At 72.3% G+C, this 56,661-nt stretch carries 48 protein-coding genes and 4 pseudogenes (1 of these 52 only partly in view); 26 read left to right on the top strand and 26 right to left on the bottom strand.

Going from position 1 to position 56,661, the window contains the following annotated elements:
- Both AC061S_RS27830 and AC061S_RS27825 read left to right on the top strand, forming a co-directional pair.
- A protein-coding gene (locus AC061S_RS27830; RefSeq protein ID WP_478688626.1) for a class I SAM-dependent methyltransferase crosses the window boundary here: on the top strand, nucleotides 1-794 show its 3' portion. 28 nt of this gene lie to the left of the window's left edge; only the last 794 of its 822 coding nucleotides appear in the window; its start codon lies off the left edge, out of view; it ends in the stop codon at nucleotides 792-794.
- Between the two features lie 263 nt (nucleotides 795-1,057).
- Nucleotides 1,058-1,888, top strand: a complete 831-nt coding sequence (locus AC061S_RS27825) for an alpha/beta fold hydrolase (RefSeq protein ID WP_478688625.1) — start codon at nucleotides 1,058-1,060, stop codon at nucleotides 1,886-1,888.
- A 45-nt stretch (nucleotides 1,889-1,933) separates the two neighbouring features.
- On the opposite strand, the gene AC061S_RS27820 is transcribed toward AC061S_RS27825, so the two are convergent.
- On the bottom strand, nucleotides 1,934-3,238 hold the full coding sequence (locus AC061S_RS27820) for an RNA polymerase sigma factor (RefSeq protein WP_478688647.1): 1,305 nt from the start codon (nucleotides 3,236-3,238) through the stop codon (nucleotides 1,934-1,936).
- Between the two features lie 17 nt (nucleotides 3,239-3,255).
- Nucleotides 3,256-3,606, bottom strand: coding sequence for a YciI family protein (locus AC061S_RS27815; protein WP_478688624.1), 351 nt, complete (start codon nucleotides 3,604-3,606; stop codon nucleotides 3,256-3,258).
- 324 nt (nucleotides 3,607-3,930) lie between these two features.
- Between AC061S_RS27815 and AC061S_RS27810 the strand changes: the two genes are divergently transcribed.
- From AC061S_RS27810 to AC061S_RS27795, 4 genes are all read left to right on the top strand, one after another.
- Nucleotides 3,931-5,088: an alpha/beta fold hydrolase gene (locus tag AC061S_RS27810; protein ID WP_478688623.1), complete on the top strand. Its 1,158-nt coding sequence runs from the start codon at nucleotides 3,931-3,933 to the stop codon at nucleotides 5,086-5,088.
- Nucleotides 5,089-5,493: 405 nt separating this feature from the next.
- Entirely contained in the window at nucleotides 5,494-6,048 is a 555-nt protein-coding gene (locus AC061S_RS27805; RefSeq protein WP_478688622.1) for a hypothetical protein, read from the top strand.
- Nucleotides 6,049-7,635, top strand: coding sequence for a N,N-dimethylformamidase beta subunit family domain-containing protein (locus AC061S_RS27800; RefSeq protein WP_478688621.1), 1,587 nt, complete (start codon nucleotides 6,049-6,051; stop codon nucleotides 7,633-7,635).
- A 56-nt stretch (nucleotides 7,636-7,691) separates the two neighbouring features.
- Complete coding sequence (locus tag AC061S_RS27795; protein ID WP_478688620.1) at nucleotides 7,692-8,984, top strand: LCP family protein; 1,293 nt, start codon at nucleotides 7,692-7,694, stop codon at nucleotides 8,982-8,984.
- Between the two features lie 160 nt (nucleotides 8,985-9,144).
- Here AC061S_RS27795 and AC061S_RS27790 read toward each other — a convergent pair whose 3' ends face one another.
- The gene (locus AC061S_RS27790; RefSeq protein ID WP_478688619.1) at nucleotides 9,145-10,575 is read right to left on the bottom strand and encodes a dihydrolipoyl dehydrogenase family protein; all 1,431 of its coding nucleotides are present in this window, start codon (nucleotides 10,573-10,575) and stop codon (nucleotides 9,145-9,147) included.
- Between the two features lie 83 nt (nucleotides 10,576-10,658).
- Nucleotides 10,659-11,081, bottom strand: a pseudogene (locus AC061S_RS27785) (thioredoxin family protein); the annotation flags it as partial.
- 157 nt (nucleotides 11,082-11,238) lie between these two features.
- Between AC061S_RS27785 and AC061S_RS27780 the strand changes: the two are divergent.
- Nucleotides 11,239-11,409, top strand: coding sequence for a hypothetical protein (locus tag AC061S_RS27780; protein ID WP_478688618.1), 171 nt, complete (start codon nucleotides 11,239-11,241; stop codon nucleotides 11,407-11,409).
- Nucleotides 11,406-11,660 (top strand): hypothetical protein, encoded by a 255-nt coding sequence (locus AC061S_RS27775; protein ID WP_478688617.1) that lies wholly within the window; start codon nucleotides 11,406-11,408, stop codon nucleotides 11,658-11,660. The genes AC061S_RS27780 and AC061S_RS27775 overlap by 4 nt, the downstream gene beginning before the upstream one ends.
- Before the next feature lie 9 nt (nucleotides 11,661-11,669).
- Here AC061S_RS27775 and AC061S_RS27770 read toward each other — a convergent pair whose 3' ends face one another.
- The 3 genes from AC061S_RS27770 to AC061S_RS27760 form a co-directional block, all read right to left on the bottom strand.
- On the bottom strand, nucleotides 11,670-13,109 hold the full coding sequence (locus tag AC061S_RS27770; protein WP_478688616.1) for an aldehyde dehydrogenase family protein: 1,440 nt from the start codon (nucleotides 13,107-13,109) through the stop codon (nucleotides 11,670-11,672).
- A gap of 172 nt (nucleotides 13,110-13,281) precedes the next feature.
- Nucleotides 13,282-14,481 carry a thiolase family protein gene (locus AC061S_RS27765; protein ID WP_478688615.1) on the bottom strand — a complete coding sequence of 400 codons (1,200 nt, stop codon included), beginning with the start codon at nucleotides 14,479-14,481 and terminating at the stop codon, nucleotides 13,282-13,284.
- A 441-nt stretch (nucleotides 14,482-14,922) separates the two neighbouring features.
- Complete coding sequence (locus tag AC061S_RS27760) at nucleotides 14,923-15,960, bottom strand: LacI family DNA-binding transcriptional regulator (protein WP_478688614.1); 1,038 nt, start codon at nucleotides 15,958-15,960, stop codon at nucleotides 14,923-14,925.
- A gap of 286 nt (nucleotides 15,961-16,246) precedes the next feature.
- Between AC061S_RS27760 and AC061S_RS27755 the strand changes: the two genes are divergently transcribed.
- Both AC061S_RS27755 and AC061S_RS27750 read left to right on the top strand, forming a co-directional pair.
- On the top strand, nucleotides 16,247-17,491 hold the full coding sequence (locus AC061S_RS27755; RefSeq protein ID WP_478688613.1) for an MFS transporter: 1,245 nt from the start codon (nucleotides 16,247-16,249) through the stop codon (nucleotides 17,489-17,491).
- Nucleotides 17,492-17,601: 110 nt separating this feature from the next.
- Entirely contained in the window at nucleotides 17,602-18,297 is a 696-nt protein-coding gene (locus AC061S_RS27750) for an alpha/beta fold hydrolase (protein ID WP_478688646.1), read from the top strand.
- Nucleotides 18,298-18,417: 120 nt separating this feature from the next.
- Here the strand turns inward: AC061S_RS27750 and AC061S_RS27745 are convergent, their stop codons facing one another.
- Nucleotides 18,418-18,825, bottom strand: coding sequence for a RidA family protein (locus tag AC061S_RS27745; protein WP_478688612.1), 408 nt, complete (start codon nucleotides 18,823-18,825; stop codon nucleotides 18,418-18,420).
- A gap of 78 nt (nucleotides 18,826-18,903) precedes the next feature.
- Between AC061S_RS27745 and AC061S_RS27740 the strand changes: the two genes are divergently transcribed.
- Nucleotides 18,904-19,536, top strand: a complete 633-nt coding sequence (locus AC061S_RS27740) for a TetR/AcrR family transcriptional regulator (protein ID WP_478688611.1) — start codon at nucleotides 18,904-18,906, stop codon at nucleotides 19,534-19,536.
- A 77-nt stretch (nucleotides 19,537-19,613) separates the two neighbouring features.
- Nucleotides 19,614-20,075, top strand: a complete 462-nt coding sequence (locus AC061S_RS27735) for a type II toxin-antitoxin system PemK/MazF family toxin (protein WP_478688610.1) — start codon at nucleotides 19,614-19,616, stop codon at nucleotides 20,073-20,075.
- Between the two features lie 295 nt (nucleotides 20,076-20,370).
- Here the strand turns inward: AC061S_RS27735 and AC061S_RS27730 are convergent, their stop codons facing one another.
- Nucleotides 20,371-21,234 carry a TIGR02452 family protein gene (locus AC061S_RS27730; RefSeq protein ID WP_478688609.1) on the bottom strand — a complete coding sequence of 288 codons (864 nt, stop codon included), beginning with the start codon at nucleotides 21,232-21,234 and terminating at the stop codon, nucleotides 20,371-20,373.
- Nucleotides 21,235-21,342: 108 nt separating this feature from the next.
- Between AC061S_RS27730 and egtA the strand changes: the two genes are divergently transcribed.
- From egtA to egtD, 4 genes are read left to right on the top strand one after another with little or no spacing between them, the layout of a single operon-like run.
- Complete coding sequence (gene egtA / locus AC061S_RS27725; protein ID WP_478688608.1) at nucleotides 21,343-22,689, top strand: ergothioneine biosynthesis glutamate--cysteine ligase EgtA; 1,347 nt, start codon at nucleotides 21,343-21,345, stop codon at nucleotides 22,687-22,689.
- Complete coding sequence (gene egtB / locus AC061S_RS27720) at nucleotides 22,686-24,017, top strand: ergothioneine biosynthesis protein EgtB (RefSeq protein ID WP_478688607.1); 1,332 nt, start codon at nucleotides 22,686-22,688, stop codon at nucleotides 24,015-24,017. The genes egtA and egtB overlap by 4 nt, the downstream gene beginning before the upstream one ends.
- A complete protein-coding gene (gene egtC / locus AC061S_RS27715) occupies nucleotides 24,017-24,850 on the top strand; it encodes an ergothioneine biosynthesis protein EgtC (RefSeq protein ID WP_478688606.1) in 834 nt (277 codons plus the stop codon). Before egtB ends, egtC begins: the two co-directional genes overlap by 1 nt.
- Entirely contained in the window at nucleotides 24,847-25,923 is a 1,077-nt protein-coding gene (gene egtD, locus AC061S_RS27710; protein WP_478688605.1) for an L-histidine N(alpha)-methyltransferase, read from the top strand. Before egtC ends, egtD begins: the two co-directional genes overlap by 4 nt.
- 233 nt (nucleotides 25,924-26,156) lie before the next feature.
- Here the strand turns inward: egtD and AC061S_RS27705 are convergent.
- The 3 genes and pseudogenes from AC061S_RS27705 to AC061S_RS27695 form a co-directional block, all read right to left on the bottom strand.
- Nucleotides 26,157-26,690, bottom strand: a pseudogene (locus tag AC061S_RS27705) (lysophospholipid acyltransferase family protein); the annotation flags it as partial.
- The gene (locus tag AC061S_RS27700; RefSeq protein WP_478688604.1) at nucleotides 26,687-27,613 is read right to left on the bottom strand and encodes a GNAT family N-acetyltransferase; all 927 of its coding nucleotides are present in this window, start codon (nucleotides 27,611-27,613) and stop codon (nucleotides 26,687-26,689) included. The pseudogene AC061S_RS27705 and the gene AC061S_RS27700, both read right to left, overlap by 4 nt.
- Before the next feature lie 207 nt (nucleotides 27,614-27,820).
- The gene (locus tag AC061S_RS27695; RefSeq protein ID WP_478688603.1) at nucleotides 27,821-29,080 is read right to left on the bottom strand and encodes an extracellular solute-binding protein; all 1,260 of its coding nucleotides are present in this window, start codon (nucleotides 29,078-29,080) and stop codon (nucleotides 27,821-27,823) included.
- A 166-nt stretch (nucleotides 29,081-29,246) separates the two neighbouring features.
- Between AC061S_RS27695 and AC061S_RS27690 the strand changes: the two genes are divergently transcribed.
- Nucleotides 29,247-29,462 carry a dodecin gene (locus AC061S_RS27690; protein ID WP_243341332.1) on the top strand — a complete coding sequence of 72 codons (216 nt, stop codon included), beginning with the start codon at nucleotides 29,247-29,249 and terminating at the stop codon, nucleotides 29,460-29,462.
- A gap of 285 nt (nucleotides 29,463-29,747) precedes the next feature.
- On the opposite strand, the gene AC061S_RS27685 is transcribed toward AC061S_RS27690, so the two are convergent.
- The gene (locus AC061S_RS27685; protein ID WP_478688602.1) at nucleotides 29,748-30,242 is read right to left on the bottom strand and encodes a phosphatase domain-containing protein; all 495 of its coding nucleotides are present in this window, start codon (nucleotides 30,240-30,242) and stop codon (nucleotides 29,748-29,750) included.
- 176 nt (nucleotides 30,243-30,418) lie between these two features.
- Here AC061S_RS27685 and AC061S_RS27680 point away from each other — a divergent pair, with 176 nt between their 5' ends.
- Nucleotides 30,419-31,294, top strand: a complete 876-nt coding sequence (locus AC061S_RS27680; RefSeq protein ID WP_478688645.1) for a glycosyltransferase family 2 protein — start codon at nucleotides 30,419-30,421, stop codon at nucleotides 31,292-31,294.
- On the opposite strand, the gene AC061S_RS27675 is transcribed toward AC061S_RS27680, so the two are convergent.
- The gene (locus tag AC061S_RS27675) at nucleotides 31,291-31,491 is read right to left on the bottom strand and encodes a hypothetical protein (protein WP_478688601.1); all 201 of its coding nucleotides are present in this window, start codon (nucleotides 31,489-31,491) and stop codon (nucleotides 31,291-31,293) included. The genes AC061S_RS27680 and AC061S_RS27675 overlap by 4 nt on opposite strands.
- 343 nt (nucleotides 31,492-31,834) lie before the next feature.
- Between AC061S_RS27675 and AC061S_RS27670 the strand changes: the two genes are divergently transcribed.
- From AC061S_RS27670 to AC061S_RS27660, 3 genes are read left to right on the top strand one after another with little or no spacing between them, the layout of a single operon-like run.
- Complete coding sequence (locus tag AC061S_RS27670) at nucleotides 31,835-32,176, top strand: hypothetical protein (protein WP_478688600.1); 342 nt, start codon at nucleotides 31,835-31,837, stop codon at nucleotides 32,174-32,176.
- 3 nt (nucleotides 32,177-32,179) lie between these two features.
- A complete protein-coding gene (locus AC061S_RS27665; RefSeq protein ID WP_478688599.1) occupies nucleotides 32,180-32,911 on the top strand; it encodes a polymorphic toxin type 44 domain-containing protein in 732 nt (243 codons plus the stop codon).
- A complete protein-coding gene (locus tag AC061S_RS27660; protein ID WP_478688598.1) occupies nucleotides 32,908-33,054 on the top strand; it encodes a hypothetical protein in 147 nt (48 codons plus the stop codon). The genes AC061S_RS27665 and AC061S_RS27660 overlap by 4 nt, the downstream gene beginning before the upstream one ends.
- A 250-nt stretch (nucleotides 33,055-33,304) precedes the next feature.
- Here AC061S_RS27660 and AC061S_RS27655 read toward each other — a convergent pair whose 3' ends face one another.
- Nucleotides 33,305-36,235, bottom strand: coding sequence for a hypothetical protein (locus tag AC061S_RS27655; protein WP_478688597.1), 2,931 nt, complete (start codon nucleotides 36,233-36,235; stop codon nucleotides 33,305-33,307).
- Nucleotides 36,236-36,377: 142 nt separating this feature from the next.
- Between AC061S_RS27655 and AC061S_RS27650 the strand changes: the two genes are divergently transcribed.
- The 3 genes and pseudogenes from AC061S_RS27650 to AC061S_RS27640 all read left to right on the top strand — a co-directional run bounded on the left by AC061S_RS27650 (nucleotide 36,378) and on the right by AC061S_RS27640 (nucleotide 42,466).
- A complete protein-coding gene (locus AC061S_RS27650; protein ID WP_478688596.1) occupies nucleotides 36,378-38,906 on the top strand; it encodes a tetratricopeptide repeat protein in 2,529 nt (842 codons plus the stop codon).
- An 81-nt stretch (nucleotides 38,907-38,987) separates the two neighbouring features.
- A complete protein-coding gene (locus tag AC061S_RS27645) occupies nucleotides 38,988-40,091 on the top strand; it encodes an MsnO8 family LLM class oxidoreductase (protein WP_478688595.1) in 1,104 nt (367 codons plus the stop codon).
- Nucleotides 40,092-40,101: 10 nt separating this feature from the next.
- Nucleotides 40,102-42,466, top strand: a pseudogene (locus AC061S_RS27640) (excinuclease ABC subunit UvrA).
- 127 nt (nucleotides 42,467-42,593) lie between these two features.
- On the opposite strand, the gene AC061S_RS27635 reads toward AC061S_RS27640, so the two are convergent.
- The 6 genes from AC061S_RS27635 to AC061S_RS27610 form a co-directional block, all read right to left on the bottom strand.
- Nucleotides 42,594-42,965: a cupin domain-containing protein gene (locus AC061S_RS27635; RefSeq protein WP_478688594.1), complete on the bottom strand. Its 372-nt coding sequence runs from the start codon at nucleotides 42,963-42,965 to the stop codon at nucleotides 42,594-42,596.
- 101 nt (nucleotides 42,966-43,066) lie between these two features.
- Nucleotides 43,067-43,714, bottom strand: a complete 648-nt coding sequence (locus tag AC061S_RS27630) for a hypothetical protein (RefSeq protein ID WP_478688593.1) — start codon at nucleotides 43,712-43,714, stop codon at nucleotides 43,067-43,069.
- A 36-nt stretch (nucleotides 43,715-43,750) separates the two neighbouring features.
- The gene (locus AC061S_RS27625) at nucleotides 43,751-45,748 is read right to left on the bottom strand and encodes a stealth family protein (RefSeq protein ID WP_478688592.1); all 1,998 of its coding nucleotides are present in this window, start codon (nucleotides 45,746-45,748) and stop codon (nucleotides 43,751-43,753) included.
- 142 nt (nucleotides 45,749-45,890) lie between these two features.
- Nucleotides 45,891-46,637, bottom strand: coding sequence for a succinate dehydrogenase/fumarate reductase iron-sulfur subunit (locus AC061S_RS27620; RefSeq protein ID WP_478688591.1), 747 nt, complete (start codon nucleotides 46,635-46,637; stop codon nucleotides 45,891-45,893).
- A complete protein-coding gene (locus tag AC061S_RS27615; RefSeq protein WP_478688590.1) occupies nucleotides 46,634-48,595 on the bottom strand; it encodes a fumarate reductase/succinate dehydrogenase flavoprotein subunit in 1,962 nt (653 codons plus the stop codon). The genes AC061S_RS27620 and AC061S_RS27615 overlap by 4 nt, the downstream gene beginning before the upstream one ends.
- A gap of 2 nt (nucleotides 48,596-48,597) precedes the next feature.
- Nucleotides 48,598-49,302 carry a succinate dehydrogenase cytochrome b subunit gene (locus AC061S_RS27610; protein ID WP_243341341.1) on the bottom strand — a complete coding sequence of 235 codons (705 nt, stop codon included), beginning with the start codon at nucleotides 49,300-49,302 and terminating at the stop codon, nucleotides 48,598-48,600.
- Between the two features lie 94 nt (nucleotides 49,303-49,396).
- Here AC061S_RS27610 and AC061S_RS27605 point away from each other — a divergent pair, with 94 nt between their 5' ends.
- Nucleotides 49,397-50,275, top strand: coding sequence for a LysR family transcriptional regulator (locus tag AC061S_RS27605; RefSeq protein ID WP_478688589.1), 879 nt, complete (start codon nucleotides 49,397-49,399; stop codon nucleotides 50,273-50,275).
- Between the two features lie 206 nt (nucleotides 50,276-50,481).
- On the opposite strand, the gene AC061S_RS27600 is transcribed toward AC061S_RS27605, so the two are convergent.
- The 3 genes from AC061S_RS27600 to AC061S_RS27590 form a co-directional block, all read right to left on the bottom strand.
- Nucleotides 50,482-50,637: a hypothetical protein gene (locus tag AC061S_RS27600; protein WP_478688588.1), complete on the bottom strand. Its 156-nt coding sequence runs from the start codon at nucleotides 50,635-50,637 to the stop codon at nucleotides 50,482-50,484.
- Nucleotides 50,638-50,667: 30 nt separating this feature from the next.
- Nucleotides 50,668-50,841, bottom strand: coding sequence for a hypothetical protein (locus AC061S_RS27595; RefSeq protein ID WP_478688587.1), 174 nt, complete (start codon nucleotides 50,839-50,841; stop codon nucleotides 50,668-50,670).
- A 108-nt stretch (nucleotides 50,842-50,949) separates the two neighbouring features.
- Nucleotides 50,950-51,597, bottom strand: coding sequence for a TetR family transcriptional regulator (locus tag AC061S_RS27590; RefSeq protein WP_478688586.1), 648 nt, complete (start codon nucleotides 51,595-51,597; stop codon nucleotides 50,950-50,952).
- 109 nt (nucleotides 51,598-51,706) lie between these two features.
- Between AC061S_RS27590 and AC061S_RS27585 the strand changes: the two are divergent.
- Nucleotides 51,707-52,827: pseudogene (locus AC061S_RS27585) on the top strand (FAD-dependent monooxygenase).
- Between the two features lie 22 nt (nucleotides 52,828-52,849).
- On the opposite strand, the gene AC061S_RS27580 reads toward AC061S_RS27585, so the two are convergent.
- Nucleotides 52,850-55,039: a putative bifunctional diguanylate cyclase/phosphodiesterase gene (locus tag AC061S_RS27580; protein WP_478688585.1), complete on the bottom strand. Its 2,190-nt coding sequence runs from the start codon at nucleotides 55,037-55,039 to the stop codon at nucleotides 52,850-52,852.
- On the bottom strand, nucleotides 55,036-55,866 hold the full coding sequence (locus AC061S_RS27575; protein ID WP_478688584.1) for an SAM-dependent methyltransferase: 831 nt from the start codon (nucleotides 55,864-55,866) through the stop codon (nucleotides 55,036-55,038). Before AC061S_RS27575 ends, AC061S_RS27580 begins: the two co-directional genes overlap by 4 nt.
- Between the last annotated feature and the right edge of the window lie 795 nt (nucleotides 55,867-56,661).

Here is a 56,661-nt window from a genome sequence, read left to right as displayed (position 1 = left end):
CCCTGAAGGCGAAGCACCGTGCGATGTGGGCGCTGGGCGATTACCCCTCCGTAGCGTCGAACATCGTCAACGAGCTGGGTGGCGAGCTGGTGCGGGCGTGCGGCATCCGGCAGGGTGACCGCGTCCTCGATGTCGCGGCGGGATCCGGGAACGCGTCCATCCCCGCGGCCCTCCTCGGCGCCGAGGTCATCGCCTCCGACCTCACGCCCGAGCTCCTCGAGGCCGGCCGCCGGCTCGCGGAGACGCACGGCGCCCGGCTGGACTGGCGGGAAGCGGACGCGGAAGCCCTGCCCTTCGCGGACGGCGAGTTCGACACGGTGATGTCCTGCGTCGGCGTCATGTTCGCCCCGCACCACCAGGAGGCGGCCGACGAGCTGGTCCGGGTCTGTCGGCCGGGCGGCACCATCGGGCTGATCAACTGGACCCCGGCGGGGTTCATCGGGCAGATGTTCGCCACGATGCGTCCCTACGCCCCACCGCCGCCGCCCGGTGTCCAGCCGCCACCCCTGTGGGGCGACCCGGACCACGTGCGCACCCTGCTCGGGGACCGGGTGGGCGACGTCGACGCCCGGCGGCAGACGCTCCGCGTGGACCGGTTCGCGCGGCCGGAGGAGTTCCGGGAGTACTTCAAGGCCTCCTACGGGCCGACCATCGCCACGTACCGCTTCATCTCCGAGGAACCCGACCGGGTGTCCGCCCTCGACTCGGCACTCGACGACCTGGTCGCGCGGCACCTCGTCGACGGAGCCATGGACTGGGAGTACCTCCTGGTCACGGCCCGACGGGCCGACTAGTGCTGTGGCCGGAAAGGTTTGCCGGGTCGCGGTGTCCGGTGCGGTGCATCGCAAGGCGGAGGACCGCGACTCGTACTGGACGTACCGTCATGGTCCGACAACGCGGCGAGGTGCCGTGCCGGGCGCCGTGACACGGTGAACCTTTCCGGTCACAGCACTAGGCCGGCTCTTTCGGATGGACGGGCGGGTCCGTGAGGCATGGACTCTGGTATCTGCGGCGGTCATCCTGCCCCGAAGGAAACACACGGGACCAGGGGGCGCACGTGGAATCGGTGGTCGTGGACGGGGTGCGGATCGCGTACGAGCGCGCGGGACGGGGTCGGCCGGTCGTGCTGGCCGGCGGCACGGGGATGCCGCCCGTGACGTGGGAGCTGTGCGGGCTGCGCGGCGCGTTGGCGACGGCGGGGTTCGAGGTGGTGACGTACGCGGCGCGCGGGGTGGCTCCGTCGGCCGCGCCGCCCGCACCGTACGCGATGGCCGATCTGGCCGGTGACCTCGCAGGGCTGATGGACCACCTGGGCATCGCGGAGGCCGTGGTCGTCGGGTACTCGCTCGGCAGCTTCACCGCGGAACTGCTCGCCCGCACGCGGCCGGACCTGGTCGGCTCGTTGGTGCTGATGGGCGGGGCGGGGCCGCTGCGGGGGCTACTGGACGCGGTGCTGGAGGCGGAGGCGGAGCTGATCGGGCTGCTGGGACACCTGCCGCCCGCGTACGCGGCGCTGCAAACGCTGCTGAGCACGCTGCCACCGCGGGTGCTGCGCGACGACGCGGAGCAGGTCGCCGTCTGGCGGGAGCTGCTGGGCGGGCAGGAGTCGGTGTGGGCCTCACATGACGGCGAGGCGGGCCAGGCCGCCGCGTCCTGGGGATGGCTGCGCGACCCGGACCGGATGGCGGCCCTCGCCGGGATCGGGGTGCCGGCGCTGGTGGTGGCGTTCGAACACGACCTGTACTTCCCGCCGCACGCCGGCCGAGCGGCTGCCGACGTCCTGCCGGACGGCCGCTTCGCGCAGGTGGCCGGGGCGGCGCACGGCGGACTGCTGACCCATCCGAAGGAGACCGCCGACGCCGTGATGAGCTTCCTCGCCGAACAGTGACAGCGGCCCGCGCCGGGGGACGCCGGCGGGCGCGGTGTTGCGCAGTCAGGTACCGGTTCCACCGTCCGGTCCTGTCGGCAGCACCGCGTTCAGCCTGCGCCGCAGGTGGGCGCGTTCGGGTTCGGTACCGGCCAGGTCGAGCGCTTCACGGTAGGCCTCGGCGGCCTCGGGCAGACGGCCGAGCCGGTGCAGCAGGTCTCCTCGGGCGGCCGGGTAGGGGTGGTGGCCTCGCAATTGATGCTCGCCGGCCAGGTCGTCGAGCAGGGCCAGGCCGGCCTGCGGGCCGTCGCGCATGGCCACCGCCACCGCCCGGTTCAGTGCGACGACGGGGGACGGAGTGAGCGCGAGCAGTACGTCGTAGAGCGCGACGACCTGCGGCCAGTCGGTGGTGGCGAGGTCTGCGGCCTCGTCGTGCAGGGCGGCGATGGCGGCCTCCACCCCGTACGGGCCGGGTGGTCCACCCGTCAGCGCGGAGACCACCAGACCACGGCCCTCCTCGATCATCGGCCGGTCCCAGCGGCCGCGGTCCTGGTCGTCGAGCAGCACGGGCTCGCCGTCCGGGCCGGTACGGGCCTCGCGCCTGGCGTGGATCAGGAGCATCAGCGCGAGCAGACCGGCGGCCTCCCGCTCAGCGGGCAGCAGCCGGCGCAGGATCCGCGCCAGCCGGATGGCCTCCTCCGCGAGGTCGAGCCGCTGCAGCTGCGGGCCCGAGCTGGCCGCGTACCCCTCGGTGAAGACCGAATAGACGACCTGGAGCACCCCGGGCAGGCGCTCGGGGAGCTCGTCGGCGCCGGGCACCCGGAAGGGGATGCGCGCCTCGCGGATCTTCTTCTTCGCCCGCACGATCCGCTGCGCCATCATTGCGGGCGGCACCAGGAAGGCACGCGCCACCTCGGGCGTCGTCAGACCTGCCAGGCAGCGCAGGGTGAGCGCCGTGCGGTCCTCGGCCGCGAGAGCCGGGTGGGCGCAGGTGAAGAACAGCTGCAACCGCTCGTCGGGCAACTCGCCGTCGGCATCCGCGGGCGGGGCGGGATCGGCCCGCTCCGCCTCCACCTGAAGGACGGCGAGCCGGGCGGCGTACGCCTGGTCCCGCCGCAGGCGGTCGACGGCCTTGCGCCGGGCCGTGGTGAGCAGCCAGGCCCCGGGCCTGGCCGGAACGCCCTCGACCGGCCAGTGCACCAGGGCCGCCTCGACGGCCTCGGAGGTGACCTCTTCGGCCAGGTCGAGATCGCCGAACCGACGGACGAGGGAGGCGAGCAGCCGGCCGCGCTCCTCACGGAACACCGCCTCCACGGACGACCTGGCGGAAGACCGGTGGAACGACCCGACGGACGGGCCGCGGCCGGCGATCCCCTCGTCCCCCACCGTCAGACTCCGAAGTCGGCGATCGGACGGACGACGACCGATCCGCTGCCGCGTGCGCCGGGACAGCGGGCGGCCCAGTCGAGCGCGAGGTCCAGGTCCGGTACGTCGATGACGTAGAAGCCCCCGAGAACCTCGCGGCTCTCCGCGAACGGCCCGTCGGTGACGGCCCGCCTGCCGTCCTGCCCGACCCGCACCGTCGTGGCGGTGACCAGGTCCGCGAGCGACTCACCGGATACCCAGATCCCCGCCTCCCTCACCTCTTTGTCGTAGCCCATCCAGTCCTCGACGGTGCACTCTGCGGCCCCGCCGTCCTCACCGATCGCACCAGCGTTGATCAGCAGCATGTACTTCATGGTCCGGCTCCTGTCAGGTCCTGTCGTTCCCTCGCACGGCGAGTCGCCGTACACCATGACGACGAACGGGACGCGGTCGAATCGACACGGCCCCGAAGATTTTCTCCGGGACGCCGACCACGGTATGCACGGCAGCGACCGGATCCTGTCCCGGCCCGCCGACCTGCCCGCCTCAGGCCACGGGAACCGGAAGTGCTTCGCCCGCCCGCCCCGGGGGTAAGGACGCGAACACCGGTGCGACGGGGCCGCGGGGCGCGGAGGACGGGGTGGCGGGGTGCGGGAACGGACAGGGGTGCGGGCGTCGGCGGGGCCGCGGGGCGCGGGATGACGGCTCCGGGCCCGGGCCCGGCGACGGGCATGGTGACCCGGGTGCGTGCGGCCCTGGCCGCGGTCGGGGGCGCACTGGGGATCCTGATCGGGATCTACGCTGACGAGGCCCGCGCCGTGCTCGCCTGGGCCGGAGCGCACGCCGCCGCGCCGGCCGGTGTCGCGCTCCTCGCCGCGGGCGCCGGTTTCGGCCTCGGGTGGTGGAGCGGCGCCAGGGCGGGTTCGGGCGGCCGGGACGCGGGGCCGGTGGTGGTCGAGGGTTCCTTCGAGATCAGTGCCGACGACTTCGACGTGGACCTGCCGGCGGACCACATGGTCTTCGGCCGCCGGCTGCGCTACCTGGAGCGGGCTACGGCTTCGCGCGACCTGGTGGTCCTGCTGCACGGCCTGGGCACGGACGCCTCGGAGTTCCGCCCGTACATGGCCTCGGCCCGGCCGCACACCGTCGCGCTGACGGCGTTCGGTCACCATCCGGAGGAGGCGCGGGACGCGCGCTACCGGCCGATCGGCCTGACCACGCACACCGAGTTGATCGCGGGCGCCATCAGGGCGCTCGCCCGGCGCCACCCGGGCAAGCGGCTCGTGCTCGTGGGGTTCTCGTACGGGGCCGACACGGTGCTGCGGCTGGCCGAGCAGTGGGCGGAGCATCCGGAGCAGCGGCCCTCGCTCGCGGGGGTGCTGCTGCTGGATCCGAACATGAACCGGTCCACGCTCCCCGTCACCCGGGCCCTGGCCGGGTTGGACCTGTCCGATCCGGCGGCGGCGCTGCGCGGGATCGTGGCGGGGACCCGGGACCTGGACGCCCTCGCGAACGTCTGCGATTACCTGCACCGGATCGCCGGGAAGGACCTGGCGCAGGTGTGCCGGCATGCCGGCGAGGTGTGGGAGGACGCGGAGGAGGTGGGGTGCTACGAGCGGTTCGTGCACCGGTGCGAGCGGCTGCGGTCGGTGTGCGGGGGGCCGGTGCGGATCCATTTCTCCACGCGCTTCGAGACGCATTTCAACGATCTGGTCGCGCACGCGCGACGGCGTGGTGTGCGGGGTGTGTTCGACCTGCGGCGGACCGACCACTTCGCGTTGTGCGCGGAGCCCGCGCTGCGGCCCCAGGTGGAGGCCCTGGTGGCGGGTTCTCCAGCCCCCGCTCCCGAGGGGTGAGCGGGGTGGGCCGGGGGGCACGGGTGTACCGAGGCGCCGGGAGCCTCGCCCCGGAGCCTCAGCTCCTGGCCCTCGCGGTAGTCACGGGCAGCCTGTTCGAGCGCCACCCGCGACTATCCCCGGTACTCCTCCAGCAGCCGCCGTAAAGCACGAACGTAGCCGATGGCGGAGTGCGCCTTGGGCAGTCACCAGGCTGGCCCGGGGCGCGGTGCGGGCGGCATTTTCTGTTGGGCAGGCGCCGGTCCCGAGTAGATGGCGCGCCGCCCCGGCCGGCGTCAGCGCTCCTCGTAGGGTTTTGCTTTCCGGGCAAGGCTGTCGGCCGGGTGTCAACCCATCCGGCACCGCCAGGCCGCGCATGGGCGTGATCGTGGGCGGCGGTCCTCACCACCCCGTGAAAGGAATGTCGTGCATCTTCGTCTCCTGCTGGCCGGCACGACGCTCGCGTCAGCACTGTGGTCCTCGGTAGCCGGTCAGCCGGTCGTCAGAGCGGTGGGGGAGTTCCAGTTCGCTTACACGATGCATGGCCACGGCGACTACACGGCGACCCTCGTTGATCCTCGAGTGGGAGTGTGCATCGACGCCTCGATCGTTGCAGACGAGGCCCAGCCTCCGGACGCGGTGCAGAACGCCATGAACTACACGGACACCGAAGCCACGATGTACCAGGGCGCGTTCTGCTCCGGCGAGCGAGTAGCGATCGGCGCGCAGACGGAGAACCACACGTTCTACTTCAGGTCGGTGAGGTTCGGAGCGCCGCTCAAGCACAGGGCGATCCGGTCGGCAGCGCGGACTGCCGGATCCGCATGCCCCTGGGAGCACACCGCCGATGGGCCGTGTGGATCAGCGGCATTGACTCTTCCAGGGGCCGATCCCTCCTCGACGGCGAGCCTCTTTCGTGAAGAGGCCGCGGTGTTGGCTACGAAGGAGTCAGGCAGCGGAAAAGGTACCCGGGAGAGGTAAATGGAGCAGCCGCAGGCGGCCGAAGGCGCGGGGACGGGCCCTCCTCCCCTCTCGACCGACCGCAGACGCCTCCTCGCACTCGCCGCCGCGTCCCTGGGTGCCGCCCGCTTCCCTGGCGCCGCCGTCGCCGCACACGCCGTCCCGCGCTGCGGCCTTGACGTGGCCGCGGAGAACGCCCTCACCGGCATGGCCGACTGGCGTGTGACCCGTACGGGAGCGGCCGGGGACATCGAGGGCTTCGCCAGCCGGGTCAGCGTTCTGCCCGGCGAACCAGTCGACTTGCACGTATCGACCACCGCGACCAGCTACACCATCTCCGCGTTCCGCATGGGCTGGTACGGCGGCACCCGGGGGCGCCTGGTGTGGCGGTCCTCGCCGCTGCCCGGAGCCGTGCAGCCCCGGGCCCGTGCCGACGCCGAGACCCGCATGACCCACGCCGACTGGCAGCCCTCCGCCCGGCTGGACACCGCCACCTGGCCCGAAGGCTGCTACCTCCTGCGCCTGGAAACCGGCGACGGCCGTGCGCAACGATACGTACCGCTCACCATCCGCTCCGCCTCCACGACCGGCCGCCTGGCGATCGTCAACTCCGTGGCGACCTGGCAGGCGTACAACCGCTGGGGCGGCGCCGACCTCTACAAGGGAACCACCGGGAAGAAGGCTTCGCGTTCCCTGACCGTCTCCTTCGACCGCCCCTATGCCGGCGGCCGGGGATCCGGTCAGTTCCTCGTCTACGAAGCCCCGCTCGTCGCACTTGCCGAACGCATGGGCCTTGCCCTGGCCTACACCACCGGACTCGACATCGCACGAGACCCGCAACTCCTGCTCGGGGCGGCCGCGGTCCTTTCCCTGGGACACGACGAGTACTGGAGCCCGGAGCAACGGCTTCATGTAGCCACCGCGCGAGACACCGGTACCAATCTGGCGGTCCTGGGCGCCAACTGCTGTTATCGCCGCATCCGCTACGAGCCCTCCCCGCTCGGCTCCCACCGGATCGTGGTCTGCTACAAGGAGGACTACGCCCGGGACCCGGGCTACCGGCGCGGACTACCGCCGACCAATGACTTCCGGCGCTCCCCGGCGGCCGACGCCGAGAGCAAGCTCCTCGGAGTCATCTATGACGGCTACCCGGTCGATGCCCCCTACGTCGTCACCCACCCCCACCACTGGCTGCTCGCGGGGACCGGTGCCCGGCTCGGCGAGTCCTTCCCCCATCTCGTCGGGATCGAGTACGACCGGGTCAACGCCGGACATCCCACCCCGAGACCGATCGAGATCCTCTCGCACTCCCCGGTGGTGTGCAAAGGACGCCGGGCCCACGCGAACTCGGCCTACCTGACGTTGCCCGGCGGTGCAGGAGTCTTCGCCACCGGCACCATGCGCTGGGTCGAGGCACTGGACGCGGGCGGGCCCGGCGGCGCCACCCACCACGGCTTGGACGCGCGGGCCGGCGCGTTCACCCGCGTCGTCACCGAGAACGTCCTACGCGCCTTCGCGCAGGGCCCGGCCGGGACCTGCCGCCCGGCGGCCGACAACGTGGCCAGCCACTACCCGGCAAGCCCGGCGGCCGCCACACCCGCCCCGTAGTTCCCCCCGGCCCGAACCCGGACTCCGCGAAGCCGTGTACACCCCGAAAGGCCGTCATGCGCAGACTCCGTACCTCTCTCGTCGTCCTCTCCACCCTCGTCACGCTCACCGCACTCGCCCCCGCCGCCCACCCCACATCCGCCCGCACACCGGGGGCGGGTACCAATGTCCTCGTCGTCGGCATCGACAGTCGGGCAGGCCTGTCCAAGGCCGAGAAGAACCGCCTCAACGTCGGCGGCAAAGGGTGCAACTGCACCGACGTGATGATGCTCGTCCACGTGTCCGCCGACGAACGGCGCGCCAGTGTCGTCTCCATCCCTCGTGATTCCTACGTCACGTACCCCGAGGACAAGACGCCCGCTCGCTCAGGCAAGATCAATGGCGCCTATGCCATCGGTGGGGCCGCCCTCACCATCCGCACCGTCGAAAAGGTCACAGGTCTGCGCGTCGACCACTACCTCGAAACCGGATTCACCGGCTTCGAACAAGCAGTCAACTCCCTTGGCGGTGCCGTCATCTGCACCACCAAGCCACTCCAGGACGTCAACTCCGGCCTCGACATCACCACCGGCGTCCACGAGGTCGACGGCCGGGGCAGCCTCCGCTACGTCCGCGCCCGCCACATCAACAACCCCGGCGATCTCGGCCGCGTCCGACGGCAGCAGCGCTTCACCACCGACCTTCTTGCACGCTTGACCGCCCGTGATGCCCTCTCCGGCCCCCTCGCCGCCGCACGGACCGCGCGCACCCTGCTGAAGTCCGTCCGCACCGACCCCGGGACCAGCTTGGAGGATCTGGTCCGCATCGGATGGGCCCTGGGTCGGCTCAAGCCCAGCCAGAGGGAGTTCGCCACCGTCCCGATCAGCGTTTTCGACCACCGGGTCCCGGGAGTCGGCTCGACGCTGCTGTGGGACAAAACCCGCTCCGACGCACTGTGGTCCGCCCTCGCCGCAGACAAGCCCATCACAGGCGACACCCGCATCCAGCCGGCATCCGGTACGCCCGCCAGACCGGAAAAGGTGCAAGCCCGCGTAGACGACGCCGCTGTGGCGCTGGCTCTGCGAGCCGCCGGTTTCCAGGTCACCGACACCTCCGCGACTGCACCGGCCACACGCCCCGCCGGCCCGCCCGTCATCCGTTACGCCCCGGGCGCCGAATACGGCGCGACCACCCTCGCCACTGCCCTTCCGGGAGCCCGTCTCGAACGTGTTACCGGACATGACGCACTTTTCGACGTCGCGCTCGGCACCAGCCCGGTGACTGTCCAAAAGGTCCACTACGACCGCAACACCATCGAAGGCGCCCCTGCGGCCGGTCACCAACTGGGCTGCACGGATGGCCAGCTTTGACGGTCCATCCGGCTCCACTTTCAGGTTCCGATCCTCCCACTGCCTTGCGCAGCAGGAACGGCGATACCTGATCGAGCCCGGGACCACCCTCATGGGTGCAGGCGATCAGTCTTCTCGCGAGACCCCGCCCAACGCCTCTGTTTGTAATGAGCGGCGTTAGCTACCCCCTGTACTCCTCCAGCAGCCGCAGCCAGATCTCGCTGATCGTCGGGAACGCCGGAACCGCGTGCCACAGCCGCTCGATCGGCACCTGGCCCGCGACCGCGACGGTCGCCGCGTGCAGGAGTTCGGCCGCGCCCGGCCCGACGAAGGTGACGCCGAGCAGGACCTCGCGGTCCAGGTCCACCACCATGCGGGCCCGGCCCCGGTAGCCGTCGGCGTACAGGCCCGCTCCGGACACCTTGCCGAGGTCGTAGTCCACGGCCCGGACCCGGTGGCCGGCGCGCTCCGCCTCCGCGAGGGTCAGGCCCACCGAGGCGGCCTCCGGGTCGGTGAACACGGCCTGCGGGAGGGCCTCCGCATCGGCGGTCGCCGCGTGTGCGCCCCAACGGCCGGTGTCGAGTGGTGCGTTGCCCGCCGCGAGGGCGGCGATGGCGGCGCCCGCGATCCGGGCCTGATACTTCCCCTGATGGGTGAGCAGCGCCCGGTGGTTGACGTCGCCGACCGCGTACAGCCAGTCGATCCCCGGGACCCGGCAGCTCTCGTCCACCGCGATCCACCCGCCCGGGGTGAGCCCGACGGTGTCCAGCCCGATGTCCTCGGTGCGCGGGGTGCGCCCCGTCGCCACCAGCAGCTCGTCGCCCTCCAGCGTCTCGCCGCCTTCGAGCACCACGGTGACGGGCCCGGTCGAGCCGTCCCGTACGACGGACTCGACGGCCACGCCCGTACGCACCACCGCGCCCGCCGCGCGCAGCGCCTCGGCGACCAGCTCCCCGGCGAAGGGCTCCATGCGCGGCAGCAGCCCTGAGCCCCGTACGAGCACGGTCACCTGGGAGCCGAGGGCCTGCCAGGCCGTGGCCATCTCCGCGGCCACCACCGACCCGCCGACGATCAGCAGCCGGTCCGGCGCCGCCTGAGCCGACGTGGCCTCGCGGCTGGTCCACGGGCGGGCGCCTTCGATGCCCGGCAGTTCCGGGACGGCGGCCCGGGTACCGGTCGCGACGACGACCGCGTGCCGGGCGGAGAGCACGTAGTGCTCCCCCTCCGGGCTGGTGACGGCGACCTTGCGGACTCCGTAGAGCCGCCCGTGGCCCCGGTACACGTGGGCGCCGACCGACTCCAGCCAGTCGACCTGGCCGTCGTCCTTCCAGCTCCCGGTCCAGTAGTCGCGGTGCGCGAACACCGCTTCCGCGTCCAGGGGACCGGCCGCCGACCCCGCGAGACCGGGCACCCGGCGCGCGTCGGCCCGGGCCAGCGCCGGGCGCAGCAGCGCCTTGCTGGGGATGCAGGCCCAGTACGAGCACTCGCCGCCCACCAGCTCGCTTTCGACCAGCGCCGTGCTCAGCCCGGCGGCGCGGGTCCGGTCCACGACGTTCTCGCCGGCCGGGCCCCCGCCGAGGACCACTACGTCGTACTCCACCGCTTCGCTCATCGGGCCAGTCTCACGGCACGACGGGGGCCCGTCACGTAATCGGGCGTCCGGCGTGCCGGGATCAGGCGTCCGGCGTGCCGGGATCAGGCGTCCGGCGTGCCGGGCTCGCCGGCCGCCGCGCCGCCCTGCTCGGCGGCGATCTTCGTCCGCACCTCGTCCATGTCCAGGGCCCGGGCCTGGGTGATGAGGTCCGTCAGCGCCGCCTCGGGCAGCGCGCCGGGCTGCGAGAAGATCGCGACCTGGTCCCGGACGATCATGAGCGTCGGGATGGAGCTGATCTGGAACGCGGCCGCGAGCTCCTGCTGCGCCTCGGTGTCCACCTTGGCGAAGAGCAGGTCGGGATTGGCCTCGGAGGCCTTCTCGTAGACCGGGGCGAACTGCAGGCAGGGACGGCACCAGCCCGCCCAGAAGTCGATCAGGACGAACGAGTTCTCGCTCACCGTCCGGTCGAAGTTCTCCTTGGTGAGCTCGACAGTAGCCACGGTATTCCAGACCTCCAGAGTGCGGTGCCGCTCGTTTCCCTGAGCTGCTTGTTTTCCCTGAACGAACTACCGGCTCGATGCATTCCTGGCCGCGCCCGGCGAGCCCGTACGGCGACTCGGCCGGGCGATTCTGCCCCGCTCCACCCGGTTTTGCCCGGGTCCGCCGCACACAATGGCCCCCATGACCGACACAGGCCCCGTCTCCCCCGACGACGCCACCGGCGCCGCCTCGCCCCATACCGTGGAGTTCCTCCGCCGGCCGCACCCCGGCGACGAACGCAGCCGGGCGGCCTGGGGCGTCCGGATCGACGGTACAGACCTGCACACCCTCGTCGCCGAAGCCACCCCATGATGGCCACCGTCACCGTGACGGCGCACACGGTCGCCTGGTCCGGCTTCCACCAGCCCTACCGCCCCGAGTGGGGAGTCCTCGCCCTGGGACCGTACGTGTTCCCGCGCGCGGCCTACGAGGAGGCCCTGGCGGATCCGGTCCGGTTCCCTGGGCGCGGGTTCCTCGAGATCTCGGACGCCGCGCGCACCGAGGATTCCGGGCAGACGGGGGAGGTAGGGGACGCGGAGGCGACGCGGGGGACGGGAAGGTGACGGCACCCCCTAGAACGGATGCCCGCCCGGGGTGGCGCGGAGCGTGGTCCAGCGCAGCTCGGTGAAGGCGTCGAGGTTCGCCTCGCCGCCGAAGCGGGCGCCGGTGCCGGACGCGCCGACTCCGCCGAAGGGGGCCACCGCCTCGTCGTTCACCGTCTGGTCGTTGACGTGCGCGATCCCGACCGGGATCCGCCCCGCCAGGTCCAGCCCGCGTGCCGCGTCGCCGGTCACGATCCCCAGGGAGAGCCCGTAGGGGCCGGCCGAGGCCAGCTCCACGGCCTCGTCCTCCGTCGCGAAGGACCGTACGGGCGCCACCGGGCCGAAGACCTCCTCCGCATAGGCGGGGCTGTCGTCACCGGCGTTCGCCAGCACCGTCGGCCGGTAGAAGAGGTCCTGGTGGGCGCCGCCGGTGACGAGTTTGGCGCCCTGTGCGGTGCTGGCTTCCACCAGGCCGTGCACCCGGTCCAGCTGGGACCGGTCGATGAGCGGCCCCAGGTGCACCCGCTCGCGGTACGGGTCCCCGACCGCGAGCTCCTCCGCGCGCGCGGCGAGCCGCTCCACGTACTCGTCGTAGAGCGAGGCGTGCACGAGGTGCCGGCCGGCCGTCATGCAGATCTGGCCCTGATGGAAGAAGGAGCCCCAGGAGGCCTGCGCGACGGCCGCCGCCACATCGGCGTCGCGCAGCACGACGAGCGCCGAGTTCCCGCCCAACTCCAGGTGCGCACGCTTGAGGTGACGGCCCGCCAGCTCGCCGACGGCCCGGCCGCTCGCGGTGGACCCGGTGAACGACACCACCCTGACCAGGGGGTCGGCGACCACCGCCGCGCCCGTCTCGGCGCCGCCGGGCAGGACGTGCAGCAGTCCGCCCGGCAGGCCGGCCGCCGCGAAGACTGCGGCGAGTGCGAGCCCGCCGCTGACGGCGGTACGGCGGTCCGGCTTGAGGAGCACCGCGTTGCCGAGGGCGAGCGCGGGCGCGACCGAGCGGATCGAGAGGATCAGCGGTGCGTTGAAGGGTGCCACCACCCCCACCACACCGACCGGTTCGCGGCGGGTGAAGGACAGTCGCGGCGCCTCGCTCGGCAGCACCTGCCCGGCCGGACGCGAGGCCAGGGCCGCGGCCTCGTAGCACTCCTGCGCGGCGACGTGCAGCTCGAAGTCGGCCTTGCCGGGGATGGATCCGGACTCCCGGACCAGCCAGTCCCGCAGCTCGTCGGCGTGGGCGGTGAACAGGTCACCGGCCCGGCGCAGCACGGCCGCCCGCGCCAGGTGGGTGGCCCGCGCCCAGTCCCGCTGGGCCGCGTGGGCCCGTACGGCGACCTCCGCCACATCGGCCGGAGCGGCCAGGTCGATGGTCGCGAGGGTCTGGCCGGTGGCGGGTTCGACGACCGGGGCGGTGCCTCCGGTGAGGGTGGGTCCGTCCTGCCAGAGCGTCGGATCGAGGAGCGGCATGGCGCGGGGCCTCCGGATGCGGGGAGCGTGGCGGGGGGGGCGGCAGCACGCGCCATCGTGCCACCCCACCGCACCGGAGGCATCAATTCTCTTCACTTGTAGCGCAGTTGCCGCCCGACCATGACCGGAAATGATCGACCGCCCGGAGCCGGCGCCTCAGCGCATCACTGGATCAGCGCTCCAGAACGAGGGCGATGCCCTGCCCCACACCGATGCAGAGGGCCGCGATCCCGGTACCGGATCCGGCCGCCGCGAGCTGGTGCGCCACCGAACCCGCCAGCCGGGCGCCCGAAGCGCCGAGCGGGTGCCCGATCGCGATGGCCCCGCCACGCGGGTTCACCACGGCCGGATCCAGCTCGGGCCAGGCCGCGAGGCAGCCCAACGCCTGCGCGGCGAAAGCCTCGTTGAGCTCGAAGGCGGCCAGATCTGCGAATCCGCGCCCCGCCTTGGCGAGCGCGCGCTCGACGGCCTCCACCGGCCCCAGACCGAAGAGCTGGGGCTCGATCCCGGTGACGGCCGACGCGCTGATCCGGGCCAACGGCTCCCGGCCCGTGGCGGCGAGGCCCTCCTCGTCCGTCAACAGCAGTGCGGCGGCCCCGTCGTTGAGCGGCGAGGCGTTGCCCGCCGTGACCGTGCCGGTGCCGTCGCTCCGGAAGGCGGGCTTCAGGCGCGCGAGCGCCTCCGGGCCGGAACCCTCGCGGATGCACTCGTCGCGCAGCAGATCCACGCCCGCGTAAGGAACCACCTCGGCGTCGTACTGCCCGGCGGCCCAGGCGGCCGCCGCCTTGCGGTGGCTCTCCAGCGCGAAGGCGTCCTGCGCCTCGCGGGTGATGCCGTGCTTGTCGGCGACGAGCTCTGCGCCCTCGCCGAGCGAACCGGCCCACTCGGCGGGCATGCGGGGGTTGGTCATCCGCCAGCCGAGCGTGGTGGACCACATCTGCTGGTGCCCCGCGGGGAAGGCGCGCTCCGGCTTCTGCACCACCCAGGGGGCCCGGCTCATGGACTCGACACCCCCTGCGATGGCGACGGAGGCGTCGCCGAGCGCGATGGCGCGGGCCGCCTGGACGACGGCTTCGAGCCCGGAGCCGCAGAGCCGGTTGACGGTGACCCCGGGCACGGTCACCGGGAGCCCGGCGAGCAGCACCGCCATGCGGGCCACGTCGCGGTTGTCCTCGCCCGCGCCGTTGGCGTCCCCGAAGACGACGTCGTCGATGCGGGCCGGGTCCAGTGCGGGCGTACGGTCCACGAGCGCGCGCACCACGTGGGCGGCCAGGTCGTCGGGGCGGATCCCGGCGAGGGCGCCGCCGAACTTCCCGATCGGGGTGCGGACGGCGTCGACGACGTAGACGTCGCGGACGGTACGGATGCTCATGGAGTCCCTCCGAGGCGAGCGGGAGGCGGCGCGGCACACCGACACCACTGTCCGGCCCGGCGCACGCTCCGCCCGCGCCCGGTGGGGCGCGCCCGAAGTCTCCGTCCCCCCGACCCCGCTGTCAACGGCCCCCGGCCCTCATCGGTGCCCCGACCTGCGCCGGGGCCGCGACCCGGACCCCGCGCCTCAAACGTACAGGCCGCCCCCGGCCACACCCAGCCCCGCCGGCGTTTGAGGCGCGGGGGTCCGGGGGCGGGCCCCCGGGAACGGCGCCGCACACAACCGCGACGCGGCCCCGCGCTTCGTTCCAGCCCCGCCGGAGTTCGAGGCGCGGCCACGGCGCCGCAGCCGGAAGGAGCGGCCCGCTCCCCCACCCGGACGGAGTCCCTCAGCGGCGGCCCGGCGCCGGGGTGCCCAGCCGCCCGGAGCAGAGCTACGAGCTCACGTCGAGTCCCGCGGCACCGCCACCGCAGCCATCAGGTCATGCCTCCGCACCGCCGCCGAGGGCTCCCGTACCGCCTGGTCCACCAGCGCCGCCAGCCGCTCCCCGGTCGGCATCTCGATCTGCACCGTGCTGAGCCTCGGCCGCAGCAACCGGCCGATCAGCAGGTCGTCCGCGCCCATGACGGCCACGTCCTCCGGCACCCGCAGCCCCACGTCCTGGAAGGCCCGCATCAGCAGCATGGCGTACTCGTCGTTGTACGCGAACGCCGCGTCCAGCCCCAGCGACGCCCACCGCTCGGCCAGCGCCGCCGCCGACTCCTCCGAGTAAGCCATCCGCAGGGCCACGACCTCCGCCCCGGCCACTGACCGCGCACCCTCCAGTCGGGGCGTGGAGAACAGCCCCAGCCCCTCCTCCTCCGGAACGACCACGCCGATCCGCCGCCGGCCCCGGCCCAGCAAGTGCTCCGCGGCCCGCGCGCCGACCTCCGCCTGGTCCATGACCAGCGCGTGGGCCCCGGCAACGGCTTCCGGCCCCATCGTCAGCACCGCGCGCGCTCCGGCCCGCTTGAGCGTGGCGACGTTGTGCGCGGACAGGGTGATCTCCCCCAGCGAGAGCACCGCGACCGGCCGCAGTTCGGCCCAGGCACGCGCGGCCTCGTCACCGCTGAGGCCGAGGCTGCCGTACTGGACCACCGTGTAGTCGAGGCCGCGCAGCGCCCACTGCAACTCGTTGAGGAAGGTGCTGTACAGCGGTCCGATCGGCACGTGCGAGGTGGGCAGCAGCACGATGCGCGTGTGCCCGGCGCGCAGACTGCGGGCGGCCGCGTGGGGGACGTAGCCGAGCTCCTCGGCGGCCTCCCGCACCTTGCGGCGGGTCGGCTCGCTGATCCGTACGGCCTCCGCGTTGTTCAGGACGTACGAGACCGTCGCGCGCGACACTCCCGCGAGACGGGCCACGTCCGCGCTGGTCGGTACGGGCACCGACGACGGTGACGGCGGCGTGGGGGGCTTCGGCGGCTTCGATGACTGAGACATTGCCGTGGCATCTTTCCAGACCGTTTGCGCCCAGGGGCTAGCGGATGGCTGGAAACCAATGCTACACAGTGGTTACACGATTCACTGACACGTGTAACCACGATGTCACCCCGGCTTCACCAAGGGTGTCACCGCACGTGCCGGTGCCGTGTCCAGCCGTGCCGCCGCCCTGCCGCGTTCCGTCGCACCCCCGCCGTCGCGACAGGGCGGCGCGCACTCCTCCCCACACCCCTCAGTGCACCCCTCCGTACCCCTCGCCCCTCACCAAACTGCCCAGGAGGGCACCGTGGCCCTTTCCTCCCCCGGCACCGGCACCGCCGCCGCCACCACCGACGCCCCCGCCACCCCGCGGGGCCTGCTCCCCTTGCTGCTCGTCGGCAACGGCGCCATGTACGCCCTCTACATCGGCGTCGCCGGCGTACTCCTCGCACTCCAGGTCGAAGACATCGACGCGGCGAACAAGGTCGCCAACTTCGGCCTGATCGCAGGGGTCTCGGCGATCTTCGCGACGGTCTTCAACCCGGTCGCGGGCGCCCTGTCCGACCGCAGCGGACGGCGCAACCCCTGGATCCTGGGCGGTGGACTCGCCGCGATACCGGCGATGTTCCTGCTCGGCGCCGCGGACACGATCCTGCTCATCACCATCGCCTGGTGCCTCGGACAGGCCGTGATGAACATCTACCAGGCCGCCATCACCTCGGTGGTCCCCGACCGGGTGCCCATGAGCGCCCGCGGCAAGGCGTCCGCCGCCGTCGGCCTCGGTCTGCCGCTGGGCTCCACCATCGGCGCCCTGATCGGCGCGGCCTTCTCGGACGACTACCGCACCGGATACCTGATCTTCGGCGCGCTCGTCGCGGGCGCCGCCGTCCTGTTCACCACCTGCACCCGCGAGGAGCGGCGCCCCGCGAAGCCGTCCATGCCGGTCAAGGCGCAGCTGGCCGCCTTCGCGAGCGCCCTGAAGGACCACGACTTCCGCTGGGCGTTCATCGGGCGGGCCCTGCTGGTCCTCGGCTACTTCGCGGTGAGCGGCTACCAGCTGTACATCCTCCAGGACCACACCGTGCTGCCCGAGGGCATGAAGCCGGAGGCGGCGGTGGCCATCATGATGCCGCTGACGAGCGTGGCGATGGTCGTCTCCACCGTCCTCGGCGGCTGGCTCTCGGACAAGTACGACCGCCGCAAGCTCTTCGTCGGCGCCTCCGCCCTGCTGTCCGCCATCGCGCTGCTGATCCCGGCCCTGTCGACCAGCTGGACGGCCATGCTGGCCTTCGCCGTGATCAACGGTCTCGCGTTCGGCTGCTACATGGCCGTGGACACCGCGCTGGTGACGATGGTGCTCCCGAAGGCGGAGGACGCCGCCCGCGACATGGGCGTACTCAACATCGCCAACGCCGGCCCGCAGATCGTCGCCCCCTTCATCGCCTCGGTGATCGTGTCCCTGAGCGGCGGCTACACGGCCCTGTTCATCGCGGCCGCCGCCCTGGCGGTGGCAGGCGCCCTGGCGGTCAAGCCGATCCGCAGCGTCCGCTAGGCGCCCGCTGGGCGGGAGGCGCGGGCACCCAGCCCGCCCGGCCCGCTCCCCGCCCCACCCACTCCCGGCCCTCTTCCGACGCATCACCCCCGACGATGAAAGGCACCACCGTGCAGCTCCACACCCACACCTGGGGCGAAGGCGACCGCATCGCCCTCCTGATCCACGGGATCATGGCCGACCACCGGACCTGGCGCCGGGTCGGCCCCGCCCTCGCGGAGCGCGGCTACCGCGCCATCGCCGTGGACCTGCGCGGCCACGGCGCCAGCGGCCGGGGCGAGTACAGCCCGGAGGCCTTCGCCGACGACGTGGTCGAAACGCTCCCGGCCGGCGCCGAGCTCGCCATCGGCCACTCCCTCGGCGGCCTGACCCTCTCGAACGCCGTCGCCCGCCTGAAGCCGAAGCGCGCCGTGTTCTCCGACCCCGCCTGGCACTTGGCGGCGCTCGGCGAGGGCTTCGGCCCCGAGATGTTCGCCCAGTTCAAGTCCGCGCCCAAGGAGCAGGTCCAGGCGATGAACCCGCGCTGGGAAGAGGCCGACGTGGACATCGAACTGGCCACCCTGGCCGTCTGGGACGAGGCGACCGCGCTGAGCCTGACCCCGCTGATGGGCGCGGACCTGCTCCCGGCCGCGCCGGTGGTCCCGTCCCTCGTACAGCTGGCCGACCCGAGCTTCCTGATCTCACCGGAGCGCGCGGCGGTCCTCAAGGAGCGCGGCTTCGAGGTCCGCTCGGTCACCGGCGCCGGCCACACCATCCACCGGGACGACTTCGACGGCTTCATGGCATCGCTGGAGGGCTGGATCTGAGCCGTTCGACCCGTACAGCAGACCGTACGGTCTGCTGTACGGGGACCGGGAAAGCAATCGACCGCACCCGACGGCCTACGGGCTGCTGTTCCCGTGCGCGATCGAGACGCCTACCGATCGTCAGTCGAGAACGGCCGTCGCTTCGACCTCGACCAGGAGATCGGGTTCCCCCAGCGCCGCGACACCCAGCAGCGTGATCGGCTTGACGGGGTCGATCCCGAGCTTGGCGGCCGCCCGGGCCACCCCCTCCCCCAGCAGCGGCATCTTGTCGGCGCTCCAGTCCACGACGTAGACGGTCAACTTCGCCACGTCGTCGAAGGATCCGCCGATCTCGGCCAGAGCGGTGCCGATGTTGAGGTAGCACTGCTCGACCTGGGCGGCGAAGTCCCCCTCACCGACACGACGCCCGTCGGCATCGCGCGCCACCTGACCTGCGAGGAACACCAACTTCGACCCGGTGGCGATCGAGAGCTGACGGTATACCTCGGGTTTCGGCAACCCGTTGGGGTTGACCAGCCTCACGGCCATGACAGCTCCTTGTCGTTCGTCGGGGGCGCAGCTTCCTGCACCTCTCCAAACCATAGCGCTGCTATGTATTGTAATGACATGGCGCGAACCAAGGACCCGGCGATCCGTTCCCTCCTCATCGAGCGAGCCGCGATGATGCTGCGCACCCGCGAACCGGTCACGCTCCGTTCGCTGGTGGCCGGAACCGGCGTATCGACGATGGCCGTCTACACCTACTTCGGGGGCATGGACGGCCTGTGGACGGCGATGCGCCAGGAAGGCTTCAAACGCCTGGCCGCCCGGCTCGACACGGTGGCGATGTCCACGGATCCGGTACGGGACCTGGCCGCCCTCGGAGCCGCCTACGTGAGCAACGCCCTCGCCGCCCCCGACCTCTACCGGATCATGTTCGACGCCGGTTTCGAGCTCGAAGACGCCAAGGCCGCGGACGAGACGCTGCATTGCCTGGTCCGCGCCGTCGAACGCGCCAAGACGGCCGGCCGCTTCCACGACGACATCGACCCCCTGACCCTGGCGACGCAAAGCTGGGTGATCGGCCACGGACTCGCGTCCCTGGTCGCAACGGGCCCGCTGCCGCACCAAGTCCTCGCCCAAGGCGTGCCCATGCTGGCCGCACTCTTCACGAGCTCCGGCGACGCGTCCGACAGATGCCGCCGCTCCGTCGAACTCGGCTGGCGGACCACACCCATGGCCTCCCCTGACGGCCTGTAGCCGCCGAGCCGAGAAGGAGCACACACCCCCGGGCGGCGTCCCGGCACCCCGCGCAGCCACCCGGTAACCTCGCCCGAATGACGGCACTTTCCCATCACAGCAATGGTCACGTCGAGCAACCGGGTCGTGACGGGTACACCGCGACCGCCGAGGCCGATCCGCACGCCATCGGGCCGGTGCAGACCTCGTACGCCCCCGATCGCGACGGGGATCCCGATCCCGGCGAGATCGTGTGGACCTGGGTTCCGTACGAGGAGAACGACGGGCGCGGCAAGGACCGGCCGGTGCTGGTCGTGGCCCGGGAAGAGGGCGGCACTCTGCTGGCCGTCCAGCTGTCCAGCAAGCGGCACGACCACGACCGGGAGTGGGTCCCCATCGGGACCGGACCGTGGGACAGCGCGGGGCGGGAGTCCTGGGTGGACGTGGACCGGGTGCTGCGCGTCCACGAGGACGGCATGCGGCGCGAGGCGTGCGCGCTGGACCGGGGCCGGTTCCAGCTCGTGGTGGACCGGCTGCGCGAGCGGTACGGCTGGCGCTAGCCGGCCAGGCCCCCCAGGGCGAGGCCGGCGTCAGGCCGTCTCTTTCGGATCTTGCCGGTCAGGCCCGCGTCGTCCGGTGCCGTGCCTCGCCACGCTGCCGGGGCTCCCGCGTACTGGACGTACTCGGGTGCCTCGGCAGTGCGGCGAGGTGCGGTGCCGGGCGGCGCGGGCCAGGCAAGATCCGAAAGAGACGGCCTAGCCGGCCCTGCCCGGGGCGAGGCCCGCAGGGCCGCATCCCGGCCGGCGCCGCTCAACGTCCGCCGGGCCCCTCGGCTCCCCCGGGCCCCCGGCTCCCTCAGCTCCCCTCGGCCCCCTCACCCACCCCAACGCCCGCCAGCGCCCGCTCGAACGCCTCCCGAGTCTCCGGCTTCCGGTCGAGCACCCCGAACACCACTCGTTCGAACACACCGGCGAACCGCCCCGCCAGCAGCCCCCGGAAGGCCTCCGCCACCTGGGCGGGGTCGTTCTGGAAGACCCCGCACCCCCAGGCGCCCAGCACCAGCCCCCAGTACCCGTGCAGCGCGGCCACCTCCAACACCAGCTCCGCGCGGCGGACGAGGGCGGCGGGGATCTCCTGCTCGCGGTCCGACTCCTGGCGGCGGATGGTGCCCGCGTTCGGGGCCGGTGAGGTGAGGAATCCGGCCCGGAACGGGGTGTCCAGCAGGTTGCCCCGGTCGTCGCGGAAGACGGGGACCCCGGGCGAGTGAATCACCCGGTCGGTGTAGAAGGTGCTGACCTCGGCGCGGTGGATCTCGTAGTACTCCGGGGCCTCCAGGAGGGTCTCGTACAGCGCCGAGGCCCGGCAGAGGGCCTCCTCCTGGGCCTTGGCCCCGCGGACGTAGCCGCCCCCGGGATTCCGGGCCGAAGCGAAGTTCAGTACGGCCACCGGACCCGTCCGCACCGTCCCCGGGTGCTCCTCGGCGAGCCGACGGGCGGCGACCGTGCTGCTCTCTCCGGTGACCTCGACGACGGTCCGGTACGCACCTTGCGAGGCCGGTTCGCCTGGAATGACCCGGTTTGGGCCATATATCCTGGTTTCCGCCTTGGCCTCCGCCACGGCGGCGGCGAGCGACACCTGCCGCCCCGACCGCGTCCGGTACCCCCCGGCCGCCACGATCTCCGCATTCTCCCGCGCGATCTCGCGCAATCTGCCGCTCATACGGTGATCTTCGGCGCTCCGGCAGGGCGCCCGCAATGGATTTGTGCCCCGAGGGACGGGTAGGCACGGGTGATGTCACAGCCGACGACGCGAGACGAGGGCCCCGTCATGCCCCAGGACTCACTCACCCGACTGACCGAAACCACCGCCGAGGAGCTGATCCACGGCATCTGCTTCAAGACCGGCCCGCCCCGCCTGCTCGGCGCGGAGCTCGAATGGCTGGTGTTCGACGCGGAACGACCCGGTCGGCCCGTTTCCCACGAACGCCTGGCCGCCGCGCACGACGCGGCGCGCGGCCTCCCCCTCAGCTCCGGCGTCACCATCGAGCCCGGTGGCCAGCTCGAGCTCAGCTCGGCCCCCGCCACCTCCCTGACCGGCTGCGTCGACGGCCTCCAGGCCGATCTGGCCGCCGTCCGCGGCGCCCTGCGCGACCAGGGACTGGTCCTGCGCGGACTCGGCCAGGACCCGCGCCGGCCGCTGCGGCGGATGCTGGCCAGCCCGCGGTACGAGGCCATGGAGACCTACTTCGACCGCACCGGCCCGGCCGGGCGCGCCATGATGTGCGCCTCGGCCTCCGTCCAGGTGTGCGTGGACGCCGGTCACGAGGAGCCCGGTCCGCTGGGCCATGGCAGGCGCTGGCGCCTCGCCCACCTCCTCGGCGCGGTGCTGGTCGCCTCCTTCGCCAACTCCCCCGCGCACGAAGGCCCGTACGCCGGCTGGCGGTGCGCCCGCCAAGGGATCTGGAGCGACCTCGACACCCGGCGCTCCCTCGCCCCGCCCATGGAGGCGGAGCCGCGCGGCGCGTGGGCCCGGCAGGCGCTGGACACCGAGGTGATGTGCGTGCGGACGGGTGAGGACGGCGGGACGCACGAGGACGGCGCGCCCTGGGCGGTGCCGCGCGGGCTGACCTTCCGCGACTGGCTGCGCTCCGGAGGCGGCCCCCGTCCGCCCACCGCCGCGGATCTGGACTACCACCTGACCACGCTCTTCCCGCCGGTGCGGCCCCGTGGCCATCTGGAGCTGCGGATGATCGACGCCCAGCCCGGCGAGGACGGCTGGCTGGTCCCGGTGGCCGTCGTGCACGCCCTGTTCGACGACCCGGAGGCCGCGGAGACCGCCTACCGGGTGGCGAAGGGGCTGGCCGACTCCTATGGCACCGGGCCCGCGCCGCGCAATCCGCTGTGGCGGTCCGCCGCCCGCAACGCGCTGGCCGATCCGGAGCTGCGCTCCGCCGCCCGCGCCTGCTTCCGGGCCGCGGCCTCGGCGCTGCCCCGACTCGGGGCCGGCAGCCAAGTCACGGACACCGTATGCGAATTCACCGAGCGCTACGTGTCCCGCGGCCGCTGCCCGGCCGACGACCGCACGTCGCCGCAACAACCGCGGACACAGACACGGGCGCAGAAACGGGCGCAGCAGACCCACCCCCAGCCGGCCGGCGAGGAGGCACGCTCATGACCGCCGACCCGGAGCTCCTGCGCGAGCGGGCCGCCGCCGCCCTGACCGCGGCGCGCGTCCGCACGGCCGGACTCACCGATGCCGTCACCGAGGCGGAACTGACCGCCCAGCACTCCCCCCTGATGTCTCCACTGGTCTGGGACCTCGCGCACATCGGGAACATGGAGGAGCTCTGGCTGCTGCGCAACGTGGCCGGACGCGAGTCCATGCACCCCGAGATAGACCCGCTCTACGACGCGTTCGAGCATCCCCGTGCGGAGCGCCCGAAGCTGCCGCTGCTGAGCCCGGACGAGGCCCGCCGGTACGCCTCCGAGGTGCGCGGCCGGGTCTTCGACCTGCTGGACCGAACCCCGCTGGAGGGCACGGCCCTGCTGGACGGCGGCTATGTCTTCGGGATGATCGCCCAGCACGAACAGCAGCACGACGAGACGATGCTGATCACCCATCAACTGCGGCAGGGCGCGCCGGTGCTGACGGCACCGGACCCGGATCCCCCGCAGGGACCGCCGCCGTCCGCGGCCGAAGTTCTCGTACCGGCGGGCCCGTTCACGATGGGCACCTCGGCGGAGCCCTGGTCGCTGGACAACGAGCGGCCCGCGCACGTCCGCGAGGTCGAGGCGTTCTGGATCGACACCGTTCCGGTGACCAATACCGCGTACCAGGAGTTCATGGCGGACGGCGGCTACCGCGAGGAGCGGTGGTGGGAGACAGCCGGCTGGGAGGAGATCCGCCGGCACGGGATCGAGGCCCCGCTGTTCTGGCACCGCGAGGACGGTACCTGGCTGCGCCGCCGCTTCGGGGTCACGGAGCCGGTGCCCGGGGACGAGCCGGTGCTGCACGTGAGCTGGTACGAGGCCGACGCGTACGCCCGCTGGGCGGGGCGCCGGCTGCCCACCGAGGCGGAGTGGGAGAAGGCCGCCCGGCACGATCCGGCGGCCGGACGCTCCACCCGCTACCCGTGGGGCGACACGGACCCCACGCCCGCGCACGCCAATCTCGGCCAGCGCCACCTGCGGCCGGCCCGGGCGGGCGCCTATCCGGCCGGGGCCTCCCCGCTCGGGGTGCGCCAGCTCATCGGCGACGTGTGGGAGTGGACGGCTTCGGACTTCCTCCCGTACCCCGGCTTCCGGGCGTTCCCCTACCGCGAGTACTCGGAGGTGTTCTTCGGCCCCGAGCACAAGGTGCTGCGCGGCGGTTCCTTCGCCGTGGACCCCGTGGCCTGCCGGGGCACCTTCCGCAACTGGGACCTGCCGGTGCGCCGGCAGATCTTCTCCGGGTTCCGGACCGCGCGCGGCGCCGTCCCCGCAGGCTTCGCCGGGCAGGCCTGATGTGCCGTCACCTCGCCTACCTCGGGGCGCCCGTGAGCCTCGGCCGGGTGCTGAGCGAGCCCGAGCACTCCCTGGTCCGGCAGTCGTGGGAACCGCGCCGCCAGCGTTCCGGCACGGTCAACGCCGACGGCTTCGGCGTCGGCTGGTACGCGGAGGGGGACCCGGTCCCCGCCCGCTACCGCCGGTCCGGGCCGATCTGGGGCGACCTGACCTTCAGCGACCTCGCCCGGGTGGTCCGCAGCGGGGCCGTACTGGCCGCCGTACGGGACTCCACGCGCCCCGGGGCGGACGGGGAGGCCGCGGCGGCCCCGTTCGCGGAGGGGCAGTGGCTGTTCAGCCACAACGGGTCGCTGCGGGACTGGCCGGACGCCGCGGCCCCGGTCGCCGCCTGTCTGCCGCCCCAGGAGCTGCTGTCGCTGGCCGCGCGTACGGATTCGGCGCTGATCTGGGCGCTGGTCCTGCACCGGCTGCGGACGGACCCCGACCTCGGTGCGGCGCTGGCCTGGACGGTACGGGAGCTGGCCGAGGCCACGCCCGGCTCCCGGCTGAACCTGCTGCTGACCGACGGCCGGGCCATCGCCGCGACGGCCTGGGGAGACTCCCTCTGGTACCTGGCCGACTCGGCGGCGCAGCGCACGGTGGTGGCCTCGGAGCCCTACGACGACGACTCGCGCTGGTGCGAGGTGCCCGACCGGACCCTGCTGACAGCCACCCGCACCCGGGTCGACCTCGTCCCCCTGAAGGAGACCCCCGCCGGCGCACCGCACGCACCGCACACACCGCACACACCGCACACACCGCACACACCGCACCAGGGAGACGAAGGCCCGTGAACGACTTCCAGCTGACCCGCACGCTCGACGAGCACGCCGCAGAGACGGCTCTGCGCACGGATGTGCGCGTCGGGCTGACCCGGTCTCCCAAGTCGCTGCCGCCCAAGTGGTTCTACGATGCCCGGGGCAGCGAACTCTTCGAGGAGATCACCCGGTTGCCCGAGTACTACCCGACGCGCGCCGAGCGGGAGATCCTGCTCGAACGGGCCCGGGAGATCGCCTCGGTGAGCGGGGCCCGCACCTTGGTGGAGCTGGGTTCGGGCTCCTCGGAGAAGACCCGGCACCTGATCGAGGCGTTGCCCGCGCTGGACACGTACGTACCGGTGGACGTGAGCGAGAGCGCGCTGACCGGGGCGGCGAAAACGCTGCTGGACGAGCATCCGGGGCTGCGCGTGCACGCGCTGCTGGCCGACTTCACCCGGGCGCTGCGGCTGCCGGACTCCCCCGGACCCCGGCTGGTGGTGTTCCTGGGCGGCACGATCGGGAACCTGCTGCCGCCGGAGCGGGCGGTGTTCCTGGCGGACGTACGGGCGATGCTGTCGCCCGGGGACGCGCTGCTGATGGGGACGGATCTGGTGAAGGACCCGGCCGTCCTGGTGTCGGCGTACGACGATGCGCAAGGGGTGACGGGCGAGTTCAACAGGAACGTACTGGCCGTGGTGAACCGGGAGTTGGGCGCGGATTTCCACACCGCCGACTTCGCTCACGCGGCGGTGTGGAATCGGGAGCACGAGTGGATCGAGATGCGGCTGCGCGCCCGGAAGCAGCTGGTGGTGAAGGTCCGGGCACTGGATCTGGAGGTGCCTTTCGAGGCCGGTGAGGAGATCCTGACGGAGATCTCGGCGAAGTTCCGTCAGGAGGGAGTCCGCAGGGAACTCGCGTCTGCCGGACTGGAGTTGACCCATTGGTGGACGGATTCGGCGGGCCGCTTCGCCCTGTCCCTGTCGGTGGCGGACGGCATCGGCGCCGACGGCTGGGAGGGTACGCCGGGCAGAGGCGAGCGCGCCCGTCGTGACGCGGGGAGCGACGCGGGGCGTGACGCGGGTACCGGTTCCGCGAGCACGGCGGCCTGAGCCGCGGCCGCGAGGTCCCGCCGGTGCGCGTACCGGCCCGGCGGGATCCGCGGCAGCAGCCACACCTCGGCCCGTACCCCGCGGGCGCGCGCGATGCGCCACAGGGAGGCGGTGAGCGGATCGTCCCCGACGAAGGCGGGTGCCCCGGCCGGCCTCCCGTCATCGAGCAGGTAGCTGATCCGTACGGGCTGTACGGGCACCCGCGCGTCCAGCGCGGCCTGGAACGCGGCCCGGCGGAACGGGCCTTGGGCGCGCCCGCACCAGGTGGAGCCCTCGGGGTAGACGGTGACGCGGTCGCCGGTGAGCAGCGCCCGGGTGAGGCTGCCGACGGTGGCCGGCAGGGTGCGGAGCCGGTCGCGTTCGATGTAGAGGGTGCCGGCCTGCCGGGAGAGCGGTCCGAGCACCGGCCAGCTCCGGATGTCGCTCTTGGCCAGCATCCGGGAGGGCAGCACGGCGGCGACGAGCGGGATGTCCAGCCAGGAGATGTGGTTGGCGACGATCAGCCGGCCACCGCCCGGGCCGGCGGTTCCGTGCACGGTGATGCGCAGGCCCAAGGCGCCCAGCAGAGCGGCCGCCCAGGCCCGTACCACCACGTGGCGGGGCCGCTCCGGCAGCAGGCGGAGCGGCGGGGCGCCCAGGATGCCGATCAGGACCAGGGCGATGGCGGCGGCGAGCCGCAGTACGGCGCGCGGCACGCTCGCGGTGCGCCCCTCGTGGCCGGCACAGACCTCGGGGGTACAGGGCGAGGTCGGGAGCCAGGCGCTCATGCGGCCGGGGCGAGCGAGAGGAAGTGCTTGAGGTAGCGGGGGTTGGTGCGCCGCAGGGAGAGCAGGACGTACAGGTCGGCGCAGCCGAACTCGGCGTCGAGGGCGGGCTCGCCGCAGACCCAGGCGCCCAGGCGCAGGTAGCCGCGCAGCAGTGGGGGCAGTTCCATCCGGCCGGGGAAGTCGATGCCCTCGGGGTTCCAGGGGAGGTGCGGGGCGACCCGGTACTCGACGGGGGCGAGGCTGCGGGTGAGGACGTTCTCCCGGGTGGCGGCGGCCAGGACACCGCCGTCGGAGAGCGGTATGGAGCAGCAGCCGGCGAGCCAGTTGTGCCCGGAGCGGTCCATGTAGCGGGCGAGGCCGGCCCAGATGAGCGCGATGACGGCGCCGTTGCGGTGGTCGGGGTGGACGCACGAGCGGCCCACCTCGACGAGGTCGGGGCGGATGGGGGCGAGGGCGGAGAGGTCGAACTCACCCTCGGAGTAGAGGCGTCCGGCGACGGCGGCGCGTTCGGGGGGCAGCAGCCGGTAGGTGCCGACGACCTGCTCGGTCTCCTCGTCCACGACGAGGAGGTGGTCGCAGTAGGCGTCGAAGGCGTCGGAGTCCAGACCCGGCTCCGGGCCGTCGAGCCGGGCACCGAGCTCGCCGGCGAAGACCTGGTGGCGCAGCCGCTGGGCGGCGCGCACCTCGTCCTCGTTCCGGGCGAGGCGGACGGCGTAGCGGGGCGCGGGGACGTCCGCCGCGTGCGGGGCGGCCGCCGGGGCGGAGGTGGCGGGGGCGGAGGCGGCAGCGGAGGTGGCGGGACGGCCGGGCCCGGAGAGGAGGCCGGCCGCGGGGGGAACGGCGGACGCGGGGGAAACGGCGGACGCGGGGGAAACGACGGACGCGGGGGAAACGACGGACGGGGACAGGGGTGCGATGGTCATGACGGCTCCTGGTCCGGCACGGGAAGCCAGGCCGGCAGGTGTGTGGCCTGGCTTCTTTACTTCTTCCGTGACCGGCTGGATTCGACATGGCCGCTTCGCGGCCCTTGGATGTGCGGACGCTGAACTTGGCGGGCGAACCCCTCGGGGGCCTTCCCCCAGCCTTCCCCCAGCCTCCCCACCGTCCCCGCCCGACCCGCCCGCCCCAGGTCAGCGGTCGGAGCTGAGGACCTTGCTGATGGTGTCGGAGGCCGCCTTCGCCGCCCGCTGGGGGTCCTGGCCGGTGAGGACGGCCGTCATGAACGGCTTGATCGGGTTCTCGGCCTCCACCTCGGCCCAGCGGGGGGACTTCGGGGTGGCGCGGCCCTGAGCGGCGCCGGGAGCCATCGCCGCGGCGCCGTCGTTGCCCTCGACCACGTGCGCGAGGGTGGTCTTGTTGGGTACGTAGCTCATCGTGCGGGCCAGCTCGGTCTGCCACTTCTCGCTGACCAGGGCCGTGATCACGTCGACGGCGTGCTTACGCTGCTTCGTCTTCTCGGGGATGATCAGGTCCGAGCCGCCGGTGAAGACGGAGCCCACCTTGTCGGCGGTCTTGCCGGGGATCGGGAAGAAGCCGAGCTTGCCCTTGAGCTCCGGGTTCGCGGCCTCGATGGCGGCGGCCTGGCCGGGCGGGGCGATGATCTGGGCGATCCCGCCGCGGGCGAACACGTCGGACTGCGGGGGCGTCTCTTCGTCGGCGTCCTTGGGGCCGTCGCCGAGGGCCTGGAGCTGCTTGTAGAACTCCATGCCCGCCAGGGCCTTCTCCTCGTCGAGGGTGCCGATCCACTGACCGCTGCTCTCGACGGCGAGCTCGCCGCCCTCGTCCCAGACGAACCCGGCGAGGACGTACCAGTTCTGCCCGGCGAGGTAGATGCCCTGCTGGCTGCCCTTGTCGAGCTTCTGCGTGGCCTGGATCCATTCCTGGCGGGTCTTGATCGGCGCCTTGACCCCGGCGTTCGCGAACAGGTCCTTGTTGTAGATCACCACGCGGTTGGCGGCGTACCACGGGACGCCGAACTGGGCGCCGTTGACTCGTCCCGGCTCGGAGAGGCCCTTGAGCCAGTCCTTGCCGTCCCACTCGCGCAGGGCTTCCAGGGTGAGTTCGGAGACGCCGCCGCCCTCGACGTACTGGGCGACCTGGGTGTTGCCGACCTCGATGACGTCGGCGCTCTCCTCGCTCTTGCCGGACAAGACGGCGTTGACCTTGTCGCCGATGCCCGTCCACTCCTGGATCTTCACTTCGAGGTCCACACCCGGGTGTTCCTTCTCGAAGGTGGTGGTGAACTGGCCTATGAACTCGTCGGAGGCGCTGCCCTTCATCAGCCAGAGCGTCACCTTCTGCGTACCTCCGCCCGACCCGGTGAGGCCGCAGCCGGTGAGGGCGGCCGCGGCCGCGAGAGCGGTGGACACGGCAAGGAAGCGCATCTTCACGAGGGTCACCTTCTGGGGATGGATCTCAGATGGCTTGAAATTGGCATAGACCATTGGGTCGGTCAAGGGGGTATCGCTATGGATTGTTCACGCAAAGTTCGCGTACCCGGACTTACTGGGGCACCGTAGAACAAGGCAACAGCCCACCCAGTGTCGGGAGACCCCCATGTCCAATCACACGTACCGGGTGACCGAGATCGTGGGCACGTCCCACGAGGGCATCGACCAGGCCATCCGCAACGGCATCGCCCGCGCGGGCGAGACGCTGCACAATCTCGATTGGCTTGAAGTCGTGCAGATCAGGGGCCACATCGAGAACGGCGAGATCGCGCACTACCAGGTGGGAATCAAGGTCGGTTTCCGCCTCGACGGCGAGGCCTGAAACCGGCCCCTCGGGACTTTCCGGCCTCCCGGGGCCCTGCGGTCTCCCGCGGCTCTACGGGCTCCCGCGGCGCTGCGGACGCCCGGGGGTCTGCGGGACTCCCGCGGGGCTCCTACGGCTCTACGGGCTCCCCGCGGCTCCCAGGGGACCCTGCGGGCCCGGCCGGAGCGCCGGGCTCTCCGAGGGGCCCAAGCCCCGCCCGGCCCGCGTCCGAGGGGCACCCAAGCCCATCCGGCCGCCCGAGGAGCACCCAAGCCCCCACCACCCCCAGGCGCAGCGGGACCCTCAGGTGCGCCCCTCTCCCTCCTGCGCGTCCTTGAGCTCCGGCGCGTCCGCCGCCCAGTCCGCCAGGACCACGCGGAAGCCCGCCGCGCGCGCCGCCTCGCACACCAGCTCGTCGTCGTCCACCAGCATCCGCACGTCCCGGCCCCGCGAGATCCGCCGGAGGACCTCCAGCTTGGCCGTCCGGGCGGGCCGCCGGTCCTGGTTCCCGCGCATCCACAGCCGCCCCTCGGGCAACCCGTTCCGGGTGAGCCACTCCTCGGTGTCCGCACGGCACCGCTCCGGGCGACCGGTGAGGTACGCGACCTCGCAGTCGGCCGCGCTCTCCACCGCGAGCGCGATCCCGCGGGCGAGGGGCGGATCGGCCGGGGCCGCGCCGAAGAAGCCGTTCCAGTCACGCGGCCGGCGCTCCAGGAAGTGCTGGCGGTGCGCGGTGTCGGCCAGCGTGTTGTCGATGTCGAAGACGGCCAGGGGTCTGCGGTTCTGAGTCTCGGTCACCCCGCCAGCCTAAGCAGCGACGCCTCTCACCCTCTCGGTATCCCCGCGATGGGCTGCCCGACCCCCAGGTCGGCAAGACTGCCCGCCTCCCCTGTCGATCGCATGCCCCAGGGCATCCCTGGAGGCCGTTGGGTACGCTCGCCGTCCGCCTGGTGCCGAGGGAAGTGGTGGTGGTCGTGACCCGGCCGCGTGTGGGTGTCGCCGTACTGACGAGGGGCGACCGGATGCCCGAGCTGCTGGCCCTGCTGGCCTCGGTGGCCAAGCAGGATGAACCGGCGGCCCGGGTCGTGGTGGTCGGGAACGGGACGGCACTGCCGGGCCTGCCCGAGGGCGTGACCGGGGTGGAGCTCGTGGAGAACCTGGGGGTGTCCGGCGGCCGGAACGTCGCCTGGCACCGCTTGCGGGAGTGCGGGGACGTCGATGTCCTGGTGGACCTGGACGACGACGGCCTGTTGATCGAGGCGGATGTCGTCCGGCGGATCGCCGACTTGTACGCGGCGGACCGCCGGCTGGGCATCGTCTCGTTCCGGATCGCGGACGAGACCGGCTACACGCAGCGCCGGCACGTGCCCCGCTTACGGGCGGGTGACCCGATGCGGCGGGGCCTGGTGACGACGTTCCTGGGCGGCGGGCACGCCCTGTCGATGCCGATGCTGGAGGAGACCGGGGGCTGGCCGGATGCCTTCTTCTTCACGCACGAGGAGACGGACCTGGCCTGGCGGGCGCTCGACCGCGGCTGGGACATCCTCTACGAGCCGCAGTTGGTGCTCCGGCATCCGAAGACCTCCCCGGCCCGGCACGCGGTCTACTACCGGATGACCGCCCGCAACCGGGTCTGGCTGGCCAAGCGGCACCTGCCCGCCCCGCTGGTGCCGGTCTACCTGGGGGTGTGGACGCTGCTGACCGTGGCCCGCACGCGCTCCCCGGCCGGCCTGCGGCCCTGGTTCGCCGGATTCGCCGAAGGCGTCCGTACGAGCGGCGGCCCCCGGCGCCCGGTGCGCTGGCGGACGGTGTGGCGGCTGACCCGGCTGGGCCGGCCCCCGGTCGTCTAAACCGCGGTGGGCTCCCGACGGAGCCACTCCGGGGCGGCGGCCGAGGTGTCCCGGAGCCACTTCACGTAGCGGACCACCCCCTCCGTGATGCTGACGATCGCATACGACGTGCCCGAGACGAACACCGTCCGGCGGACGCGATCCGTGGCGGCAACGGCGTCCAGGACGTTCTGGGTGCAGGCGGCGGCGTGGATCACGTAGTCCGAATCGGTGGTCTGACACGGCGCCGCTGGCGGTGATGGTGGACGTTCTGTGCCAGCCGGACCAGGAACACGATCTGGAGCAGTGGGCCGGCCGGCTCGCGTCGGTCTTGCAGGGCAGGCTGAGCGCGTAGGCGATCCGCAGCCACAAGCGGGTGACCATCAGTCGCAGAGTTGCGTCGCACTGCACCCGAAGGACGCCGTCGCCGGCCCAACAGCCCTACAGGGGTGGACTTATGATCGAGAACAGGGGAAGCAAGGGGGAGGGAATGGGCATGACGGGAGATGCGACCAGCCGGCAACGAGGCTGAACGGCCTGGATGGTGTGCCGCCTGGCCCGGTGGCGCCGGGGGGCGGGAGTGCGTTCGGGTCGACGCCGGCGGAGAAGACGGCGGCGGCGAACACCGTCGAGACCGAGTTGGAGCCCAACACCAAGAAGGCCGCGGACGGTGCGAGGGAGCATACGAACACGGCGGCTAGGACCCTTGACGGTTGGGAGACGGCCTCCGGACTGAAGAAGGTGACGGAGACGTGGGACCGGCAGGTGCAGATACTCATGGGACGCCTCAGCGCCGAGAAGGCCTCCCTGCGCAGCACCTCGGGCCTGTTCGTGCAGAACGACGTGCAGACCGGTGACGGACTCCGCGCGCTGGGTCCGAAATCGAAGCTCGACGGGCTGTAGGGGGTGACCGCGCACGTCGCAGCGGCGGTGCGGGCCGTGGACGAGTTCGACAAGGCCGTCAAGCAGGCGCTCGAAGCCGTGGTCGTGGACGGGAACATCCTCGACGGCACCATCGGGGTGTTCAACGCCTCCGCCAGTCCCGTCATCCCGCCGACCGGGGCGGCGCGGAGTGAGCAGAAGTTCACGGATGCCGAGAAGTGGATTTTCGAGGAGATGAAGCGGAACGCGAAGTCGGACACCGTCGGGCACATACGGTCCTTGCTCGACGAACCCGAGTGGTACGAGTTCGGCCGCAACTACGGTTCCGACATCAACGCGGCCCTGGTGATGTGGGGCGTCAAGGTGGCCCCGGGACAGGACTGGGACCACAAGCCCCAGCTCCAGGAGCGGTACGACCTCCAGCGGCGCGACGACTACTACTTCAAGCAGCCCGGGACGAACCGCGAAGTCTTCTACGACATCTATTCCAACGTCCACTACGGATACGTCGGCCGCGCGGCCGGCTTCGATGCGGACACCCTGATCAAGGGCCCCTCCCTCGGAGAAACGCTGATCACCGGCGACGATGACCAGGGCGATCAGATCACGATGCGCATCGGCATCGAGCTCTACGACAAGTACGGCGACGACATGACCGAAGACCAGCTCCGCCAAGGAATCAACGACGCGATGGACAAGATGGAGCAAGCGCAGCGCAACGGGGAGAACGTCCCGCAGATCCGGAACCGGAAGTGACGCGCTCACAGTGGGGCTGCGCGGTCGCTCCTGTGGCGGGTCTGGCGACCGGCGTGCTCGGGTCGGTACTGCTCGCTGCCGCCTGGCGGGCGTGCGACGTAGGAGTCAACGGCGCGGCCAACGGGCTCGCGCTGGTCTTCTAGGGAGCCCTGCTCTCCGCCGTCGCGGCGGCGTGGTGGGGGGTCCTCATCGGGTACGCAGGACGGCTGGAACCTCCCGGTCGCCCTCCTGAGCGGCACGGTCGGCACCGCGGTCATGGTGTGGATCTTCGTGGCCCTCCTCCAGGTTCCCAACGGCTACCGCTGCTGACTGGGCCCGGCGATGTCTCGACGGAAAGGCCCCCCGGGGTGGCCCGATGGCCGCCCCGGGGGGCTCTTCCGTCGAGCGGGCGGGTCAGCCGGCGACCGCCCCCGTTGCACCGCTCGACGCGGTGCCGGACACGTGACCGGTCCGGTAGGCCGTCACCTTCACGGTGATCCGCGTCCCGCGCTGGGCACTGGTCAAGGTGAACGTAGCCCGGGTGGCACCGGTGATCGCCTTGCCGTCCGCGTACCACTGGTAGGCGTACGAGGTCGGTACCGGAGTCCACGTCCCGCGGCTCGCGGTCAGCACACTGCCGACCTTGGCCGTTCCCGTGATGGACGGGGCGTTCGTCACCTTGGGTGCGGCCCCCTTGACGAGCACGGCGGCGCTGGTGGCCTTCACTGCCGGGTGCCCCGCCTTGCGAGCGGTCACGACCAGGGTGAGCTGCTTGCCCAGGAGTGACGACGGCAGCTTGTACGACGCAGTCGTGGCACCCGCGATCACGGTCCCGTCCGCCTGCCACTGATAGGTGTAGGAGTCGGCGACCGGCGACCAGGACCCGGTCGTCGCCGTAACAGTGCCGCCGACGACCGCCGTGCCGCTGACGGTGGGGACGGCAGTGGATCGGATCGGAGCGACGACGGTGACCGAGCCCTTGGCGTACTCCCAACCGTGCGCGAACACGCTCACGGACAGCGGGCCGAGCGGGGCCTGCGTCAGGTCCAGGGCGACCGTCATGCGGCGCCGGTCGGGAGCGACGGAGAGGGCCGTCGAGCGGACGCTGAAGCTGCCGTTCCTCACCTGGACCACGGCGTCCTTGCGCAGTGCGCTGCCCGTGACGGTCATGGTGACCTTGCCCCGGCCGACCGTGGACGGACCCACCGTACCGACGGTCCGCTCGTCGGGACCACAGACGATCTCGGCGCACGTCACGTCGAGCCGTACCGCCGTGGAGGCCTGTGCGGGCTTCTTCGGCAGACCGATCACGAGTGTGGTCGGCCGGGAGGCCTTCGGGGAGGCGTACGCGAGGGTGCACGTGTAGGTCTGGCCCTCGGTGGTGTACGACCCCGAGCAACCGTTCTTCAGGGTCGGCCGGTCGTACATCCAGGGTGTCGGCGACTGCTCGAAGGTCCCGGCGGGTGTGAACCGCAGGGCGAAATGGTCGCCGGTGGCCGTCGGGAGCACGGCGCAGATCGCCGTCTTCTGCTCGCTCAGCGTGGCGGTCAATGGCCCGAACCCGTAGCTGACGTTCGGGACCTTGACGCATTCGGGGGCGGGCCCGGCCGCCGTGCCGATGCGCAGTGCGTCCAGCCGGTATGCGGGCGCCGCGGTCTCGCCCTCCGGAACCTGGATGAGGACCTGGTAGCGGGTGGAGCCGGTGGCGGCGCAGCCCGCGGCGTAGTAGTCGCAGGCGCCGTCGCCGTTCGGCTTGTACACCAGGAGCCGGGCGGAGCCCTGCGCGTCACGGGCGTTCAAGTGCAGGGTGTCCGCAGCGTCGGCCGTGCTCACCTGGTGGCACAGGAACGTGCCGGGCTTGGCCGGTACGCCTCCGGTGGACGGGCCGCCCACCGCTGTGGCCGCGGTCGGGACGCAGCCGCGCGCGGTGGCGGTGACGTCGAGGCGGGTCAAGGCGAACTCGGCGGGCAGGTTCCGGCCCCGGACCAGGACGGTGTGCGCGGCGTTGGCCGTCAGGGCGCAGGTGGAGAAGGAACCGTAGGACGTGCTGATGGAGCAGACCAGCTTGCCCTTCTCGTCGAGGATGCTGACATTGGCGTTCGAGTCGCCCGAGACCCTCTGGATCTGGAGCAGTTCGTGCGCGGAGTGGCCGTTGGCGGGAATGGACAGGCAGTCGGCGAAGACTTCCGCGCTGTTCTTCACGCTCATCCGGACCGGCTTCCCCGTGAAGTCGCCGGGCAGAAAGGTGCGGCATGCGCTCGCCGCGTCCGTGCGGTGGACGACGAGACGGTAGACGCCGCCCTTGTCGTACTGGTTGGAGACGAGGGCGCGGTACGGCGCGGTACCACCCAGGACGCAGGTGCCGTCCGTCAGGGTGTACTCACAGAAGACGTCCCCCTTGGCATCGACAACGGTGATCGGAGCGGCACCGTCGGACAGGACGGCGACGTGCGCACCTTGGGGTACCGGAAGGTTCAGGCAGTCGACCTCACCGGGGACGGTGAACGTGCCCTTGTGGTCGCGGGCGAGCGTGACCCCGCTCTGGCAGCCCGCCGTCGCAGTACGGGACAGGATGCGTACGGCGACGTTTGTGAGCAGGGTGTACGGGACGCCGGCGGTGAGCGAGCAGTCCTGCCCGTTCGCGCAGACGGTGGAGCCGTCCGCCGCGTACAGCGCAATGCTTGAGACCCCGCCCTGCGCGTCGATGCCGTGGGCGTTGAAGCGGCCGGTCACGGCCGGGGTGAACGTCCTGCACCCGGTCTGCGGGGCGGCCTTTGCGGGCGCGGAGCCGTACGCGGTCATGGTGACGGGCACGCAACCCGCGGGGTTCGACAGACGCCGGACCTTCAGGCTGTACGCGGCGGGAAAGCCTCCGCTGGGTCCCCGGACCTCGGCGAGGACGCGGTAGCCGCCAACCCCTGCGGGCAGGACGCAGTTGGCACTGTCGCAAAGGCGCTTGCCGGTGCCGTCGGTGATCCAGTGCCCGAAGTCTCCGTACTCGGTCAACCGGAAGTCGGCGGTGATCCGCTCGCCGGGAGCGGCGGTGAACGCGTGGCAGACGATGCCCAAGCGGTCCGCGGCGAGCCCCGTGGTCGGGGCGGAGTCGTAGCTGGTGCCGGCGACGGCCGGACATCCGGGGGCGGTCATCAGCGGGACGACGGCGACCCGGTTCGTCATGGGCCCCAAAGAGCTGTTGTAGACCGAGAGCGTGTACGTTCCGGTCGCGAGCTCGCACCAGGAGCCGTCCCTCGGGTCCCCACAAACGACCTTGCTCCCACCGGAAGTCAGCGAAGGGTAGGCCTCCTGTTCGGAGACGAGGAGCCGGTGCAGGCCCGGCTTCGTCACGACGACCGTGAAGCAGGCGGTGCCCCGAAGCTCGATCGTAGCGCTGCCGACGGCGCCGCCCGGATCGCCGAACGGCGCGAGCGCGAGCGGCGCGCAGGGTCCGGCGGCCGAACCTGCCGGGACCGGCGCCTGCTCTGCGGCCTTGTCCGCGCAAGCGCTGAAGCCCTTGGGATGGACCCTGTGGCACCCGTTCGACCCGACCCGGGTGCGAGCGGCGCTGGACGGCCTGGAGGCGGTGGAGCCCCGTACGGTTGTGTGGCTGAACGAGACGCAGCACTACTTCGACGCCGGTGGCGGGCTCGGCGAGCGGATCGCCGCGGCCCTGCACGCCCTGTTGACCGACCCTGCCCGGGGGCCCGTCCTGGTGCTGGGAACGTTGTGGCCGGAGTACGACCACGCCTACAGCGCCCTGCCCACCCCTGGTGCACCCGATCCTCATGCCCGGACACGGGAACTGCTCGCGGGAAGGCGCCTCGCGGTCCCCGACCATTTCGACGCCTCATCGCTTGCCGACGCTGCGGCGCTCGCCCGTGCCGGCGACCGGCACTTGGCCGATGCGCTCGAGCAAGTACATGACGGACGGCTGGCGCAGCATCTGGCCGGAGCTCCAGAGCTCTTTCACCGTTACCGCACTGCCTCGCCGCCCGCCCGGGCCCTGCTGTGGGCGGCCATGGACGCCCGGCGTCTCGGGGTCGGTCTCCACCTGCCCGTGGGCTTCCTCGTCGAGGCCGCCGAGGACTACCTCACCGACGACGAGTTCGACCGGATCGCCGACGACTGGGCCGAGGTGGCCCTGGCCGAACTCGCCCGCCCTGTCCATGGAAACCAAGCCCCTCTGCGCCGCATCCGGCACCGTGCCGTACGCCAAGGTTCGGGCCCGGGGCCCGCACGTCCTTCGCCCTCCGCAGGCGGTGCCTCGTACCGTCTCGCGGACTACTTCGAGCAGCACGGCCGCGACGCACGCAGTCCGCTGTGCCCACCGGCGTCGTTCTGGCATGCCGCGCGCGGCCACCTCGCCAATCCCGACGACCTCACCCGCCTTGCTGAGGCAGCCGACGGACGCCACCGCCTTCAATGGGCCTATCACCTCTACGAACAGGCAGCAGACGCCGGTGACATCGAAGCCCTGACACGGGTTGCCGCGATGCGGGAGGAGGCCGGCGACCAGGAGGGGGCGGAGAGCCTGGCGTTGCGGGCTGCAGGTACCGGCAGCACCGCCACCCTGCTGGAGATCGCCCGGATGCGGGACAAGTCGGGTGATCGGGCGGGTGCGGAAGCTCTGCTGCGGCGGGCCGCCGATGCCGGGCACACCCGCGCCCTGGTCCATCTCGCGTGGAGGAGGGAAAGAGCGAAGGACCGGCAGGGGGCCGAAGCGCTACTCCGGCTGGCATCCGATGCCGGGCACACCGACGTCCTGGTCAGCCTTGCCCGGATGCGGAGGGCTGCCGGGGACTGGGAGAACGCGGAGCACTTCGCCCGACGGGCCGTGGAGGCCGGACACACGACGGCTCTGGCCGAGATCGCCTGGCTGCGGGGACGGGCTCGGGACTGGGAGGGCGCCGAAGAGTCGGCCCGAGAGGCAGCCCGCACCGGGGACGGCGACATCCTGACCCACCTCGCTTTCATGCTGGAGAGGGCGGACAACGGGAACGGGGCCGAGGCGCTCCTGCGCCGCGCCGCCGATGACGGGCACACCGACGTCCTCGTCCGGCTCGCCCGACTGCGGGAGAAAGCCGGAGACCCGGACGAGGCACAGGCGCTGCGCAGGCGTGCCGCCGAAGCCGGGCACACGGAGACCATGATCAAGCTGGCACGAAAGCGGAAGAAGGAAGGCGACGGGGACGGCGCCGAGGCCCTGCTTCGCCCAGTCGCCGACGCGGGTCGTACCGAGGCCCTGGTCGACCTCGCGTGGATACGGGAGAAGGCTGGCGACCGGACTACGGCGGAGCGGCTGCTCCGGGCTGCCACCGACGCCGGAAACGCCACTGCTCTGATCCACCTGACGCAGATGCGGCAGAAGGCCGGAGACGGGGACGGGGTCGAGCTGTTGCTTCGGCAAGCCGTCGGCGCGGGGCGCAGCGACGTTCTGGTCGAGGTTGCCCGGACGTGGGAGAAGGGGGGCGACGCAGAGGGCGCCGAAACGCTGCTGAGACGGGCCGCCGACGCCGGACAGGTCGGCGCTCTGACGCATCTCGCGCGGATGCGGGAAGCCGCCGGGGACCGAGCGGGCGCCGAAGACCTCGCACGCCTCGCTGCCGACGCCGGCCGTGACGACGCCCTGGTTGAGGTCGCCCGCATGCGGGAGGCAGCCGGCGACAGCGAGGGTGCCGAACGTGTGGCAGGTCTGGGGGGCGGCACCGGACATCCTCGTGTCCTGGTCGAGGTGGCCCGGATCCGGGAGAGGGCTGGCAATCCAGAGGGTGCTGAAGGGTTGCTGAGACGGGCCGCCGGTGCCGGAGAGACCAGTGCTCTGACCCATCTCGCGCGGATCCGGGACTCGGCTGGAGACAGACCAGGCGCAGAACAGTTCGCGCGCCTCGCCGCCGACGCAGGCCACACTTCTGCCCTGCCACTGTTCACCTGGATGCGGACGGACCGCGGAACAGCCGCCGCCACCGTCCTGTGGCGCCACGGGCTGGACCCCGACGGTGCTCCCTCGGCCCCGTGGTGAACAACCTCGTGGGCCGGCGTCGTGTGCACCACCAGCCGGGAGCCCGGGGAATCATGACGCCCTCCGTGCGTTGACCACAGTGTGATCCGCACACTCTCGATACTCGACCGGTCCCGCACCCGCGAGGGGCATCCCGCCGCCCGGGCCCTGCGCGACACCGTGGAGCTCGCGCGCAGCGCCGAGCGGCTCGGATACCGCAGGTTCTGGGTCTCCGAGCACCACAGCGTGCCCGGGGTGGCCGGATCCGCGCCCGCGGTGCTCGCCGCAGCCGTGGCCGGGGCGACCGAGCGGATCCGCGTCGGGACCGGCGGTGTGATGCTGCCCAACCACCAGCCGCTGGTCGTCGCGGAGCAGTTCGGGGTCCTGGAATCGCTGTTCCCCGGCCGGATCGACATGGGGCTCGGCCGCTCGGTCGGCTTCACCGGCGGGATCCGCCGGGCGCTCGGGCGGGACACCGCCGACGCCGACCGGTTCGAGGAACAGCTCGCGGAGCTGCTGGGCTGGCTCGACGGCTCCCAGCAGGCGCACCCCGAGGTGCACGCCCTCCCGGCGGAGGGGATGCGGATTCCGGCGTACGTACTGGCCACCGGCGAGGGGGCGGGGATCGCGGCCCGCGCCGGGCTGCCCCTGGTCGTCGGGGACCTGCGGGCCCGGGCCCGGGTCGCGGAGATCATCACGGCGTACCGCGAGGAGTTCCGGCCCTCCGCGTGGGGGGCGCGGCCGTACGTCGTGGCCTCCGGGACGGTCGCGGTGGCCGCCACCGCCGAGGCCGCCCGGCGGATCCTGGTGCCGGAGGCCTGGGCGGTCGCGCACTCCCGCACCCGGGGCAGCTTCCCGCCGCTCCGCCCGGCCGAGGAGGTCGAGGCCCTCGCCATGAGCCCCAAGGAGCGGGAGCTGTACGAGGGCGCCCTCGCCGGGCACATCCACGGCACGGAGGAGCAGGTCGCGGCGGAGCTGGCCGAGGTCGCGGAGCTGACCGGGGCGGACGAGCTGCTGGTCACCACGTCCACGTACGACCGGACGGCGCTGCTGGACTCCTTCGTGCGGCTCGCCCGGCTCACCGGACTCACCGGACTCACGGATCGCGCGGACGGGCAGTCGGACGGGCAGTCGGACGGGCGCGCCGACCTCGGCGGGCGGTCCGCCGGACAGTCCGCCGGGCAGTCCGACCGCTCCGGATATTAAGCTGGGACGAATGCACCAGCCCGCCACCCCGCACGCCCACGACCCCTACGTCCGCGTACGCGGCGCCCGGGAGCACAATCTGCGCGGGGTCGACGTGGACATCCCGCGTGACGCGCTGACCGTGTTCACCGGCGTCTCCGGCTCCGGGAAGAGTTCGCTGGCTTTCGGCACGCTCTTCGCCGAGGCCCAGCGCCGGTACTTCGAGCCCGTGGCCCCGTACGCCCGCCGCCTGATCCACCAGATCGGCGCGCCGAAGGTCGACTCCGTCACCGGGCTCCCGCCGGCCGTCTCGCTGGAGCAGCGGCGCTCCTCCCCCGGGTCCCGGTCGTCGGTCGGGACGGTCACCATGCTGTCCAACTCGCTGCGGATGCTGTACTCGCGGGCGGGCTCCTACCCGCCGGGCGCCGAGCGCCTGGACTCCGACGCCTTCTCCCCCAACACCGCGGCCGGGGCGTGTCCTTCCTGCCACGGCCTCGGCCGGGTGCACCGCACCAGCGAGGAACTGCTGGTGCCGGACCAGTCTCTGTCGATCCGTCAGGGTGCCATCGCCGCCTGGCCGGGAGCCTGGCAGGGCAAGAACCTGCGCGACATCCTGGAGGCCCTCGGCCACGACGTGGACGCGCCCTGGCGGGAGCTGCCGGCGGCGGAGCGCGAGTGGATCCTTTTCACCGAGGAGCAGCCGGTGGTGACGGTGCATCCGGTGCGGGAGGCCGACCGGATCCAACGGCCCTACCAGGGCACGTACATGAGCGCGCACCGGTACGTGACGCGGACCTTCGCCGACAGTAAGAGCCTCACCCTGCGGGCCCGCGCCGAGAAGTTCCTGACCGATTCGCCGTGCCCGGTGTGCGAGGGCAGGCGGCTGCGCCCGGAGGCCCTGGCCGTGACCTTCGCGGGCCGCACCATCGCGGAACTGGCGGGGCTGGCACTGACGGAGCTGGACGGGGTACTGGCCACCGCGGGCGGCAGCGGTGAAGCGGCCCGGGTGCCGACCGAGGACCTACGCCCCCGGATCGGCCCGGTCACCGAGCTCAGGCTGGGCTACCTGAGCGTCGCAAATGAGCTGAGGTTTCCTGGGCGATCCTGAGTTTCTCTGGATCGTTGGAAGGCGGCCCTTGGTGACTGGCGAGGTGTGAACCCTCGCCAGTGGGTCGCGGCTCGTGCAGCTGGCTGGTGCACGGTGCTCATCGTGTGCGGTACCTGCCGCCTATGGCGCCGCTGGCTGCGGCGATTCGGAAGCTGGGGTAGCCGCCCCGCCGGACGCTTTCCACCCGGCTTGGGCCCGGGTGGGGCGGGGACCCCGCGTCGCTTTCCTGGGCGCGGGGCGGATTCTGAACGAGACCGGACTCATTCCGGCCTCACCAACACCGCCACGCTACGGGCATCACGGAAGCGACCACACCCCGCGACCGCAACTCTCACCCGAAAGTGTCACAGAACGACAAACGCCGCCCACCCATCGCGCAGCCGTGCAACCCGGCAACGGGGCGGTGACGGGGGTGTCGGGGTCCGGGAAGTCCACGCTGGTGGGCCAGGTGCTCGCGCGCGAGGTCCACGAACGGCTGGCGGAGCCGGAGTTCCCGGTGCGGCGGCTGGTGGAGGTAGACCAGAAGCCGATCGGCCGGACCCCGCGCTCCAACCTGGCGACGTACACGGGGCTGTTCGACGTGGTCCGCCGGCTCTTCACGGCGGCGCCGGAATCGAAGGCGCGGGGCTGGAAGGCGGGCCGCTTCTCCTTCAACGTGCCGGGCGGCCGGTGCGATTCCTGCCAGGGCGAGGGCTTCGTCTCGGTGGAGCTGCTGTTCCTGCCCAGTACGTACGCCCCCTGCCCGGAGTGCGCGGGGGCCCGGTACAACGCCGAGACCCTGGAGGTCCGTTACTCGGGGCTGAACATCGCGGAGGTGCTCGCCCTGACGGTGGAGTCGGCGGCCTCCTTCTTCGCCGGGGTCCCGGCGGCGGCCCGGAGCCTCGGGGCGCTGTCGGACATCGGACTGGGGTACCTGCGGCTCGGGCAGCCGGCCACGGAGCTGTCGGGCGGCGAGGCGCAGCGCATCAAGCTGGCGACGGAGCTCCAGCGCGTGCGCCGCGACCACACCCTGTACCTCCTCGACGAGCCGACGACGGGGCTCCACCCGGCCGATGTCACGGTGCTGCTGCGGCAGTTGCACGGCCTGGTGGACGCCGGGCATTCGGTGGTGGTCGTGGAGCACGACATGGCGGTGGTGGCGGGCGCCGACTGGGTCATCGACCTGGGGCCGGGCGGCGGTGCGGAGGGCGGCCTGGTGGTGGCCGCGGGCACCCCCACCGAGGTGGCCCGCGCCACGGGCAGCCGTACGGCGGCCTATCTGGCGCGGGCCCTCGCGGCGGAGCGGTAGCTCGCGGCGGGCCGGGTGACTCGCGGCGGCCGGTGGTCAGGGCACGCGGTCAGCAGGGCAGGCGAGCGGCAGGGCAGAGCAGACAGAGCAGAGCAGGCGGTCAGCCGCGGTCAGCAGGGCCGGGCGGTCACGCGTCCGGGGGCTTGGCGAAGTCTCCGTAGCCCTGCCAGTCGAGGACGACGCACGGCTCGTCGCCGAGCACCCAGGCGTCGTGACCGGGGTCGACCTGGATGAAGTCCCCGGGCTGCGCCTCGATGCTGTCACCGTCGTCCATGACGACCTTGAGCCGGCCGCTGACGATGTAGCCCACGTGGGCGGCCTCGCAACTGTCGGTTCCCGCAATGGGCTTGATGTGCTGCGACCACTGCCATCCGGGCTCGAACACGGCCCGTCCGACCGGCCCGCTGTCGGTGTTGAGCAGATCGAGCCTGCCCTTGCCGTCCTCGAACCGACGTGTCTCGTCAGCGGAATCGAAGCCCCTTCGCACGATTCCCGTCATGATCGTCGACCTTTCGGCGCACGACTGCCCCGAGTCCACTTCTCAGCGTACGCCCGTACCGCGCGGTCCTCTCGGCGTCCCGGCGCGGCCGCGCACCACCGCTACGCGTCCCCCTGGAGCAGGTGCTGCGGAAGCTCGCGGAAGCTCCAGGCTCCCTGTCTGCGGGTGAACATCCACACCAGGTCGTAACGGTCGGGCCAGGCGGCCGGCAGCCCCAGCACGTCCTGCGCTCCGAGGCCCCGGATCAGCCGGGGCATCCCCTGGTGCTCCCAGCAGACCAGGACGGGCATCCGCGCCGCCAGCACCGCCCTGGCCAGGGCGGGCTCGGCGCCGACGGCGAACTCCGCGTGGACGGGCGTACCCAGCGCGGTGGCGAGCGTCTCGACGGTCTGGCGGCACCGCGCGGGCGCCCCCTCCTTGCCGCCGGCCGCGAAGACGGCTCCGGGCCGGGGCAGAGTGGCGCCCCGGGCCGGCGGGAAGAGCGCGGGCAGCTCCTGGGCGCGGCGCCGGCCCCGGACCGCGAGGAAGCCGGGGTCCTCGTTGCCCTCGTCGTCCTCGCCGGTGTCCCCGGCGTACGGCTTCTCTGCGTGGCGGATGACCATGACCAGCGCGTCCTTGGCGGCCTCGGGGCCGGGGCGCGGCGTCGTGGGCCGCTCCTCACCGGCGCAGCCGGCCGCCGCCAGCGGGGCGAGGGCGGCGGCCAGCACGGTACGGCGGCGCGGGCCGGTTCCGGTGGGGGCTTGAGGCATGCGCCCACTGTCACCCATGCCCCGGAGGGCGGCTGGTCACGGCGCGACGGGGGCCGCTCCGATCATCCGATCGGCGGAGGTGCCGTGGTCGTGCCCGGCGGTGCCGTGGTCGTGCCCAGCGGCGCCGTGGTCATGCCCGGAGGCGCCGTCGTCGTGCCCGGAGGTGCCGTGGTCGTGCCCGGCGGCGCCGTGGTCGTGCCCGGAGGCATCGCGGTCGTGTCCCATGCGCCGGCCCTTCGCGGCGGCCCTGCCCGGAGTCTCGTACGGCGAGGGGACCGGGAAGTAGGCCTCCAGGAAGGCCTTGAGCTCGCGCTGCTGCTCCTCGGGGGACACCTCGGTGCTCGAATCGTCGGCGAGGCAGAACGCGTCGGTGCCGCGGTCGCGCAGGAGCCCGCCCAGCCGCTGGAGCTCCCTGGTCCCGCCGGTGGACACGTACGCGGTGACCAGGTCGCCTTCCACCGCGCGCCCCTGGGGGAGGGCCAGGTGCAGGGCGAGGGTGACGGGGGCGAGGTCGGTGGCACTGCGGAAGACGGACCGGCTGGTCGCGTCGAGTCCGCCGGGCAGCGCCTCTTCCAGGCGGGCGTAGAGGGAGCGGCTCTGCGCGTACGGGGCGTGCGCGAGGATGCGCGGGTACGTGCGTCCCGCGAGCGTTTCCACGATGCGGCGGGTCGCGCGCTGCGAGGTGGTGTAGACGTCGTCGTGGCTGTCCGGGGAGCTGGGCGGGACCGCCCGGGTGTCGTGGAAGACCTTGGGCAGACCGGACGGCAGGAAGTAGTTCTGCGGGCGCTGGGGGCGGCCGAGGAAAATGTCGTCGTTGAAGTAGAGGTAGTGCTCCGCGAGGCCCGGGACGCGGTGGAGCTGGGTTTCGATGGCGTGCGAGTTGAAGACGGGCAGGGCGCCGGGGTCGTCGAACAGCTCCCGGTGGTGGACCACGGTGAGCCCGGGGTGCTCCTGGGCCAGCCAGTCCGGAACCTGGTCGTCGGTGACGAGGAAGACCCGGCGGATCCAGGGCGCGTAGGCCGCGATGGAGCGCAGGCAGGAGCGCAGCTCGCCTCGGTCCCGGAAGCGGTGGTCGGCGCTGTCGGCGGCCTCGGCGAAGGCAGCGCCATCGGCACCTGCATCGGCCTCGGAACCGGAACCGGAACCGGAATCAGCACCAGCACCAGCACCAGCGGGACTGCCGGCGGCACCTGCACCGGCAGCGGTGCCGGCCGCGGCCTGGTCCCTGCGGTGGCGCCACTGGGGGTCCGAGCCGTCCACCCAGGTGACCACGGCGTCGATGGGGAAGTCGATGTCCTCGGGGAAGCGGCGGTCGAGGGCCGCCAGCACCGGGTAGTCGCGGTCGCCGATGCGCCGATGGGCCGTCGCCGCCAGGGAGGGCACCCACCAGCCGAAGGGGGTCTCCCGGAGCGAGGCGACCCCGCCGGGACCGTTGGCCGGCTTCCAGAACTCCAGGTCACAGCCCTGCTCGGCGCCCATGTGAAGGGTGTAGCCGGAGGTGACCACGGGAATGTAGAGCCGGATCCCCGCGACGACGGCGCCGGGCGTCTCGGCCTCCGCCGCGGCGACGGCCTCGGGCAGGTCCTCGGCGAGGGTGGTGCCGAGCGCCGCGCGGTGGCCGAGGAGGTCGGCGTAGACGGGCCTGCCGGCGAATCCCTTCGCGCAGGCGGCGAGCGCCTCGGCGCGGGTGCCGGGGGCGAGCGCCACCCGGTGGACCAGTTCCCCGTCGGGGACCAGGCCGTAGGGCATCGACGCCGCTTCCAGGGCCTCTACGACCGCCCGGAGGTTCATTTCGGCCAGTTCGGCGGGCAGCAGGTCGTCCCGTACGACGGCCAGTCGGCCCCCGTGTTCGACGACGCTCCCGGATTCGGCCGCCTTCACCATGATCTCCCGCTCACGGACGGCCCGCCGGGATTCCCGCTCCTGCGCCGGAGTCCGGGCCCCGCGTCCGCGCTGCGACCCTCTCGGCTGCGTCGGCAACGCGGTCCGGGGCTGGAACGGCATCCAGCTCAGATGCCGACGGATGCCACTCATGATCACCTCAGGGCTCGTGGACACAGAGAACGGCCCCACCGTCGCCGGCGGCCCCCGATGGCCGAAACTCACCTTACGGGTCGGTGTCCGAAAGGTGAACAGGATCTTTCCCTCAAGGCCGCTTTCTTATGAAATCCACAGGTCAGCGGGGGCCTCGACGGACGGCACGCAGCCACTCCTTGTTCATGGCGGCGATCGACGGCAGCGGGATGCCCTTGGGGCAGGCGGTGGCGCACTCGCCGGTCAGGGTGCATCCTCCGAAGCCCTCGGCGTCCATGGTGGCCACCATGTCCAGGACCCTGGTCTCGCGCTCGGGCGAGCCCTGCGGGAGCACGTTCAGGTGGTTGACCTTGGCGGAGGTGAAGAGCATCGCGGAGCCGTTGGGGCAGGCCGCCACGCACGCCCCGCAGCCGATGCACTCGGCGTGCTCGAAGGCGTAGTCGGCGTCCGGCTTGGGGACGGCCGTGGCGTGCGCCTCGGGGGCGGCGCCGGTCGGGGCGGTGATGTAGCCGCCGGCCTGGATGACCCGGTCGAGGGCCCCGCGGTCGACGACGAGGTCCTTGACCACGGGGAAGGCCGAGGCCCGCCAGGGTTCGACGTCGATGGTGTCGCCGTCGGCGAAGGAGCGCATGTGGAGCTGGCAGGTCGTAGTGCGCTCCGGCCCGTGGGCGTCGCCGTTGATGACGAGGCTGCACGCGCCGCAGATGCCCTCGCGGCAGTCGTGGTCGAAGGCGACCGGGTCCTCTCCGCTCAGGATGAGGTCCTCGTTGAGGGTGTCGAGCATTTCGAGGAAGGACATGCCCTCCGAGATGCCGTCGACCTCGTACGAGGCCATCGCGCCGGGGGCGTCGGCGTTCTTCTGGCGCCAGACGCGCAGGGTGAGCTTCATGCGTAGCTCCGCTGGGTGGGGTGGACGTACTCGAAGACGAGGTCTTCCTTGTGCAGGACGGGCGCGGCGCCGGTTCCGGTGTACTGCCAGGCGGCCGCGTACCCGAACTCCTCGTCGCGGCGGGCGGCTTCGCCGTCCGGGGTCTGGGACTCCTCGCGGAAGTGGCCGCCGCAGGATTCGGCGCGGTGGAGGGCGTCGAGGCACATCAGCTCGGCGAGCTCCAGGTAGTCGACGACGCGGTTGGCCTTCTCCAGCGACTGGTTGAACTCCTCGCCGCTGCCCGGCACCTTGATCCGCCGCCAGAACTCCTCGCGGATCTCGGGGATCCGGGCGAGGGCCTTGCGCAGGCCTTCTTCGGTGCGGGCCATCCCGCAGTACTCCCACATCAGTTCACCGATCTCCCGGTGGAAGGAGTCGGGGGTGCGGTCTCCGTCGACGGCGAGCAGCTTGGCGAGGCAGTCGCGGGTCTCGCGGACGGCTGCCGCGGCCTCGGGGTGGGTGTCGTCGACCGTGCCTGTTGCGGCCTCGGTGTGACGGCGGGCCAGGTAGTCGTTGATGGTGGAGGGCAGCACGAAGTAGCCGTCGCCGAGGCCCTGCATGAGGGCGGAGGCGCCGAGGCGGTTGGCGCCGTGGTCGGAGAAGTTGGCCTCGCCGATCGCGAACAGGCCGGGGACGGTGGTCTGGAGGTCGTAGTCGACCCACAGTCCGCCCATCGTGTAGTGCACGGCGGGATAGATCCGCATGGGGACCTCGTACGGGTTCTCCGCGGTGATCCGCTCGTACATGTCGAAGAGGTTGCCGTACTTCTCGGCGACCTTCTCCTTGCCCATGCGGCGGATGGCGTCGGCGAAGTCGAGGTAGACGCCCTGGCCGCCGGGGCCGACGCCGCGGCCCTCGTCGCAGACGTTCTTGGCCGCGCGGGAGGCGATGTCGCGGGGCACGAGGTTGCCGAAGGAGGGGTAGATCCGCTCCAGGTAGTAGTCGCGTTCGGCTTCCGGGATGTCGGCGGCGGGGCGGGTGTCGCCCTTGGCCTTGGGGACCCAGATGCGGCCGTCGTTGCGCAGGGACTCGCTCATCAGGGTGAGCTTGGACTGGTGGTCGCCGGTGCGCGGGATGCAGGTGGGGTGGATCTGGGTGAAGCAGGGGTTCGCGAAGTACGCGCCGCGCCGGTGCGCCCGCCAGACGGCGGTCGCGTTGGAGTTCATGGCGTTGGTGGAGAGGTAGAAGACGTTTCCGTAGCCACCGCTCGCGAGGACGACGGCGTCCGCGTAGTAGGTGTCGATCTTGCCGGTGACCAGGTCCCGGGCGACGATGCCGCGGGCCACGCCGTCGACGGTGATCAGGTCGAGCATCTCGGTGCGGGCGTGCATCTCGACGTTGCCGGCGGCGATCTGCCGGGAGAGCGCCTGGTAGGCGCCGAGCAGGAGCTGCTGTCCGGTCTGGCCGCGGGCGTAGAAGGTGCGGGAGACCTGGACGCCGCCGAAGGAGCGGGTGTCGAGGAGACCCCCGTACTCGCGGGCGAAGGGAACGCCCTGGGCCACGCACTGGTCGATGATCTCGACGGAGATCTGCGCGAGGCGATGGACGTTGGACTCGCGGGCACGGAAGTCGCCGCCCTTGACGGTGTCGTAGAAGAGGCGGTGTACGGAGTCGCCGTCGTTGCGGTAGTTCTTGGCCGCGTTGATGCCGCCCTGGGCGGCGATGGAGTGGGCCCGGCGCGGGGAGTCGGAGAAGCAGAACTGGACGACGTGGTAGCCCTGTTCGGCGAGGGTGGCGCCGGCCGCTCCACCGGCCAGCCCGGTGCCGACGACGATGACGGTGTGCCCCCGCCGGTTGGCCGGGTTGACCAGCTTGGCCTCGAAGCGGCGGCGGTCCCAGCGCTCGGCGATGGGGCCTTCGGGAGCCTTGGCGTCGGCGATCGGGTCCCCGGTGGTGTAGTCGGCGTAATCGTTGCTCATGGTCAGCTCACCACTCCGGTCATGACGGCGACGGGCACGGACACGAAGCCCGCGAAGAGGACGAGGGCGAGGGCGTTGGCCAGGAACTTCAGCGTCCTGTCCCGCCGGGCGTTGCCCGCGCCCAGGGTCTGGGCGGCGCTCCAGAAGCCGTGGCGGACGTGGAGTCCGAGGGCGGCCATGGCAACGAGGTAGATGGTGTTGCCGTACCAGGTGGAGAAGGTGGCGAGGACGTTCTCGTACGGATGCCCGGCCCAGGCCCGCTCGTTCACGGTCAGCGTGGTGAGGTCGAGCAGGTGCCAGACGATGAAGAGGGCGAGGATGATGCCGCCCCAGCGCATGGTGCGGGTGGCGTAGCTCGCGCGGCGGCGCTTGTGGGCGTACTTCACCGGGCGCGCCTTGATGTCGCGGCGGCTCAGCTGGTACGCGCAGACGCCGTGGGCGACGACGGCCGCGAGCAGGGCCACCCGGACGATCCACAGGGCCCACTCGTGGTGCAGGAAGGGCGAGCCGAGGGTGCGGAGCCAGTGCGCGTAGCCGTTGAACTCGTCCGCCCCGAAGAAGATCTTGAGGTTGCCGAGCATGTGCACGACGAGGTAGCCGAGCATGATCAGGCCGGAGACGGCCATCACGGACTTCTTGCCGACGGAGGAGTCCCAGAGCGTGCGCGTGGTGGACGGCCGTCGATCCGTCCGCGTTGCCAGAGCCATGACATCGACGGTAAGGACGAAGGTCCCGAAAGGTCCAAGACATGGCAGAGCTCAAGTCAATAGGATCAGCCTATGGAGGCGCTAGCCTGGGGCCATGCAGTTCCAGCAGTTGGTCTACTTCGTCGCCGTCGCCGAGACCCGGCACTTCACGCGCGCGGCCGAGCGCGAGCACGTGGCCCAGCCCTCCCTGTCGCAGCAGATCAAGGCGCTCGAACGGGAGCTGGGCGCCGAGCTCTTCAGCCGGGCGCGCGGGAACATCACGCTCACCGACGCCGGCGAGACCCTGCTGCCGCTGGCCCGGCGGATCCTCGCGGACGCGGACACGGCGCGGCTGGAGGTGCAGGAACTGGCGCAGCTCCGGCGCGGGCGGATCCGGCTGGGGGCCACCCCGAGCCTGTGCACCGGCCTCCTGCCGGGCGTGCTCCGCGCCTTCCACACCGCCCACCCGGGGATCGAGCTGCTGATCGAGGAGAGCGGTTCGCTGGACCTCGTACGGGAGCTCGCGCGCGGCTCCCTGGACCTCGCGCTGATCGCCCTGCCGCTGCCCCCCTCGGCGCCGGCGCTGACCACGGTGGAGCTGCTGACGGAGGACCTGGTGGTGGTCTCCTCGGCGGCCCTCCCGCCTCCGGCGGGCGGTGGCTCGCTCACGGTGTCCGCGCTGCGCGACGAGCCGATGGTGATGTTCCGGCACGGCTACGACCTGCGGGACCTGACGGTGGCGGCCTGCCGGGCGGAGGGCTTCGAGCCGGCGTTCACGGTGGAGGGCGGCGAGATGGACGCCGTACTGGGCTTCGTCCGCGCGGGGCTCGGCATCGCGGTGGTCCCGGCGATGGTGGTCGCCCACGCGGGCTCCGGCCTCCGCGCCACCCCCCTGGCGGGCTCCCCCCTGCGCCGCACGATCGCCTTGGCCCACCGCACGGACGTGGCACCCCCACGCGCGGCCCGGGAACTGAAGCGCATCCTGCTGGGCTGACCCCTTCCTCCTCGCCCCCCTTCCTCAGCGGCCGCGATCCCCGGGGACGGCGACGCCGGCCGGGACTCGGTCCCCGGACGGGGGACCTTGGCCCCCGGCCCGGCCCGGGCTACTCCCCCGGCTGCGACTGCGGCTGCGACTGCGGCTGCGGCTGCGACTGCGACTGCGGCTGCGACTGCGGCTGCGGCTGCGGCTGCGAACCTGGATCAGGCCCCGGGTAGCGCCCCGGGCCCGAGCTCGGCCTCGGTCCCGACCTTGGCCTCGGTCCCGACCTTGGCCCCCGGCTCGGATCCGGACTCCAGCTCGGCTCCCGGCTCGGATCCGGACTCCAGCTCGGCCCCGGCAGCCACAACCACGATCACCGCGGACCACGACCCCGGCTCCGTCTGCGGTTACCAGATCGCCGCGACCTCGCGCCCGTGGAACGCCCGGGCCATCCACCGCACCCGTTCAACGGCGGCCCGCTGCGCCTCCTCCGGAGCCGCGTCCGGGGGAAGGTCGCCCAGGCTGCCGCACACCATCCCGGTGGGGCCCTCGGTGACCACCATGGTCCGCCAGCCGTTCATCCCGACCCCGCCCCGCCCCGCCCCGCCCCGCCAGCAGATACGAGCATGGTCGGCAGGCCCGGAGTCTGTCGCCGCTTCTTCACCTTCCTGTTCGTTCTCGCCATGGCGTCATACCGCCCGGCGCGCGGGCAGGGAGCGGTCCAGGCCGTCGGACAGGAGGGCGAAGGCGCGCTCGGCGTCGGCCACGGCGGCCGGGTGGGCCTCGTCGGCGCTCCGGCCGGCCTCGATGCGGCGCCAGTTCTCCCGGCCGAGTTCCTGCCGGGCCGCCACCAGGTATCCGGCCGACAGGCGGGCCGTGAGCGGGTCGACCGCTTCGGCTTCCAGTACCGCGGCGAGCAACTCCACCTCACGGGCGGTGTAGTGGGCCATCCGGGACTCCAGGCTGGCGGTGCCGTAGAGCAGGCGCTGGAAGGCGAGCACGTTCGGGTGGTCGCAGAGCCCGGTGATCGGGTCCCGCTCGGCGAGCGCCGCCAGGAAGTGGGCGCGCACGGCCGCCACCGGGGTCTCGCCCACTGGGCGGTCGCGCACGAGGCGCGCCGCTTCGTCCTGATGGTCGGCGAAGCGGTCGAGGACCAGGTCCTCCTTGCTGGGGAAATAGCGGAACAGCGTGGGCTTGGAGACCTCGGCCGCGGCCGCGACGTCGGCTACCGAGACGGCGTCGAAGCCGCGCTCCAGGAAGAGTTCCAGCGCCGTGGCCGCCAGCAGGCGGCGCGTACGGAGCTTCTTGTTCTCACGCAGACCCGACGTGTTTTCCATGTGCACAGACTACACGAACGAGTGACCCAGTTAATTTCGTAACCGGGTTGCTTTTTCTGTCGCGGCGCGCTTTCCTTGATTCAACGACGACGAGACGAAGGGACACCCGATGACCGACATCAAGCAGCGGCATCACCGGCCGGACGGGCCTACAACGCCGGACGTGCTGGTCGTGGGCGCCGGCCCGACCGGGCTCACGCTGGCCTGCGACCTGGCCCGGCGGGGCATCGCGGTGCGGATCCTGGAGAGCCGCGCGGCCCCGCACCGCGAATCGCGCGGGAAGGGGCTACAAGCCGACAGCCTCGATGTCTTCGAGGAGCTCGGCGCGGCCGGGGCCATGACGGACAGAGGTAGCGAAGGGGTGGTGCTGCGCAAGTACTTCGACGGGCAGCACGTCAACGACACCCCCGTCAGCGGTGGCCTGCTCATAGGGCAGTGGCAGGTGGAGGAGGTACTGCGCGACCGGCTGGCCGAGCTCGGCGTGCGGGTCGAGTACGGGGCCCGGCTCGCGGCGATCACCCAGGACGCGGCCGGCGTCCGCGCCGAGCTGGCGGACGGCACGGCGATCGCGGCCGGATATCTCGCAGGGTGCGACGGCGGGCACAGCACCACCCGCGGCCTCCTCGGCATCCCCTTCGAGGGGAGCGGGGAGGAGGAACCGGCGATGGTGCTCGGGGACGTCGAAGCACCTGGGCTCAGCCGCGAGTTCTGGCACCAGTGGTTCACCTCGGAGGGAGGCGGGATACTGCTCTGCCCGATGCCGGGGACGGACGCCTTCCAACTCCAGGCCGCCCCCGAGACCGACGGCAGCGGCGCGCCCCTGCCACCATCCCTGGAGAGCCTCCAACGGCTCTTCGACCGCCACGCCCGGATGCCCGGGATCCGGCTCGCGGAGCCCACCTGGCTCTCCTCCTGGCGGGTCAACGTCCGCATGGCCGCCCGGATGCGCGAGGGCCGGGCCTTCCTCGCCGGGGACGCGGCGCACGTCCACCCCATAGCCGGCGGCTGGGCATGAACACCGGCATCCAGGACGCCGCCGCCCTCGGCCGGACGCTCGCCTCCGCGCTCTCCGGGGAGGCGGGGGAAGCCGGCGAGGGTGCTCTCGACACCTACCAGGCCGAGCGGCTTCCAGCGGCCGCCGAAGTGCTGGCCGACACCGCCCGGCGGTACGAGCGGGTGCTGGCAGCCGTCCGCGAGCCGGGCCGGGGGACGGAGGTGGGGCTGGAATGACTCCGTCCGGCCATGGCGGCGCTCAGGGGGTGGGAACCGCGTCCGACAGGGACAGGGTGTGGATACGGTCGGCGGCGCCCGGGCGGGCGTAGTACCAGCCCTGGGCCGTATCGCAGCCGAGGGCTCGGAGCTGGGCGGCCTGGGCGCCGGTCTCCACTCCCTCGACGGTGACGGCGAGTTCGAGGCTGTGGGCCAGGGCGACGATGCCCTCCACGATCTTGACGTCGACCGGGTTGGCCGGATGCTGCTGCATGCCCTTGGTGAAGGAGCGGTCCAGCTTCAGAACGCTGACGGGCAGGCGGCGCAGGTTGGCCAGGTTCGAGTAGCCGGTGCCGAAGTCGTCGAGGGCGATGTCCACGCCCAGGGCGGCGAGCCGGCGCAGCGGTTCGAGGAGCTCGTCGTCCGCGCCGATCAGGGCCGATTCGGTGACCTCCAGGCACAGCGTGCCCGGAGACAGGCCCGAGGACTCCAGGACGCGGATCGTGTCGGCGACCAGGCCGGGGTGGTGCAGTTGGGTCGGTGAGAGGTTGACGTTGATCCGCAGGGTGGCGCCGCCCTGCTGGTGCTGCCAGGCGCGGGCCTGGCGGACCGACTCCTCCAGGACCCAGCGGCCGAGCGGCACGATCAGGCCGGTGCGTTCGGCGAGGGGAATGAACCGGTCCGGGCCGAGCACCCCGTGCTGCGGGTGCGACCAGCGCACCAGCGCCTCGGCGCCGTGCACGCTGCCGTCGTGCATGTGGACCAGCGGCTGGTACTCGATGAAGAACTCGCCGCGTTCCAGGGCCGCCGGGAGGGCGTTGGTCAGGCCGTGCCGGGTGATGGCGCGCGCGTCGGCAGCGGCGTCGGCGAACTCGAAGCGGTTGCCGCCGGCCGCCTTGGCCCGGTACATGGTGATGTCGGCGCTGCGCAGCACCTCCGCGGGGGTGCGCTCGCGGGCCGGGCCCTCGACGATGCCGATGCTGCCCCGGACCGTCAGCTCGCGCCCCTCCAGCCGGATCGGGACGGAGAGGGCGGAGAGGATCCGGACGGCGAGTTCGGTGGCCTTCTCCTCGGTGTCGGGGCCGGTGGTCAGCGCCACGAACTCGTCGCCGCCGAGCCGGGCGACCACCTCGCCCGGTCCCGTCGCGCAGCTCTGCAGCCGGTCGGCGACTTCCACCAGGAGCCGGTCGCCTGCCGAGTGGCCGAGGCTGTCGTTGACCGCCTTGAAGCCGTCGAGGTCTAGGTAGCACAGGCCGAAGCGCGAGCCGCCGGCGCCGCTCAGGGCCTTCTCCAGGCGTTCGAAGAAGAGCGTCCGGTTGGGCAGGCCGGTCAGGGCGTCGTGGGTGGCCTCGTAGCGCAGGCGCAGGTTCAGCAGCCGGCGCTCGGTGGTGTCCTCCATCAGGGCCAGCTGGTACTGCGGCACCCCCTCGGCGTCGCGCAGCAGCGAGACCGTCAGGTTGGTCCACAGCACGGTCCCGTCGTGCCGGTAGTACGGCTTCTCGACGCGGTAGCTCTCGCGTTCGCCGCGCACGAGTTCCCCGTACATCCGCCAGACGTGCGGGGTGTCGTCGGGGTGGCTCCATTCGCTGACGTTGCGGCCGCGGACGTGCCCGTCCATGCCGCCGAACATCTGCAGCAGCGCGTCGTTGATCTCCAGGACGTTGCCCTCCAGGTCGGCGATGCCGATCCCGATGGCCGCGCCCTCGAACACCGCCCGGAAGCGGGCCTCGCTGGCGTGCAGCGCCTGCTGGGCGTCGATGCGGGCGGTCAGCGCGGAGCGGGCGATGGCCTCCTGCTCCTTGAGGGTGCGCTCGCGCAGTGCGCGGGCGAATCCGGCCGCGATGCCGTGCTGGAGCCGGGCGCAGCGGGACCGGTACTCCTCGGTTCCCTCGACGCTCTCGGCGTCGGGGCCGTCCGGACCGCAGTACAGCACCAGGTACGACTCGACGACGCCGAGCGTGCCGGCCAGTGCCTCCGGGTCGGTGCAGTGGACCGCGACGAGTTCCTCCCCGACCCGCTGGCCGACGGAGGAGTCGAAGGGGCGGGCGCGCAGGGCCTCGACGAGGGTGCGGGTGAGGGGCAGGAGGTGGCGTTCGAACTCGCCGCGGGTGAGCGAGGTCGCGGTGACCGGGAAGATCGCCCTCCCCCAGATGGTCGCGAACCGCCCGATCCGGTCCTCCAGTCCGCCCTGCAGCGCGGCCGGGTCGTCCGCCGTCTGCGTCGGCAGTCTCACGCCTTGTGTCCCACACCGGCGAAGCCCGAGAAGGCGTAGGGGTCTTCGTCCGCGGCCTCGCCCTCCGGCCCGCCGGTGGTGTCGGGCCGCCAGTCGGGCATCGAGACCAGTCCGGGCTCGATCAGGCCGAAGCCGTCGAAGAAGCGCCGGATCTGCTCCGCGTCCCTCATGACGAGCGGGTTGCGGATCTCGCGGTAGACGCCGACGGTTCCGCTCGCGACCTCCTCCGAGAGCGGGATCCCCTCGTACGAGGCGTGCGTGAGGATCAGCAGGCTGCCGGGTGCGAGCGCGTCGCGCAGCTGGGCGACGGCCTCGTAGGGCTCGTCCGAGTCCTCCAGGAAGTGCAGGACGGCGACCAGCATCAGGGCGACCGGGCGGCTCAGGTCGAGCCCACGGGCGACCTCGGGGGCGGCCAGGATGTCCTGGGGCTTGCGCAGGTCGGCGGCGACGACCCCGGTCCGCTCGGTGCCGGCCAGGACGGCCTGGCTGTGGGCGACGGCCACCGGGTCGTGATCGACGTAGACCACGCGCGCCTCGGGGCTGGCGGCCTGGGCGATCTCGTGGACATTGCCGAAGGTGGGGATGCCGGAGCCGATGTCGAGGAACTGCGTCACGCCCTCGGCGACGGCGTACCGGACGGCACGGCGCATGAATGCCCGGTTGGCCTGCATGATCTTGGGCAGGCCCGGCATGAATTCCATGGCCCGACGGGCCGCCTGCCTGTCGACCTCGAAATTGTGGGAGCCGCCCAGGTAGTAATCGTAGATACGGGACACGCTCGGCACCGATATGTCGATGCCTGGCGGGGCCCAGGCGGGGCGCTCCATCGGGGTCTCCAAGCCTTGGTTGTGCAGCGGTCCGGACGGATCGGACTCCTGTCCGAGCCGAATGTACTGATCATTGCCCAACGGAGCGAGCGAAAGCGGAAATTGGCGATCCGTTCTTCGTCACACGTCAAAGGCCGGACGGGCAACGCCCAAGGAATGATCGAAACCGACAAATACCTTTTGGGAAAAGGTCGGTGAACGATCAGACACGGTGCGAATCTGGCTCAAACCTCCGTAGCCAAAGCCTCACCCGTTCAGGCGAACCAAGGTCAACCTTCCCGCGCGCGGGCGCGCGCGACCCCATGATCCCCGGGTGAAAAGAGCCTCTTCCAGGCGCCTGCTGGCAGTCCCGGTCATCCTGTGGGCGGCCCTGTCCGCGACACCGGCCATGGCCGATAGCAGCGCATACGCGACGATCGACGCCGGCGACGGGGCGAGCGCCGTCAGGGCGGCCGTGTCCGCCTCGGGCGGCGCGACCGGGGGCACCCGAGGTGGCGGACGTCACGGCGACCCGGGCCGCCAGAGCGACCGCGGCAACCAAGGCGGCCGGGGCGATCGCGGCAACCAGGGCGGACCGGGCAGCAGCCACGGCCGCCCCGGTCAAGGCCACGGTCAAGGCCCCGGTCAAGGTCACGGCAATGGCCACGGCCATTGCGGACACGGTCACGGCCACGGCCACGGCGGCCACCACGGGCATCCGCCCTGCCCGCCGCCGCCTCCCCCGCCGTGCCCGCCCAAGCCCACCCCGAAGCCCCCTCCGCCGCCGCCCCCGAAGCCGACGCCCATCCCGACCCC

This window comes from Streptomyces sp. CA189 (genome assembly GCF_056428985.1).
The sequence above is the reverse complement of the archived record's forward strand: the minus strand, read 5'-3'. Positions and strand labels throughout refer to the sequence as shown.

What these genes read in the sequence shown, in the direction of transcription:
- AC061S_RS27690 (WP_243341332.1), top strand. Translation starts at nt 29,247, where the DNA reads ATGTCCAATCACACGTACCGGGTGACCGAGATCGTGGGCACGTCCCAC.
- AC061S_RS27595 (WP_478688587.1), bottom strand. Translation starts at nt 50,841, where the DNA reads ATGAACGGCTGGCGGACCATGGTGGTCACCGAGGGCCCCACCGGGATG.
- AC061S_RS27740 (WP_478688611.1), top strand. Translation starts at nt 18,904, where the DNA reads ATGGCGCGAACCAAGGACCCGGCGATCCGTTCCCTCCTCATCGAGCGA.
- AC061S_RS27575 (WP_478688584.1), bottom strand. Translation starts at nt 55,866, where the DNA reads ATGGAGCGCCCCGCCTGGGCCCCGCCAGGCATCGACATATCGGTGCCG.
- egtA (WP_478688608.1), top strand. Translation starts at nt 21,343, where the DNA reads ATGCCCCAGGACTCACTCACCCGACTGACCGAAACCACCGCCGAGGAG.
- AC061S_RS27590 (WP_478688586.1), bottom strand. Translation starts at nt 51,597, where the DNA reads ATGGAAAACACGTCGGGTCTGCGTGAGAACAAGAAGCTCCGTACGCGC.
- AC061S_RS27615 (WP_478688590.1), bottom strand. Translation starts at nt 48,595, where the DNA reads ATGAGCAACGATTACGCCGACTACACCACCGGGGACCCGATCGCCGAC.
- AC061S_RS27800 (WP_478688621.1), top strand. Translation starts at nt 6,049, where the DNA reads ATGGAGCAGCCGCAGGCGGCCGAAGGCGCGGGGACGGGCCCTCCTCCC.
- egtC (WP_478688606.1), top strand. Translation starts at nt 24,017, where the DNA reads ATGTGCCGTCACCTCGCCTACCTCGGGGCGCCCGTGAGCCTCGGCCGG.
- AC061S_RS27815 (WP_478688624.1), bottom strand. Translation starts at nt 3,606, where the DNA reads ATGAAGTACATGCTGCTGATCAACGCTGGTGCGATCGGTGAGGACGGC.
- AC061S_RS27765 (WP_478688615.1), bottom strand. Translation starts at nt 14,481, where the DNA reads ATGAGCATCCGTACCGTCCGCGACGTCTACGTCGTCGACGCCGTCCGC.
- AC061S_RS27610 (WP_243341341.1), bottom strand. Translation starts at nt 49,302, where the DNA reads ATGGCTCTGGCAACGCGGACGGATCGACGGCCGTCCACCACGCGCACG.
- AC061S_RS27605 (WP_478688589.1), top strand. Translation starts at nt 49,397, where the DNA reads ATGCAGTTCCAGCAGTTGGTCTACTTCGTCGCCGTCGCCGAGACCCGG.
- AC061S_RS27735 (WP_478688610.1), top strand. Translation starts at nt 19,614, where the DNA reads ATGACGGCACTTTCCCATCACAGCAATGGTCACGTCGAGCAACCGGGT.
- AC061S_RS27770 (WP_478688616.1), bottom strand. Translation starts at nt 13,109, where the DNA reads ATGCCGCTCCTCGATCCGACGCTCTGGCAGGACGGACCCACCCTCACC.
- AC061S_RS27620 (WP_478688591.1), bottom strand. Translation starts at nt 46,637, where the DNA reads ATGAAGCTCACCCTGCGCGTCTGGCGCCAGAAGAACGCCGACGCCCCC.
- egtB (WP_478688607.1), top strand. Translation starts at nt 22,686, where the DNA reads ATGACCGCCGACCCGGAGCTCCTGCGCGAGCGGGCCGCCGCCGCCCTG.
- AC061S_RS27760 (WP_478688614.1), bottom strand. Translation starts at nt 15,960, where the DNA reads ATGTCTCAGTCATCGAAGCCGCCGAAGCCCCCCACGCCGCCGTCACCG.
- AC061S_RS27775 (WP_478688617.1), top strand. Translation starts at nt 11,406, where the DNA reads ATGATGGCCACCGTCACCGTGACGGCGCACACGGTCGCCTGGTCCGGC.
- AC061S_RS27790 (WP_478688619.1), bottom strand. Translation starts at nt 10,575, where the DNA reads ATGAGCGAAGCGGTGGAGTACGACGTAGTGGTCCTCGGCGGGGGCCCG.
- AC061S_RS27635 (WP_478688594.1), bottom strand. Translation starts at nt 42,965, where the DNA reads ATGACGGGAATCGTGCGAAGGGGCTTCGATTCCGCTGACGAGACACGT.
- AC061S_RS27630 (WP_478688593.1), bottom strand. Translation starts at nt 43,714, where the DNA reads ATGCCTCAAGCCCCCACCGGAACCGGCCCGCGCCGCCGTACCGTGCTG.
- AC061S_RS27780 (WP_478688618.1), top strand. Translation starts at nt 11,239, where the DNA reads ATGACCGACACAGGCCCCGTCTCCCCCGACGACGCCACCGGCGCCGCC.
- AC061S_RS27745 (WP_478688612.1), bottom strand. Translation starts at nt 18,825, where the DNA reads ATGGCCGTGAGGCTGGTCAACCCCAACGGGTTGCCGAAACCCGAGGTA.
- AC061S_RS27810 (WP_478688623.1), top strand. Translation starts at nt 3,931, where the DNA reads ATGACGGCTCCGGGCCCGGGCCCGGCGACGGGCATGGTGACCCGGGTG.
- AC061S_RS27700 (WP_478688604.1), bottom strand. Translation starts at nt 27,613, where the DNA reads ATGACCATCGCACCCCTGTCCCCGTCCGTCGTTTCCCCCGCGTCCGTC.
- AC061S_RS27730 (WP_478688609.1), bottom strand. Translation starts at nt 21,234, where the DNA reads ATGAGCGGCAGATTGCGCGAGATCGCGCGGGAGAATGCGGAGATCGTG.
- AC061S_RS27795 (WP_478688620.1), top strand. Translation starts at nt 7,692, where the DNA reads ATGCGCAGACTCCGTACCTCTCTCGTCGTCCTCTCCACCCTCGTCACG.
- AC061S_RS27625 (WP_478688592.1), bottom strand. Translation starts at nt 45,748, where the DNA reads ATGAGTGGCATCCGTCGGCATCTGAGCTGGATGCCGTTCCAGCCCCGG.